The organism is Salipiger sp. (assembly GCF_048261495.1).
GTDB lineage: Bacteria > Pseudomonadota > Alphaproteobacteria > Rhodobacterales > Rhodobacteraceae > Salipiger.
Genome location: NZ_JBLXFX010000005.1, coordinates 278,578 through 332,596, shown reverse-complemented (window position 1 = coordinate 332,596; position 54,019 = coordinate 278,578). Strand labels below are relative to the sequence as shown.

At 67.9% G+C, this 54,019-nt stretch carries 58 protein-coding genes (1 of these 58 cut by a window edge); 39 read left to right on the top strand and 19 right to left on the bottom strand.

The annotated features are described in order from the left end of the window. Window positions 1–121 precede the first annotated feature (121 nt). From ACN0RJ_RS12970 to rlmH, 6 genes are all read left to right on the top strand, one after another. Entirely contained in the window at window positions 122–811 is a 690-nt protein-coding gene (locus ACN0RJ_RS12970; protein ID WP_417722442.1) for a putative nucleotide-diphospho-sugar transferase, read from the top strand. Window positions 812–876: 65 nt separating this feature from the next. After that, window positions 877–1,872, top strand: a complete 996-nt coding sequence (gene deoC, locus ACN0RJ_RS12965) for a deoxyribose-phosphate aldolase (RefSeq protein ID WP_417722443.1) — start codon at window positions 877–879, stop codon at window positions 1,870–1,872. Beyond that, entirely contained in the window at window positions 1,859–2,188 is a 330-nt protein-coding gene (locus ACN0RJ_RS12960) for a hypothetical protein (protein ID WP_417724511.1), read from the top strand. Before deoC ends, ACN0RJ_RS12960 begins: the two co-directional genes overlap by 14 nt. Continuing rightward, entirely contained in the window at window positions 2,185–4,518 is a 2,334-nt protein-coding gene (locus ACN0RJ_RS12955; RefSeq protein WP_417724510.1) for an aldehyde dehydrogenase family protein, read from the top strand. The genes ACN0RJ_RS12960 and ACN0RJ_RS12955 overlap by 4 nt, the downstream gene beginning before the upstream one ends. Before the next feature lie 240 nt (window positions 4,519–4,758). Then, window positions 4,759–5,136 carry a ribosome silencing factor gene (gene rsfS / locus ACN0RJ_RS12950; RefSeq protein ID WP_417722446.1) on the top strand — a complete coding sequence of 126 codons (378 nt, stop codon included), beginning with the start codon at window positions 4,759–4,761 and terminating at the stop codon, window positions 5,134–5,136. A gap of 9 nt (window positions 5,137–5,145) precedes the next feature. Then, window positions 5,146–5,616, top strand: coding sequence for a 23S rRNA (pseudouridine(1915)-N(3))-methyltransferase RlmH (rlmH, locus tag ACN0RJ_RS12945; protein WP_417724509.1), 471 nt, complete (start codon window positions 5,146–5,148; stop codon window positions 5,614–5,616). 247 nt (window positions 5,617–5,863) lie between these two features. Here the strand turns inward: rlmH and ACN0RJ_RS12940 are convergent, their stop codons facing one another. Then, window positions 5,864–6,667 carry an undecaprenyl-diphosphate phosphatase gene (locus ACN0RJ_RS12940; RefSeq protein ID WP_417724508.1) on the bottom strand — a complete coding sequence of 268 codons (804 nt, stop codon included), beginning with the start codon at window positions 6,665–6,667 and terminating at the stop codon, window positions 5,864–5,866. Between the two features lie 225 nt (window positions 6,668–6,892). Here ACN0RJ_RS12940 and ACN0RJ_RS12935 point away from each other — a divergent pair, with 225 nt between their 5' ends. The 18 genes from ACN0RJ_RS12935 to ACN0RJ_RS12850 all read left to right on the top strand — a co-directional run bounded on the left by ACN0RJ_RS12935 (window position 6,893) and on the right by ACN0RJ_RS12850 (window position 26,017). Further along, a complete protein-coding gene (locus ACN0RJ_RS12935) occupies window positions 6,893–8,332 on the top strand; it encodes an NAD(P)-dependent oxidoreductase (RefSeq protein ID WP_417722449.1) in 1,440 nt (479 codons plus the stop codon). 325 nt (window positions 8,333–8,657) lie between these two features. Further along, the gene (locus ACN0RJ_RS12930; RefSeq protein WP_417724507.1) at window positions 8,658–9,059 is read left to right on the top strand and encodes a GFA family protein; all 402 of its coding nucleotides are present in this window, start codon (window positions 8,658–8,660) and stop codon (window positions 9,057–9,059) included. Between the two features lie 91 nt (window positions 9,060–9,150). Further along, a complete protein-coding gene (gltB, locus tag ACN0RJ_RS12925; RefSeq protein ID WP_417722451.1) occupies window positions 9,151–13,692 on the top strand; it encodes a glutamate synthase large subunit in 4,542 nt (1,513 codons plus the stop codon). 197 nt (window positions 13,693–13,889) lie between these two features. Next, window positions 13,890–14,588: a VPLPA-CTERM sorting domain-containing protein gene (locus tag ACN0RJ_RS12920; RefSeq protein ID WP_417722452.1), complete on the top strand. Its 699-nt coding sequence runs from the start codon at window positions 13,890–13,892 to the stop codon at window positions 14,586–14,588. Window positions 14,589–14,770: 182 nt separating this feature from the next. Next, window positions 14,771–15,511 (top strand): monofunctional biosynthetic peptidoglycan transglycosylase, encoded by a 741-nt coding sequence (gene mtgA, locus ACN0RJ_RS12915; protein WP_417724506.1) that lies wholly within the window; start codon window positions 14,771–14,773, stop codon window positions 15,509–15,511. Between the two features lie 126 nt (window positions 15,512–15,637). Continuing rightward, the gene (locus tag ACN0RJ_RS12910) at window positions 15,638–16,303 is read left to right on the top strand and encodes a glutathione S-transferase family protein (RefSeq protein WP_417722454.1); all 666 of its coding nucleotides are present in this window, start codon (window positions 15,638–15,640) and stop codon (window positions 16,301–16,303) included. A gap of 75 nt (window positions 16,304–16,378) precedes the next feature. Continuing rightward, entirely contained in the window at window positions 16,379–17,428 is a 1,050-nt protein-coding gene (queG, locus tag ACN0RJ_RS12905; protein ID WP_417724505.1) for a tRNA epoxyqueuosine(34) reductase QueG, read from the top strand. A 216-nt stretch (window positions 17,429–17,644) separates the two neighbouring features. Next, window positions 17,645–18,094 carry a peptide-methionine (R)-S-oxide reductase MsrB gene (msrB, locus tag ACN0RJ_RS12900; RefSeq protein ID WP_417722456.1) on the top strand — a complete coding sequence of 150 codons (450 nt, stop codon included), beginning with the start codon at window positions 17,645–17,647 and terminating at the stop codon, window positions 18,092–18,094. Continuing rightward, entirely contained in the window at window positions 18,091–18,597 is a 507-nt protein-coding gene (gene msrA / locus ACN0RJ_RS12895; RefSeq protein WP_417722457.1) for a peptide-methionine (S)-S-oxide reductase MsrA, read from the top strand. Before msrB ends, msrA begins: the two co-directional genes overlap by 4 nt. Window positions 18,598–18,708: 111 nt before the next feature. Next, complete coding sequence (locus tag ACN0RJ_RS12890) at window positions 18,709–19,332, top strand: MliC family protein (RefSeq protein WP_417722458.1); 624 nt, start codon at window positions 18,709–18,711, stop codon at window positions 19,330–19,332. Between the two features lie 13 nt (window positions 19,333–19,345). Further along, window positions 19,346–19,849 carry a DUF805 domain-containing protein gene (locus ACN0RJ_RS12885; RefSeq protein ID WP_417724504.1) on the top strand — a complete coding sequence of 168 codons (504 nt, stop codon included), beginning with the start codon at window positions 19,346–19,348 and terminating at the stop codon, window positions 19,847–19,849. Window positions 19,850–19,864: 15 nt separating this feature from the next. Continuing rightward, a complete protein-coding gene (locus ACN0RJ_RS12880; RefSeq protein ID WP_417724503.1) occupies window positions 19,865–20,320 on the top strand; it encodes a GFA family protein in 456 nt (151 codons plus the stop codon). Between the two features lie 80 nt (window positions 20,321–20,400). Beyond that, complete coding sequence (locus ACN0RJ_RS12875) at window positions 20,401–22,425, top strand: FAD-dependent oxidoreductase (protein WP_417724502.1); 2,025 nt, start codon at window positions 20,401–20,403, stop codon at window positions 22,423–22,425. 73 nt (window positions 22,426–22,498) lie between these two features. Next, window positions 22,499–23,167: a hypothetical protein gene (locus ACN0RJ_RS12870; protein ID WP_417724501.1), complete on the top strand. Its 669-nt coding sequence runs from the start codon at window positions 22,499–22,501 to the stop codon at window positions 23,165–23,167. 100 nt (window positions 23,168–23,267) lie between these two features. Next, window positions 23,268–23,729: a RidA family protein gene (locus ACN0RJ_RS12865; protein ID WP_417722463.1), complete on the top strand. Its 462-nt coding sequence runs from the start codon at window positions 23,268–23,270 to the stop codon at window positions 23,727–23,729. After that, the gene (locus ACN0RJ_RS12860; protein ID WP_417724500.1) at window positions 23,729–24,484 is read left to right on the top strand and encodes a glycerophosphodiester phosphodiesterase family protein; all 756 of its coding nucleotides are present in this window, start codon (window positions 23,729–23,731) and stop codon (window positions 24,482–24,484) included. The genes ACN0RJ_RS12865 and ACN0RJ_RS12860 overlap by 1 nt, the downstream gene beginning before the upstream one ends. Before the next feature lie 46 nt (window positions 24,485–24,530). Next, window positions 24,531–25,730, top strand: coding sequence for a GNAT family N-acetyltransferase (locus ACN0RJ_RS12855; RefSeq protein WP_417724499.1), 1,200 nt, complete (start codon window positions 24,531–24,533; stop codon window positions 25,728–25,730). Continuing rightward, complete coding sequence (locus tag ACN0RJ_RS12850) at window positions 25,727–26,017, top strand: 4a-hydroxytetrahydrobiopterin dehydratase (RefSeq protein ID WP_417722466.1); 291 nt, start codon at window positions 25,727–25,729, stop codon at window positions 26,015–26,017. Before ACN0RJ_RS12855 ends, ACN0RJ_RS12850 begins: the two co-directional genes overlap by 4 nt. Before the next feature lie 75 nt (window positions 26,018–26,092). Here ACN0RJ_RS12850 and ACN0RJ_RS12845 read toward each other — a convergent pair whose 3' ends face one another. Then, complete coding sequence (locus ACN0RJ_RS12845) at window positions 26,093–26,581, bottom strand: peroxiredoxin (RefSeq protein WP_417724498.1); 489 nt, start codon at window positions 26,579–26,581, stop codon at window positions 26,093–26,095. 85 nt (window positions 26,582–26,666) lie between these two features. Here ACN0RJ_RS12845 and ACN0RJ_RS12840 point away from each other — a divergent pair, with 85 nt between their 5' ends. The 3 genes from ACN0RJ_RS12840 (at window position 26,667) to ACN0RJ_RS12830 (ending at window position 29,581) form a co-directional block, all read left to right on the top strand. Further along, window positions 26,667–27,872, top strand: coding sequence for an NAD(P)/FAD-dependent oxidoreductase (locus ACN0RJ_RS12840; protein ID WP_417724497.1), 1,206 nt, complete (start codon window positions 26,667–26,669; stop codon window positions 27,870–27,872). Next, entirely contained in the window at window positions 27,869–28,426 is a 558-nt protein-coding gene (rsmD, locus tag ACN0RJ_RS12835; protein WP_417724496.1) for a 16S rRNA (guanine(966)-N(2))-methyltransferase RsmD, read from the top strand. Before ACN0RJ_RS12840 ends, rsmD begins: the two co-directional genes overlap by 4 nt. A 186-nt stretch (window positions 28,427–28,612) precedes the next feature. Beyond that, the gene (locus tag ACN0RJ_RS12830; protein ID WP_417724495.1) at window positions 28,613–29,581 is read left to right on the top strand and encodes an MBL fold metallo-hydrolase; all 969 of its coding nucleotides are present in this window, start codon (window positions 28,613–28,615) and stop codon (window positions 29,579–29,581) included. Between the two features lie 179 nt (window positions 29,582–29,760). Here the strand turns inward: ACN0RJ_RS12830 and map are convergent, their stop codons facing one another. Next, window positions 29,761–30,579, bottom strand: coding sequence for a type I methionyl aminopeptidase (map, locus tag ACN0RJ_RS12825; RefSeq protein WP_417720268.1), 819 nt, complete (start codon window positions 30,577–30,579; stop codon window positions 29,761–29,763). Between the two features lie 169 nt (window positions 30,580–30,748). On the opposite strand from map, the gene ACN0RJ_RS12820 reads away from it, so the two are divergent. Then, window positions 30,749–31,621: a mechanosensitive ion channel family protein gene (locus ACN0RJ_RS12820; RefSeq protein ID WP_417720267.1), complete on the top strand. Its 873-nt coding sequence runs from the start codon at window positions 30,749–30,751 to the stop codon at window positions 31,619–31,621. A 23-nt stretch (window positions 31,622–31,644) separates the two neighbouring features. Here the strand turns inward: ACN0RJ_RS12820 and sfsA are convergent, their stop codons facing one another. Then, window positions 31,645–32,352 (bottom strand): DNA/RNA nuclease SfsA, encoded by a 708-nt coding sequence (gene sfsA / locus ACN0RJ_RS12815; protein WP_417720266.1) that lies wholly within the window; start codon window positions 32,350–32,352, stop codon window positions 31,645–31,647. A gap of 50 nt (window positions 32,353–32,402) precedes the next feature. Between sfsA and ACN0RJ_RS12810 the strand changes: the two genes are divergently transcribed. From ACN0RJ_RS12810 to ACN0RJ_RS12795, 4 genes are read left to right on the top strand one after another with little or no spacing between them, the layout of a single operon-like run. Continuing rightward, on the top strand, window positions 32,403–33,125 hold the full coding sequence (locus tag ACN0RJ_RS12810; RefSeq protein WP_417720265.1) for a competence/damage-inducible protein A: 723 nt from the start codon (window positions 32,403–32,405) through the stop codon (window positions 33,123–33,125). After that, window positions 33,122–33,847, top strand: a complete 726-nt coding sequence (locus tag ACN0RJ_RS12805; protein ID WP_417720264.1) for a GNAT family N-acetyltransferase — start codon at window positions 33,122–33,124, stop codon at window positions 33,845–33,847. The genes ACN0RJ_RS12810 and ACN0RJ_RS12805 overlap by 4 nt, the downstream gene beginning before the upstream one ends. 4 nt (window positions 33,848–33,851) lie before the next feature. After that, window positions 33,852–34,421 carry a peroxidase-related enzyme gene (locus ACN0RJ_RS12800; RefSeq protein WP_417720263.1) on the top strand — a complete coding sequence of 190 codons (570 nt, stop codon included), beginning with the start codon at window positions 33,852–33,854 and terminating at the stop codon, window positions 34,419–34,421. Then, complete coding sequence (locus tag ACN0RJ_RS12795; protein WP_417724494.1) at window positions 34,393–35,325, top strand: OmpA family protein; 933 nt, start codon at window positions 34,393–34,395, stop codon at window positions 35,323–35,325. The genes ACN0RJ_RS12800 and ACN0RJ_RS12795 overlap by 29 nt, the downstream gene beginning before the upstream one ends. On the opposite strand, the gene ACN0RJ_RS12790 is transcribed toward ACN0RJ_RS12795, so the two are convergent. Continuing rightward, entirely contained in the window at window positions 35,326–35,691 is a 366-nt protein-coding gene (locus ACN0RJ_RS12790; protein ID WP_417724493.1) for a DoxX family protein, read from the bottom strand. A 16-nt stretch (window positions 35,692–35,707) separates the two neighbouring features. After that, on the bottom strand, window positions 35,708–36,061 hold the full coding sequence (locus ACN0RJ_RS12785) for a YigZ family protein (protein ID WP_417720260.1): 354 nt from the start codon (window positions 36,059–36,061) through the stop codon (window positions 35,708–35,710). Window positions 36,062–36,170: 109 nt separating this feature from the next. Between ACN0RJ_RS12785 and ACN0RJ_RS12780 the strand changes: the two genes are divergently transcribed. Beyond that, window positions 36,171–36,947 carry a hypothetical protein gene (locus ACN0RJ_RS12780; RefSeq protein ID WP_417724492.1) on the top strand — a complete coding sequence of 259 codons (777 nt, stop codon included), beginning with the start codon at window positions 36,171–36,173 and terminating at the stop codon, window positions 36,945–36,947. Window positions 36,948–37,023: 76 nt separating this feature from the next. On the opposite strand, the gene ACN0RJ_RS12775 is transcribed toward ACN0RJ_RS12780, so the two are convergent. Further along, the gene (locus ACN0RJ_RS12775; protein ID WP_417720258.1) at window positions 37,024–37,929 is read right to left on the bottom strand and encodes a LysR family transcriptional regulator; all 906 of its coding nucleotides are present in this window, start codon (window positions 37,927–37,929) and stop codon (window positions 37,024–37,026) included. A 139-nt stretch (window positions 37,930–38,068) separates the two neighbouring features. Between ACN0RJ_RS12775 and ACN0RJ_RS12770 the strand changes: the two genes are divergently transcribed. Then, complete coding sequence (locus ACN0RJ_RS12770; RefSeq protein ID WP_417724491.1) at window positions 38,069–38,680, top strand: hypothetical protein; 612 nt, start codon at window positions 38,069–38,071, stop codon at window positions 38,678–38,680. 56 nt (window positions 38,681–38,736) lie between these two features. On the opposite strand, the gene ACN0RJ_RS12765 is transcribed toward ACN0RJ_RS12770, so the two are convergent. The 3 genes from ACN0RJ_RS12765 to ACN0RJ_RS12755 form a co-directional block, all read right to left on the bottom strand. Beyond that, entirely contained in the window at window positions 38,737–39,297 is a 561-nt protein-coding gene (locus ACN0RJ_RS12765) for a type 1 glutamine amidotransferase domain-containing protein (RefSeq protein ID WP_417724490.1), read from the bottom strand. Window positions 39,298–39,379: 82 nt separating this feature from the next. Beyond that, complete coding sequence (locus ACN0RJ_RS12760; protein ID WP_417720277.1) at window positions 39,380–40,660, bottom strand: HlyD family type I secretion periplasmic adaptor subunit; 1,281 nt, start codon at window positions 40,658–40,660, stop codon at window positions 39,380–39,382. Between the two features lie 137 nt (window positions 40,661–40,797). Continuing rightward, entirely contained in the window at window positions 40,798–42,528 is a 1,731-nt protein-coding gene (locus ACN0RJ_RS12755) for a type I secretion system permease/ATPase (protein ID WP_417720255.1), read from the bottom strand. Between the two features lie 171 nt (window positions 42,529–42,699). Between ACN0RJ_RS12755 and ACN0RJ_RS12750 the strand changes: the two genes are divergently transcribed. Further along, window positions 42,700–43,479, top strand: coding sequence for a VacJ family lipoprotein (locus ACN0RJ_RS12750; protein WP_417724489.1), 780 nt, complete (start codon window positions 42,700–42,702; stop codon window positions 43,477–43,479). Then, window positions 43,479–44,078, top strand: a complete 600-nt coding sequence (locus tag ACN0RJ_RS12745) for an MlaC/ttg2D family ABC transporter substrate-binding protein (protein WP_417720253.1) — start codon at window positions 43,479–43,481, stop codon at window positions 44,076–44,078. The genes ACN0RJ_RS12750 and ACN0RJ_RS12745 overlap by 1 nt, the downstream gene beginning before the upstream one ends. Before the next feature lie 33 nt (window positions 44,079–44,111). Here the strand turns inward: ACN0RJ_RS12745 and ACN0RJ_RS12740 are convergent, their stop codons facing one another. Further along, window positions 44,112–46,313 (bottom strand): transglycosylase domain-containing protein, encoded by a 2,202-nt coding sequence (locus tag ACN0RJ_RS12740; protein WP_417724488.1) that lies wholly within the window; start codon window positions 46,311–46,313, stop codon window positions 44,112–44,114. Between the two features lie 260 nt (window positions 46,314–46,573). Here ACN0RJ_RS12740 and ACN0RJ_RS12735 point away from each other — a divergent pair, with 260 nt between their 5' ends. Further along, a complete protein-coding gene (locus ACN0RJ_RS12735) occupies window positions 46,574–46,912 on the top strand; it encodes a P-II family nitrogen regulator (RefSeq protein WP_417720251.1) in 339 nt (112 codons plus the stop codon). Between the two features lie 35 nt (window positions 46,913–46,947). Next, window positions 46,948–48,285, top strand: coding sequence for an ammonium transporter (locus ACN0RJ_RS12730; protein ID WP_417720250.1), 1,338 nt, complete (start codon window positions 46,948–46,950; stop codon window positions 48,283–48,285). Window positions 48,286–48,461: 176 nt separating this feature from the next. Here the strand turns inward: ACN0RJ_RS12730 and ACN0RJ_RS12725 are convergent, their stop codons facing one another. From ACN0RJ_RS12725 to recO, 5 genes are all read right to left on the bottom strand, one after another. Beyond that, on the bottom strand, window positions 48,462–49,232 hold the full coding sequence (locus ACN0RJ_RS12725; protein WP_417720276.1) for a FadR/GntR family transcriptional regulator: 771 nt from the start codon (window positions 49,230–49,232) through the stop codon (window positions 48,462–48,464). Between the two features lie 83 nt (window positions 49,233–49,315). After that, window positions 49,316–49,756: a molybdenum cofactor biosynthesis protein MoaE gene (locus ACN0RJ_RS12720; RefSeq protein ID WP_417724531.1), complete on the bottom strand. Its 441-nt coding sequence runs from the start codon at window positions 49,754–49,756 to the stop codon at window positions 49,316–49,318. Between the two features lie 10 nt (window positions 49,757–49,766). Beyond that, the gene (gene moaD / locus ACN0RJ_RS12715; protein ID WP_417724487.1) at window positions 49,767–50,012 is read right to left on the bottom strand and encodes a molybdopterin converting factor subunit 1; all 246 of its coding nucleotides are present in this window, start codon (window positions 50,010–50,012) and stop codon (window positions 49,767–49,769) included. 2 nt (window positions 50,013–50,014) lie between these two features. Beyond that, complete coding sequence (gene pgsA, locus ACN0RJ_RS12710) at window positions 50,015–50,677, bottom strand: CDP-diacylglycerol--glycerol-3-phosphate 3-phosphatidyltransferase (RefSeq protein ID WP_417720249.1); 663 nt, start codon at window positions 50,675–50,677, stop codon at window positions 50,015–50,017. 71 nt (window positions 50,678–50,748) lie between these two features. Further along, entirely contained in the window at window positions 50,749–51,483 is a 735-nt protein-coding gene (gene recO / locus ACN0RJ_RS12705; protein WP_417724486.1) for a DNA repair protein RecO, read from the bottom strand. Window positions 51,484–51,594: 111 nt separating this feature from the next. On the opposite strand from recO, the gene ACN0RJ_RS12700 reads away from it, so the two are divergent. Continuing rightward, window positions 51,595–52,203, top strand: coding sequence for a Pr6Pr family membrane protein (locus ACN0RJ_RS12700; RefSeq protein WP_417724485.1), 609 nt, complete (start codon window positions 51,595–51,597; stop codon window positions 52,201–52,203). Between the two features lie 163 nt (window positions 52,204–52,366). Here ACN0RJ_RS12700 and ACN0RJ_RS12695 read toward each other — a convergent pair whose 3' ends face one another. The 3 genes in view from ACN0RJ_RS12695 to ACN0RJ_RS12685 are tightly spaced (at most 30 nt apart) and all read right to left on the bottom strand, a layout consistent with a single transcriptional unit that may run on beyond the window. Beyond that, complete coding sequence (locus tag ACN0RJ_RS12695; protein WP_417720246.1) at window positions 52,367–52,699, bottom strand: DUF1491 family protein; 333 nt, start codon at window positions 52,697–52,699, stop codon at window positions 52,367–52,369. A gap of 4 nt (window positions 52,700–52,703) precedes the next feature. Next, the gene (gene era, locus ACN0RJ_RS12690; protein ID WP_417720245.1) at window positions 52,704–53,612 is read right to left on the bottom strand and encodes a GTPase Era; all 909 of its coding nucleotides are present in this window, start codon (window positions 53,610–53,612) and stop codon (window positions 52,704–52,706) included. A gap of 30 nt (window positions 53,613–53,642) precedes the next feature. After that, window positions 53,643–54,019, bottom strand: partial view of a DMT family transporter gene (locus tag ACN0RJ_RS12685; protein WP_417720244.1) — the 3' portion only. The gene runs 511 nt beyond the window's last position; 377 of the gene's 888 nt are visible here — the last part of the coding sequence; the start codon falls outside the window, past its right edge; its stop codon occupies window positions 53,643–53,645.

Below are 54,019 nucleotides of genomic sequence, written 5' to 3'. Positions count from 1 at the left end.
ATGTGCGGATACCGGCCCGGCGATGCCGTCGCCGCGGGCATGCCGGCCGCAAGAAGACGCCGGGGCCGCATTTACAGGCCATTCCGCAGCGCCTATGTCCGGGGCAGCTTGCGGAGGTTGCATGAAAGACGGAACGGGCGCACCGACTCGGGGAGTGGTCTATGTCGCATGGGGGCGGGACCACGTGGACGTGGCCCGGCGTTCGGCCGCGAGCGTGGCGCGGACGAATCCCGGTTTCGGGACGGCGATCTGGTGCAAGGAAGGCGACGACGTTTCCGGGTTCGACCGGGCGTTCCACATTCCCGAGGGTCTGAAACGGCCCAAGGTGAACGTGCTCGGCAACAGCCCCTTCGACGAGACGCTGTTTCTCGACAACGACACCATCGTGCGGGCGGACCTGGGCACGATGTTCGACCTGCTGAAGAAATACGAGATGTGCGGCGCGCAGGTCGTGCTGTGGCACCGGCCGCGCCACCAGAAGAAGATCGCGCTGGATCTGCCGGAGACCTTTCCCGAGATCAACACCGGCGTTCTGCTCTACCGCAAGACCCCCGGGGTGCTGGCCTTTTTCCGCGACTGGGCCGAGACCTTTGCCGCCTCGGGCATGGGAATCGACCAGCCGTCGTTCCGCGAGGTGCTCTGGCGCTCGGGCATCGCCTTTCACGTCCTGCCGCAGCAGTTCAACAAGCGGGTGTTCGAGGCCTCGGAGCTGCTCTGGTCGGACCAGCCGAAGGCGCGGATTCTGCACCTGGAACTGCTGCGCCCGCAGAAGAACCCGCTGCTGCGCTGGCTGTCCGACCGCATCCGCTGACGCTGCGCCCCGCCTTGTCCCGGCATCGGGGACGTGCCACCCTGCAGGACCGGAGGACGACAGTCATGGCCCAGACAAAAGCCCCCAGCGCGGCACTCACGCATCTGCCCCAGGTCCACGAGGCCCGCAATCCCGGCATGCCGCTCGACATGGACCGGGTGCTGCGCGCCCGTGCGAACCGCTCGGCCATCGAACGGCGGGCGAGCACGCTGCCGGGGCGGAGAACCGTCAAGAAGGACTTCCAGGCGGCCTGGCTGGCGCGGGCGATTTCCTGCATCGACCTGACCACCCTTGCCGGGGACGACACGCCGGGGCGGGTCGCGCGGCTTTGTGCCAAGGCGCGTCAGCCGGTACGGGCGGACCTGCTGGAGGCGCTGGGACTCGAGGGGCTGACCACGGGCGCGGTCTGCGTCTACCACGACATGATCGAACCTGCCGTGGCGGCGCTGAAGGGCAGCGGCATCCCGGTGGCCGCGGTTTCGACCGGCTTTCCCGCCGGGCTGTCGCCGTTCCCGCTGCGGGTCGCCGAGATCGGCCAGAGCGTCAAGGCCGGGGCCCGCGAGATCGACATCGTGATCTCGCGGCGGCTGGTGCTGACCGGCGACTGGGAAGGACTCTACGAGGAGATGCGGACCTTTCGCGCCGCCTGCGGCGATGCGCATGTGAAGGCGATCCTGGCCACGGGCGAACTGGGCACCCTGCAGAACGTGGCGCGCGCCTCGCTGGTCTGCATGATGGCGGGGGCGGATTTCATCAAGACCTCGACCGGCAAGGAATCGGTCAACGCGACGCTGCCGGTGAGCCTCGTGATGATGCGGGCGATCCGGGAGTATTTCCAGGTGACCGGCTATCGCGTCGGCTACAAGCCCGCCGGGGGGATTTCCAAGGCGAAGGACGCGCTGGTCTATCTGGCGATGGTCAAGGAAGAGCTGGGCGACCGCTGGTTGCGGCCCGACCTGTTCCGCTTCGGCGCCTCGTCGCTGCTGGGCGACATCGAGCGGCAGTTGGAGCATCACGTGACCGGGGCCTACTCTGCGGGGTGGCGGCATGCCGTGGGGTGACATCTGGGAATTCGCGAACCTGGGCTTTCTGATCGCGCTGCTGGTATCGGCCGTACTGGCGCGGCGCTGGCGTCTTCGTCAACTCGGTGAGGCGGTCGCGGCCTTGCCGGGCGACATGCGGCGTCTTGTCGGGCCGGAGCCTTACTATCTGCCGCCACCGGAGGCGCGTCAGCCAGAGGGGCTTCGCGGCTACGCGGAGCGGTACAGGCAGTTGAAAAGGGTCAGCCGCCTGCTTTGGGGATTGGTCTTTCTCTGGTTGGCGGTGGTCTTCGCCATCGCGACTGTTCAGACATTCGGCCAGGGAGGCGTTTCGTGACCATCAAGCAAATCTTCGAGACCATGGACTACGGCCCCGCCCCCGAGAGCGCGGCGGATGCGCTGGCGTGGATCGTCGATCAGGGATCGCGCTTCGGCTGCTTCATCGACGGGGCCTTCACCGAACCGGGCGAGGTCTTCGAGACGCGCAACCCCGCGACGGGCGAGGTGCTGGCGGAGGTGACGCAGGCCTCGCAGGTCGAGGTCGATGCGGCGGTCGCGGCGGCGAGGGCCGCACAGCCGGGATGGGAGGCGCTCGGCGGCAGGGGGCGCGCGCGATTCCTCTACGCGCTGGCGCGGCTTTTGCAGAAACATGCGCGGCTGTTCGCGGTGCTGGAAACGCTCGACAACGGCAAGCCGATCCGCGAGGCGCGGGACATCGACATCCCGCTGGCGCAGCGCCATTTCTACCACCACGCCGGGCTGGCCCAGTTGATGGAGACCGATCAGCCCGGGCGCGAGGCCATGGGTGTCTGCGGACAGGTCATCCCGTGGAACTTCCCGCTGCTGATGCTGGCGTGGAAGGTCGCGCCCGCCCTGGCGGCCGGTAACACCGTGGTCCTGAAACCCGCCGAGTGGACCTCGCTCACCGCGCTGCTCTTTGCGGACATCTGCCGACAGGCCGGGCTGCCCGCCGGGGTCGTGAACATCGTCACCGGGGACGGGGCCGTCGGCGAGATGGTCGTCGCGGCGAAGGTGGACAAGATCGCCTTCACCGGCTCGACCGAGGTGGGCCGCAGGATCCGCGAGGCGACGGCGGGCAGCGGCAAGGCCCTCACGCTGGAGCTGGGCGGGAAATCCCCCTACATCGTCTTCGAGGATGCCGATCTCGACAGCGCGGTCGAAGGGCTGGTCGACGCGATCTGGTTCAACGGCGGGCAGGTCTGCTGCGCCGGGTCGCGCCTGCTGGTGCAGGAGAGCGTGTCGGATCTCTTTCATGCGCGGCTGAAGACCCGGATGGCCGGTCTGCGCGTCGGCGATCCGCTCGACAAGTGCATCGACGTCGGCGCCATCGTCGATCCGGTCCAGCGCGACCGCATCGCCGCCATGGTTTCGGCCTCCGGTGGCGAGATCCACCAGGCGGGGGCGGTGCCCGAGGGGTGTTTCTACCCGCCGACGCTGATCACCGGACTGTCCTCGGCCGCGCCCCTGATGCAGGACGAGATCTTCGGCCCGGTGCTGGTCAGCACGACCTTCCGGACCCCGTCCGAAGCGGTGATGCTGGCCAATGACACGCGCTACGGGCTGGCCGCCTCGATCTGGTCCGAGAACATCAACACCGCGCTCGACGTCGCGCCGAAACTGGCGGCGGGCGTGGTCTGGATCAACGGCAGCAACATGTTCGACGCCTCCGCCCCCTTCGGCGGGGTGCGCGAAAGCGGCTTCGGTCGCGAAGGCGGCCGGGAGGGGCTTGCCGCCTACACCCGCGCGGTGCGGACCACGGCGCCGTTGGCAAGGGTCGAGGCCTTCTCCGGCGAGGAGGCCGCGCCGCAGCCGGTCGACCGCACCGCCAAGCTCTACATCGGCGGCAAGCAGGCGCGGCCCGACGGCGGCTATTCCCGCAACGTCTTCGACGCCGAGGGGCGGCTGATCGGTCAGGCGCCCGTCGCCAACCGCAAGGACCTGCGCAACGCCGTGGAAGCGGCGCGCGGGGCGTCGGCCTGGTCCTCGGCCAGCGCCCACAACCGCGCGCAGGTGCTCTACTACATCGCCGAGACCCTCTCTGCCCGCTCAGACGGCTTTGCCGGCGCGCTCGACCGGATGACCGGGCGCAGCGACGGCAGGGCCGAGGTCGAGGCATCGGTCGACCGGCTGTTCACCGCGGCGGCGCTGGCCGACAAGGTCGACGGCCGCATCGCGCAGGCGCCGATGCGCGGCGCGGCGCTGGTCATGCGCGAACCCTGCGGGGTGATCGGCGTGCTGTGCCCGGACGAGGCGCCGCTGCTGGGTCTGATCTCGGTCATGGCGCCGGCGATCGCGATGGGCAACCGCGTGGTGCTGGTGGCGTCGGAACCCTTCCCGCTCGCGGCGACGGAGTTCTACCAGGTGCTCGATACCTCGGACGTTCCGGGCGGCGTGGTCAACATCCTGACCGGCCCGCACGGCGAACTTGCGCCCGTGCTGGCGGCCCACATGGACGTCGAGGCGGTCTGGAGCTTTTCCTCGACCAACCTGTCGCGGGTCATCGAGGCGGGCGCCGCGGGCAACCTCAAGCGGACCTGGGTCAACCACGGCCGGGCCCGGGACTGGATGGGGCCGGAGGGCGAGGCCCGCGCCTTTGTCGAGGCCGCGACCGAGGTCCGGACGGTGTGGATTCCCTGGGGCGCCTGAGCGGGTCCGGGAATTTTCGTCGAAAATTCGCGACGTCGCGCATTTACAAACAGGTGCTTATCCGGGCAGAGCGGGGGATCGGCAGGCACCTGCGGCCCGCTGTCATTGAGATTTCGGACTTCCGATGCTATATTCGGCATACGCCCGGCGCCGGGGTGGCTTTCGGCGTTCGACACGAAGGAGGACAATGTCCTGTCAGTTACTGCCAATGCGGCGGCTGCCGCTGAACCGGGGATGCCCATGACCGGGCTGACCCGACCCGAGGTCACGAGCGAGCAAATTCTGGCCGCCGCCCTCAAATCCCTCGACGACATGAAGGCCGAAGAGGTCGTGCAGATCGATCTGCGCGGCAAGACCGCCGTGTGCGATTACATGGTGATCTGTTCCGGCCGTTCGTCCCGCCAGGTCGCGGCAATCGCCGAGAAACTGGCCGAGGATCTCAAGCACGATCTGGGGATCCTGTCCAAGACCGAAGGTCAGGACACCGGCGACTGGGTGCTGATCGACGCGGGCGACGTGATCGTCCATGTCTTCCGCCCCGAAGTCCGGGAGTTCTACCAACTCGAAAAGATGTGGATGCCGATGGGCCGCGACGCCAACAAGCGCGCGTCGACCTGAACGGCCCCCATGCGGGTACATCTCTGCGTCGTGGGTCGCCTTCGGGCGGGCCCCGAACGCGCCCTGATCGACGATTATCTCAAGCGGTTCGACCGGACCGGCCGGGCCCTCGGCCTCGGGCCGGTGGCGGTGCACGAGGTCGAGGACCGCAAGGGCGGCGGCATGGCCGCCGAGGCGGATCTGCTGCGCCGTGCCCTTCCCGCAGGCGCACGGCTGTGCGTGCTGGACGAACGCGGGCGGCTCATGTCCTCTCCCGACTTCGCGCAGCACCTTGCCCGGTGGCGGGATGACGGGGCGGGGGATGCGGCCTTTGTCATCGGCGGCGCGGACGGCGTGTCGCCGGATCTGCGCGAAGCCGCCGATCTGACCCTGTCGCTCGGACAGATGGTCTGGCCGCACATGCTGGCGCGGGTCATGCTGTGCGAGCAGATCTACCGCGCCGCGTCGATCCTGGCGGGAAGCCCCTACCATCGCGTGTGATCTCGGCGGGATTTCGCCCGGAGGTACGAACCGCAAGCGGGTTTCCGCGTGCGTCACTTTCGGCCGATTGCCAATTGGAATCGTTATCACTTAGCTGCAAATCATCGCGCCGTCCTGCTGCCAGACCACGACGTGCGTGCTGTCGGTCCCCGTCCTGTCCCCTTCAGGCTTTCATCGCCAAAGCGGGTCCCGGCAGAAGGCCCCGGAGAGTTCCCCAACCTCCGGGGCCGCTCCCTTTTCCCGGCGCTCAGGAATAGGCGTAGACCAGCAGGGCGATCCCCAGGATCACGCGATAGATGACATAGGGCGTGAAACTGACCGAACGCAGCAGGCGCATCATCAGCGTGAGCGCGACCAGCGCCGCGACAAAGGACATGGCAGCGGCGATCGCACCGTCCTTCGCGGCGGCGGCATCGGCGGTCGAGATGACCTCGGCCCCCAGCAGGATGCCGGAGGCGGCGATGGTCGGAATGGACATCAGCATGGACAGCTTCGCCGCGTCGTGGCGGTTGTACCCCAGCGCCCGCGCCCCCGTGATGGTGATGCCGGAACGCGAGGTTCCCGGGATGAGCGCGACCGCCTGCCAGAGCCCGAGGATCAGCGCATCCCTGACGCCCCAATCCGACTCGTTGCGGATCTCCGGGCCCTTCTGGTCGGCCCACCAGAGCACGATGCCGAAGATGAGCATGGTCCAGCCGATCACCGCGACGGAGCGGAGCATCTCGTCCACCCCGGTCAGTTTCATCGCGAGCCCGACGATGATGACCGGCAGGGTCGCGACCAGCAGGCAGAGGGCGAGGAAGGCGCCGGGCGTGTCGATCCTGCCGCGCAGCAGGCGGAGGGTTCCGATCGCCGCTTCCTTCACGTCGGACCAGAAGTAGAGCACGACCGCCGCCAGCGTGCCGATATGCACGGCAATGTCGATCACCTGCCCCTGATCCTGCATTCCTGCCAGATTCGGCAGCAGTATCAGGTGCCCGGATGACGAAATGGGCAAAAATTCCGTGATACCCTGGATCAGCGCGAGTATCATGAGTTGTGTGAGGGGCATGACGGGCGGTCTCCAACAGCGCGTGTCGCCGTAGGCATAACCTCATATTTTTCAGAGGGAAAGGGGATATTAGGTCCGCATTGATCCTCAATTTCGGGGATTTTCGGGACATTTTTCGAATCGGCGCGGAAAAAAGGTCATTATAGGTCAGTCTTTGTGACTTTTATTTTGTTTTCACTTCCCGTAAGGAACCTCGACCGAAGGCACTCTTGGAGAAAACCCACGATGGCGAAACAGCCGATGCTGAAATTCGTGAAGATCGAGCGCGACATGCCCGAGAAGCGGGACGCCATTGTCCGCAACAAGGATTTTCGCGAGATTTATGCGGAGTTCGCCGATGCGAAGGCCACGGAGCAGTCGAGCCGTTGCAGTCAGTGCGGCGTGCCCTATTGCCAGAGCCATTGTCCGCTGCACAACAACATCCCCGACTGGCTGCGCCTGACCGCGACCGGGCGCCTTCAGGAGGCCTACGAGGTCAGCCAGGCGACCAACACCTTCCCCGAGATCTGCGGACGGATCTGCCCGCAGGACCGGCTCTGCGAGGGCAACTGCGTCATCGAGCAGTCCGGCCACGGCACCGTCACCATCGGCTCGGTCGAGAAATACATCACCGACACCGCCTGGGAAAATGGCTGGGTCAAGCCCGCCGCCCCCGCGGTCGAGCGCAAGGAGAGCGTCGGCATCATCGGGGCGGGGCCGGGCGGTCTTGCCGCGGCGGACATGCTGCGCCGTGCCGGCGTTCAGGTCACCGTCTACGACCGCTACGACCGCTCCGGCGGGCTGCTGACCTACGGCATCCCCGGCTTCAAGCTGGAGAAGGAAATCGTCATGCGCCGCAACAAGCAGCTCGAAGACGGCGGCGTGACCTTCGTGATGAACTGCACCGTGGGCGAGGACATGTCCTTCGAGGACATCCGCGACCGGCACGACGCGGTCATCATCGCCACCGGCGTCTACAAATCCCGTGATCTCAAGGGCCCGGGCTCCGGCGCGCGGGGGATCGTGAAGGCGATCGACTATCTCACCGCCTCGAACCGGGTGGCGAATTTCGGCGATACCGTCGAGGAATTCACCAGCGGAGAGCTGAATGCCGAGGGCAAGAACGTCGTCGTCATCGGCGGCGGCGACACCGCGATGGACTGCGTGCGCACGGCGATCCGGCAGGGCGCGACCTCGGTCAAGTGCCTCTACCGCCGCGACCGGGCGAACATGCCCGGCTCCCAGCGCGAAGTGCAGAACGCCGAGGAGGAAGGCGTCCGGTTCGAGTGGCTGACCGCGCCCAAGGGCTTCAAGGGCGACCCGGCCGTGAGCGCCGTCATCGTCGAGAAGATGCGCCTAGGCCTGCCCGACGCCTCGGGGCGCCAGTCGCCGGAAGTGATCGAGGGCAGCGACTACGAGGAGCCCGCCGACCTGGTCATCAAGGCGCTGGGCTTTTCGCCCGAGGAACTGCCGACGCTCTGGGGCTGCCCGGAGCTGGAGGTGACCCGCTGGGGCACCATCAAGGCCGAATTCACCTCGGGGCGGACGGTTCTGCCGGATGTCTACGCGGTGGGCGACATCGTGCGCGGTGCCTCGCTGGTGGTCTGGGCGATCCGCGACGGGCGCGATTGTGCCGAGCACGTGCTGAAGGATTTCGACAAGATGGCGGCCATCGCCGCCGAATAGGCCCGGAGGCGATCCGTACGGGTCGTACGGCTCGGCGGTACGGTCGGGGCGGAGACGGAAAACGGCGGAAAACCGGGGTGGAACCCCCCGGAGTCCGCCCCCGGAGCCACCCGGAAGGCCGATTTCTGACATTTCATGCCGAAAGTGTCAGAGGTGCGGGTCGGGCCGAACAAAGACAGACTCCTTGACGTTTCGCGTTAACCGAACGTCAAGAACCATGAAGCAAACCTGAACCGACGGCGACCCGGCGTCCGCCACGGTCAGCGACTCGAAGGAAAGACCACGGGCCATGACGGAGCGGACGGGAGGATGCCTTTGCGGCGCGGTGCGGTTCTCTGCGACCACGCTGGGAGACTTCGGCGTCTGTCATTGCGAGCAATGCCGCCGCTGGGCGGGATCGGCGCTGTTCGCGGTCACGGCCCCGGTCGCCGGCATGACCATCGAGGGGGCGGAGAGCATCCGCCGCTTCCGGTCCTCGGCCTGGGCCAGCCGCGAATTCTGCGGCGCCTGCGGTTCGGTGCTCTGGTATCGTCATGACAAGGGAGTCGACGGCGCGGGCGATTACGAGCTGTGCATCGGCCTGCTGGACGATGCCGACGGGTTCGAGCTGACGCGCGAGATCTTCATCGACCAGAAGCCCGACTGCTGGGCGCTGGCCGGAGAGCACAAGACACTGACACGGGCCGAGACGCTGACCAAGTACGGCGTCGAGGTCGACGGGGCCTGAGCGCCCCACATCGAATTGTCCCGGCCCCCCTGGGCCGGACCCGAGGAACCCCGGCCGCGACGGACGCGGCCCCGCATGGAGGTGCAATGCCATGACCACATATGATGAAGCCTGGGCCGCGGCCGAAGTCGCCAAGCGCAAGTGGATGGAAGAGAACGGCATGTTCCGCGAGGAGGACGAGCATTCGTCCTGCGGCGTCGGCCTGGTCGTGTCCATCGACGGCCGTCCGTCGCGCAGGGTCGTCGAGGCGGGCATCACCGCGCTGAAGGCGATCTGGCACCGGGGCGCCGTCGACGCGGACGGCAAGACCGGCGACGGCGCGGGCATCCACGTGCAGATCCCGGTGGCGTTCTTCTACGACCAGATCGACCGCACCGGCCACACGCCGCGCAAGAACGAGCTGATGGCGGTTGGCCAGGTGTTCCTGCCCCGCACCAACTTCAACGCGCAGGAGACCTGCCGGACCATCGTGGAGACCGAGGTCCTGCGCATGGGTCACTACATCTACGGCTGGCGTCACGTTCCGGTCAGCGTCGACTGCCTCGGCGAAAAGGCCAACGCGACGCGCCCGGAGATCGAGCAGATCCTGATCTCCAACGCCAAGGGCGTGGACGAGGAGACCTTCGAGCGCGAGCTCTACGTGATCCGGCGCCGCATCGAGAAGGCCGCGCTGGCGGCGGGCATCAACGAGCTCTACATCGCCTCGCTGTCCTGCCGGTCGATCATCTACAAGGGCATGATGCTGGCCGAGCAGGTCGCGGATTTCTATCCCGACCTTCAGGACGAGCGGTTCGAATCGGCCTTTGCGATCTATCACCAGCGCTATTCCACCAACACCTTCCCGCAGTGGTGGCTGGCGCAGCCGTTCCGCATGCTGGCCCACAACGGCGAGATCAACACGCTGAAGGGCAACCTGAACTGGATGAAGAGCCACGAGATCCGCATGGCGTCGTCCACCTTCGGGGACATGGCCGAGGACATCAAGCCGATCATCGCCAACGGCGCGAGCGACAGCGCCGCGCTGGACGCGGTGTTCGAGGTGCTGGTGCGCGCCGGGCGCAACGCGCCGATGGCCAAGACCATGCTGATCCCCGAAGCCTGGTCCAAGCAGGCGGTGGAACTGCCGCAGGCCTGGCTGGACATGTATTCCTACGTCAACTCGGTGATGGAGCCCTGGGACGGCCCCGCCGCGCTGGCGATGACCGACGGGCGCTGGGTCTGCGGCGGTCTCGACCGCAACGGGTTGCGTCCGATGCGCTATGTCGTCACCGGCGACGGGCTGCTCATCGCGGGCTCCGAGGCGGGCATGGTGCCGGTCGACGAGGGGTCCGTCCGCGAGAAGGGCGCGCTCGGCCCGGGCCAGCTGATCGCCGTCGACATGGAAGAGGGCAAGCTCTACCACGACACCAAGATCAAGGACCGTCTCGCCGCCAGCCAGCCGTTCGGCGAGTGGGTCGGCAAGATCGTCGATCTCGACCAGTCGCTGGGCAAGGTGACGGAAAAGCCGCTGTTCACCGGCGCGGAGCTGCGCAAGCGCCAGATTGCCGCCGGTTACACGATGGAAGAGCTGGAGCAGGTGCTGTCCCCGATGGCGGAGGACGCCAAGGAGGCGCTGGCCTCGATGGGCGACGACACGCCGTCGGCGGTGCTGTCCAAGAAGTACCGCCCGCTGAGCCATTTCTTCCGGCAGAACTTCAGCCAGGTGACCAACCCTCCGATCGACTCGCTGCGGGAATTCCGGGTGATGTCGCTGAAGACGCGGTTCGGCAACCTCAAGAACGTGCTGGACGAAAGCTCGTCGCAGACCGAGATCCTGGTGCTGGACAGCCCCTTCGTGGGCAACGCCCAGTTCGACGAGCTGAAGGCGCATTTCAATGCCGGCCTGATCGAGATCGACTGCACCTTCCCGGCGGGCGCCGGTGAGGGCGCGCTGCGCGAGGGACTCGCCCGGATCCGGGCCGAGGCCGAGGATGCCGTGCGTTCGGGCGGCGGTCACATCGTGCTGACCGACCAGACGCAGGACGAGGGCCGCGTCGCGATGCCGATGATCCTCGCGACGAGCGCGGTGCATTCCTGGCTGACCAAGAAGGGCCTGCGGACCTTCTGTTCGCTCGGCGTGCGGTCGGCGGAATGCGTCGATCCGCATTACTTTGCCGTGCTGGTGGGCTGCGGTGCGACCATCGTGAACCCCTACCTCGCCGAGGATTCGCTGGCCGACCGGATCGAGAAGGGCCTGCTGGACGGTTCCCTGACCGACAACGTCGCGCGTTACCGCGAGGCGATCGACCAGGGGCTGCTCAAGATCATGTCCAAGATGGGGATCTCGGTGATTTCCTCGTACCGGGGCGGTCTGAACTTCGAGGCGGTGGGCCTGTCCCGCGCCATGTGCGCCGAGTACTTCCCCGGCATGCTGAGCCGCATCTCGGGGATCGGGGTGCACGGCATCCAGCAGAAGGCCGAGGAAATCCACGCGCTCGGCTGGAGGGGCGGACGCGACGTGCTGCCGATCGGCGGCTTCTACAAGGCCCGCAAGTCCGGCGAGACCCACGCCTGGGGCGCGCAGTCCATGCACCTGCTGCAGGCCGCCTGCAACAAGGCCAGCTACGAGCTGTGGAAGACCTATTCCAAGGCGATGCGGGCCAACCCGCCGATCCACCTGCGCGACCTGCTCGACATCAAGCCGCTGGGCAAGGCGATCAACATCGAGGAGGTGGAGAGCATCACCTCGATCCGCAAGCGCTTCGTGACGCCGGGCATGTCGCTGGGGGCGCTGTCGCCCGAGGCGCACAAGACGCTGAACGTCGCGATGAACCGCATCGGCGCCAAGTCCGACAGCGGCGAGGGCGGCGAGGACCCGGCACATTTCGTGCCGGAGCCGAACGGCGACAACCCCAGCGCGAAGGTCAAACAGGTGGCCTCCGGACGGTTCGGCGTCACGGCGGAATACCTCAACCATTGCGAGGAACTGGAGATCAAGGTCGCGCAGGGTGCCAAGCCCGGCGAGGGCGGCCAGCTTCCCGGCATGAAGGTGACCAAGCTCATCGCCCGCCTGCGGCATTCGACCGAGGGCGTGACGCTGATCTCGCCGCCGCCGCACCACGACATCTACTCGATCGAGGACCTCGCGCAGCTGATCTATGACCTGAAGCAGATCAACCCGCGCGCCAAGGTGACGGTCAAGCTGGTGGCGTCCAGCGGCGTCGGCACCATCGCGGCCGGCGTTGCCAAGGCCAAGGCCGACATCATCCTGATCTCGGGTCACAACGGCGGTACGGGCGCGTCGCCCGGCACCTCGATCAAGTATGCCGGTCTTCCGTGGGAGATGGGCCTGACCGAGGCGCATCAGGTTCTTGCCATGAACAAGCTGCGCGACCGCGTGACGCTGCGCACCGACGGCGGGCTGCGCACCGGGCGCGACATCGTGATGGCGGCCATGCTCGGGGCCGAGGAATACGGCATCGGCACCGCGGCGCTGATCGCGATGGGCTGCATCATGGTGCGTCAGTGCCAGTCCAACACCTGCCCGGTGGGGGTCTGCACCCAGGACGACGACCTGCGCCGCAAGTTCACCGGCAACGCCGACAAGGTGGTGAACCTCATCACCTTCTACGCGACCGAAGTGCGGGAGATCCTCGCCTCCATCGGGGCGCGCAGCCTCGACGAGGTGATCGGCCGCGCCGATCTGCTGAGCCAGGTCAGCCGGGGTGCAGAGCATCTGGACGACCTCGACCTCAACCCGCTGCTGATCCGCGTGGATGGGGCCGACGACATCGTCTATGACCGCAACAAGCCGCGCAACGTGGTGCCCGATACGCTGGACAGCGAGATCGTGCGCGACGGCAGCCGGTTCCTGCAGGACGGCGAGAAGATGCAGCTTTCCTACGCGGTGCAGAACACGCACCGCACGGTGGGCACGCGGACGTCGAGCCATATCGTCAGCAAGTTCGGGATGCGCAACGCGCTGCAGCCCGACCACCTGCACGTCAAGCTGACCGGCTCGGCGGGGCAGTCGCTGGGGGCGTTCGCCGCGCCGGGCCTCAAGATCGAGGTGTCGGGCGATGCCAACGACTATGTCGGCAAGGGCCTGTCCGGGGGCATGATCGTGGTGCGTCCGCCGATGATGTCGCCGCTCAAGGCCGAGGAGAACACCATCATCGGCAACACCGTGCTCTATGGTGCGACCGACGGACATCTCTTTGCCGCGGGCCGGGCGGGCGAGCGGTTCGCCGTGCGCAACTCGGGCGCCAAGGTGGTGGTCGAGGGCTGCGGCAGCAACGGCTGCGAGTACATGACCGGCGGCGTGGCGGTGATCCTCGGACCCATCGGCGCGAACTTCGGCGCGGGCATGACCGGCGGCATGGCCTATCTCTACGATCCCGAGGGCCTGGCCCCCGAGATGATGAACATGGAGAGCCTCGTCACCTGCCCGGTCACCGTCGACGCCTGGGAGGCCGAGCTGAAGGGCCTGATCGAGCGCCACGTGGCCGAGACCAACAGCCGCAAGGGTCAGGACATCCTGCAGCACTGGGACCTCGAAAAGGGTCACTTCCTGCAGGTCTGCCCGACCGAGATGCTGAACAAGATCGCCCATCCGCTGGGCATCGAGCGCGACGTGGCGGTGCCTGCGGAGTAAATCCGCCTTCGCAAGACAGGAAGGACCCCCGGCCGATCCGGTCCGGGGGTCCTTTCATGTCCGGAGGGGCGATAAAAGCGCAACAGTCAGCCCGGCGCGGTGCCGCCAAATATATGATCGATGGACGGATCATGCCGGCCGGGCCTGGAAATCGGTCACGTTTTCCTGAACCTGGTACAATAATGATCAAAAATATCATGGCACTGGCCTGTGCCGCGCTTCTGGCGGGACCGGCCTTCGCATCGACGCAGCTTCTCACCAACGGCGGTTTCGAAACCGGTGACTTCACCGGCTGGACCGCATCCACCTTTGCCGGGAGCAGCGGCACGATCGTTGCTACCGACGCTGCGGTCTCGCCCGTTTCGGCACAGTCCGTCGCCGGCGCGACGGAGGGAACCTATCACGTGCTGACCGGGCAGTCCGGTCCGGGAGCCTATGCGGTGTCGCAGGACTTTCTGGCGCCTGTGGATGCCACCAGCCTCCTGCTGTCGTTCGACTTCTTCTCGGCCAGCACGGCGGGGCTGTTCGACGGCGGACTGGATCCCTTCTGCTGCGGAAGCACGCAGAACGCCCGCGTGGACGTCCTGTCCTTCGGCTCCGACGTGTTCAGCAATGCGGGAGTCGTCCACAGCATCGTGGCGCCGGTCATCACCGGCAACTTCGGCACGCCCTATCAGTCCTATGCGCTCGACCTGCTGCCGTTCCTGAGCGCGGGTAGCAATTACACGCTGCGGTTCGCCCAGGCCGACAACGGCGGGATCATGACGATGGGTGTCGACAACGTGTCGCTGGTCGCCGAGACCTCGGCCGTGCCGGTGCCCGCCTCCGGCCTGCTTCTGGTCGGCGCGGTCGGCGGCATCGCGGCGCTGCGGCGTCGCAAGCGTCAGGCGGCCTGAGCGCCGGTCTCGACCGGGTCCGGTTCGGCTGTGTCCGGCGGACCCCGCACCATTCGGGAAGGGGCGGCCGGTCGGGCCGCCCCTTTCCTGTTTCGGGTGGCCGGGGCGGTGCGCCGGGCGCCGGATGACGCGCGGGAATGGGATGCTTTCCCCGGCGCGGATAGATGTGTAATCCTGCGGCGATGGCACGGGCAGTGAAACAGACCGCGAAGAAGGCAGCGAAAGGCGAGGCGCGCAGGCCGGTGCGCCCGCTGCGCTGGCTGCTGCGGCTCGCGTTTCGTTCCGCGCTGGTGATTGCGGCGCTGCTGGTCTTCGTCGTCTTCGCCTACCGGGTGATCGACCCGCCCGTCACCTGGTACATGTGGGCCGAGGGGCAGCGGCTCGGGGCGCGGGTAGAGCACGAGTGGGTCGACGCGGAGGACGTGGCGCCGGTGATGCTGCGCTCGGTCGTGGCGGCGGAGGATGCGAATTTCTGCAACCACTGGGGCTTCGACATGGTGGCGATCCGCAAGGCCATCGAGGAGGGCGGCAACCGGGGCGCCTCGACCATCAGCCAGCAGGTGGTGAAGAACGCCTATCTCTGGCAGGGGCGGAACTGGACCCGCAAGGCGCTGGAGGCGCTGATCACCCCTCTGGTCGAGGCGATCTGGAGCAAGCGGCGCATCCTGGAGGTCTATCTCAACGTGGCGGAGTTCGACGAGGGCGTGTTCGGGGTCGACGCGGCGGCGCGGCATTACTTCGGCGTCGCGCCCGCCGATCTGAGCGCCACCCAGGCCGCACGGCTGGCGGCGATCCTCCCCGACCCCAAGGACCGCTCGGCCTCGCGCCCGTCGAACTACGTGACGCGGCGGGCCGGGGCGATCCGGGACGGCGCGGCGACCATCGCGCGGGACGGCCGGGCGGCCTGTTTCGAGGGCGGCTGAGCCGGCCCGCCCCGGCCCGGATGCGCGATGCGGCGCCGCGTTTCACCGCGCGAGGTTGAATCGTCCGGGGTTTCGCGGCAAACAGGCGGTCAGGTTTCCTTCACTCTTCCGGATGTGTTCCCCATCATGGCCAAGCTCTATCACGTGCCGCTGTCGCCCTTCTGCCGCAAGGTCCGGCTCAGCCTGGCCGAGAAGAAGATCGAATGCGAACTGGTCGAGGAGCGCTACTGGGAGAAGGACCCGGATTTCCTGCGGCGCAACCCCGCCGCCAAGGTCCCGGTGCTGCGGATCGACGGCAAGGTCATGGCCGAGAGCGCGGCGATCTGCGAATGGATCGAGGAGAAGTACCCCGAGCCGCCGCTGATGCCGCGTTCGGCCGATGCGCGCTACGAGGTGCGGCGGCTGATCGGCTGGTTCGACGACAAGTTCCACAACGAGGTGACGTCGAAGCTGCTCTACGAGCGGGTGAACAAGAAGATCATGAAGGCCGGGTTCCCGGATTCCGGCAACGTGAAGTCGGGGGCGAAGGCGGTGAAGTACCACCTCGACTACATGGCCTGGCTGCTGGATCACCGGCGCTGGCTGGCGGGGGACGTGATGACGCTGGCGGATTTCGCCGCCGCCGCGCATCTGTCGTCGCTGGACTATATCTCGGACGTGGACTGGAACCGATCGGCGGTGGTCAAGGACTGGTATGCGAAGATCAAGTCGCGCCCGGCCTTCCGGTCGATCCTGGCGGACCAGATCCCGGGGTTCCCGCCGCCGGCGCATTATGCCGACCTGGATTTCTGACACCGCCGCCGGAGCGGGGGCCTGCCCCCGCACCCCCGGGATATTTGCAAACCGGAGACGGGGAGGGCGCGGCGCGTGGGCCTGACGGAGCGCCTGAAGCGGGAAGCGGAGGCGGTCGGGTTCTCGGCCTGCCGGGTGTGCCGTCCGGGCGACGTGCCCGAGGCGGCGGGGCGGCTGGCGGCCTTTCTCGACGCGGGGTTTCACGGGCAGATGGGCTGGATGGCCGAGCGCAGCGGCTGGCGCGGCGATCCGGCGGCGCTCTGGCCCGAGGCGCGCTCGGTCGTGATGCTGGCGGAGAACTACGGGCCGGGGCATGACCCGCTGGCGGTGCTGGAGCAGCGCGACCGGGCGGCGATTTCGGTCTATGCGCAGCACCGCGACTACCACGACGTGGTGAAGAAGCGGCTGAAGCGGCTGGGGCGCTGGCTGATCGACGCCGGGCGGGCGGAGGACCCCGGCCGGGCGCCGGAGATCAAGGTCTTCGTGGACACGGCGCCGGTGATGGAAAAGCCGCTGGGCCAGGCGGCGGGGCTGGGCTGGCAGGGCAAGCACACCAACCTGGTGAGCCGCGAGCTGGGCTCGTGGTTCTTTCTCGGCTGCATCTTCACCACGCTGGAGCTGGACCCGGACGGGGCGGAGCGGGATCATTGCGGGTCGTGCCGGGCCTGTCTCGACATCTGTCCGACCGGGGCCTTTCCCGCGCCCTACCGGCTGGATGCGCGGCGCTGCATCTCCTACCTGACGATCGAGCATCACGGCCCCGTGGCGCCGGAGCTGCGCGAAAAGCTCGGCAACCGGATCTACGGCTGCGACGACTGCCTTGCGGCCTGTCCCTGGAACAAGTTCGCGCGCCGCGCCTCGGAGGTGAAGTACCATGCCCGCGCCGATCTGGCGGCGCCGGAGCTGGCCGGGCTGGCGGCGCTGGACGATGCCGGGTTCCGGGCGCGGTTCTCGGGGTCGCCGATCAAGCGCATCGGGCGCGACCGGTTCGTGCGCAATGTCGCCTATGCCATCGGCAATTCCGGCGATGCGTCGCTGCTGGGGGTGGTTCGGGACCTCACGGGGGATGCCGACGAAACAGTCGCAGAAGCCGCACGCTGGGCCGCGACGCGGCTTCTGTCCTGACAGGGAAGGCACCGGCAGCTGTGAGGCCACCGGCGCCCCGAGGTTCGTGCCTTGGTCTTTTCGGAGGGAAACCCTCACGATCATCACCTAAGCCCGCCGGGCCGATTTTGCAACCGCCATGACGGACCGTTCACGCAGGCGGGATGTGCGCGTAACAGGCTTTGCAAATCGGCCGGGCGGGCCCATCTTGCACAGGGAACAGTCTGGAGGGAAATCATGGCGACTTACGAACGCAGACCCGAGGTCGTTTCGGCGCTGACCGCCGAACAGTACCGGGTGACCCAGGAAAACGGCACCGAGCGTCCCGGCAGCGGCGCCTATCTCGACAACAAGGCGCCGGGCATCTACGTGGACGTGGTATCGGGCGAGCCGCTGTTCGCCTCGGCCGACAAGTACGAGAGCGGCTGCGGCTGGCCGAGCTTCACCAAGCCGATCGAGCCCGCCCACGTGACCGAGCTGCGCGACATCTCGCACGGGATGATCCGCACCGAGGTCCGCTCGGCGCACGGCGACAGCCATCTCGGGCATGTCTTTCCCGACGGGCCGGCGGATCGCGGCGGGCTGCGCTACTGCATCAACTCCGCCTCGCTGCGCTTCGTGCATCGCGACGACATGGAGGCCGAGGGATACGGCGCCTATCTCGACCAGGTGGAGGATGTGGCATGAGCGCGCGCGCGGTTCTGGCGGGTGGCTGTTTCTGGGGGATGCAGGATCTGATCCGCAAGCTTCCGGGGGTGGAGCGCACCCGCGTCGGCTATACGGGCGGCGACGTGGCGCATGCCACCTACCGCAACCACGGCACCCATGCCGAGGGCATCGAGATCCTCTACGACCCGGAGCGGATCAGCTACCGCGACCTTCTGGAGGTGTTCTTTCAGATCCACGATCCGACCACGCCGAACCGGCAGGGCAATGACGTGGGCATGAGCTACCGTTCGGCGATCTACCATCTGGACGAAGATCAGAAGCGGGTGGCCGAGGAGACGATCGCGGATGTGAACGCCTCGGGTCTCTGGCCCGGTCCCGTCGTGACCGAGGTCGAACCGGCGGGCGATTTCTGGGAGGCCGAGCCCGAGCATCAGGATTACCTGGAGCGGTTCCCGGCGGGCTACACCTGCCATTTCCCGCGCAAGCACTGGGTTCTGCCCCGGCGCGACGCGGCGGAATAGTCCCTGCCCCCGCGCGATGCGAACGGCGCCTCCTGACCGGGGGCGCCGTTTTATCTTGTGCCGTTGCGATGCCGCGTTACCCTTCATGCGGGTATCGGCGGGAGAGATCACATGCGGATTCGACTGATTTGCGCCGGGCTGGCGCTTGCCGGGGGGCCGGCGTTGGCGCTGGAGCCGTCCTTTGATTGCACGCGGGCGGAAAGCGGTGCGGAGGAGGCGGTCTGTGCCTCGGATGCGCTGGCCTCGCTGGATCTGGAGCTGGCGCGGCTCTACGAGCTGGCCGCCGGGGGGCCGCACATGACGGCCGAGGTGCTGGCGGAGCTGAAGGCCACGCAGCGCGGCTGGATCAAGGGGCGCGACGATTGCTGGAAGGCCGATGACGGGATCGAGGCCTGCGTCGCGCGGGACTATGCGCTGCGCATCGCGGAGCTGCGCACGGGCCATGCGGATGCGCGCGCGGGCGAGGGGGCGTCGACCGGGCCGGTGGCGATCCTCTGCGAGGGGTTCGAGGACGGCATCAGCGCGACCTTCGTCAACACCGCGGCGCCGATGGTCGCGCTGATCTGGGGGACGGACGCGGTGGCGGTGCCGCAGGTGGAGGCCGCCTCGGGGGCGAAATACGCGGGCAGCGGCGGCTACCTCGGGGAGGTGACGTTCTGGAGCCACGGCGACGAGGCGACGCTGTCGATCGGGGGCGCGCCGGAGATGGTGTGCCGGCAGGAAGAGATCGGCTGAGGAGGGCGGTGCCATGGGGTTTGCGGAGTCGGTCCGGACCTGTTTCCGCAGGTATGCGACCTTTTCGGGGCGCGCCTCCCGGTCGGAGTTCTGGTGGTGGGTGCTGTTCGTGGTGGGCATGTCCGTCGTGCTGGGGCTGGCCGACCGGATGCTGTTCGGCGCCGATCCCGTGACCGGGCGCGCGCCGCGGCGGCTGTCGGGGGTGTTCAACCTGCTGGTGCTGCTGCCCTGGCTGGCGGTGGCGTTCCGGCGGATGCACGACAGCGGGCGGCCGGGGTGGTACTACTTTGCGCCGCTGCTGGTGTCGGTCGGGCTGATGTTCGTGCTGCTGAGCGGGATCGTGATCGCCACGGCGGCGGATGTAGATCCGACCGGCGTCAGCCTGCTGGTGGGCGGCGTGGGGGCGGCGGCGATCATGGTGATCCACCTGTGCATGGTGGTGCTGATGATCTGGTGGTTGACCCGGCCCTCCGATCCGGGAGAGAATCGGTACGGCCCGCCTCCGGTGCCGCGCTGACGAAGGAGACCCCCCGTGGAAACCCTGCCCGCCCTTGGCACCTGTCGCTGCGGCGCCACCCGGATCGAGGTGTCGGTCCCGCCGATCATGACGGCGGCCTGCCACTGCAGCGGCTGCCGCAAGATGGCGTCCAGCGCCTTTTCCCTGACCATGATGGTGCCCGTCGCGGGGTTTCGCGTGGTCGAGGGGGCGCCGGTGCTCGGCGGGATCAAGGGGCCGCAGCTCGACCATTTCTGCTGCCCGGACTGCCTGAGCTGGATGTTCACGCGGATCGCGGGGATCGACGCCTTTCTCAACGTGCGCCCGGTGATGTTCGACGTGCCCGAATGGAGCGAGCCCTTCATCGAGACCATGTGCGCCGAGCGGCTGGACTGGGCCACCACCCCGGCGCGGCACAGCTATGACGGCTTCCCGGGAGAGGCCGATTTCCCCGCGCTGCTGGCCGAATATGCCGAACACGCGGCGCATTAGGACGCCGCTCTGACGCGACGTTCCGCGGGACAGGCGCACGGGGCCTTGGCAGGGTGCGCCCCGGACAGGGAGGCCCGCCAATGACATCGTATCCGCATCTGCTATCGCCCCTCGACCTCGGGTTCACGACGCTCGCGAACCGGGTGCTCATGGGGTCCATGCACACCAACCTCGAAGAGCGCGGCGACTGGAACCGGGTGGCGGAGTTCTACGCGGAGCGGGCGCGGGGCGGCGTCGGGCTGATGGTCACCGGCGGCATGGCACCCAACGCGGAGGGCGGGGTGTTTCCCGGCGCGGCGGGGCTGTTCACGCCGCAGGACATCGCCCATCACCGGCTGGTCACGGATCGGGTGCACGACGCGGGCGGCAGGATCGCCATGCAGATCCTGCACGCGGGGCGCTATGCCTACGGGCCGGACTGCGTGGCGCCCTCGGCGGTGAAATCGCCGATTTCGCCCTTTGCGCCCCGGGCGGTGGACGAGGCGGGGATCGAGAAGCAGATCGACGACATCGCCATCGCCGCCGTGCGGGCCCGCGAGGCCGGCTATGACGGGGTCGAGATCATGGGCTCGGAAGGGTATTTCCTGAACCAGTTCCTCGTCACCCACACCAACCGGCGCGAGGACCGCTGGGGTGGCAGCTACGAGAACCGGATGCGCCTGCCGGTGGAGGTCATGCGGCGGGTGCGCGCCGCCGTGGGGCGGGATTTCATCGTGATCTTCCGGCTGTCGATGATCGACCTCGTGCCGAACGGGTCGACCCATGACGAGGTGGTGCAACTGGCCCGCGCGATCGAGGCGGCGGGGGCCGACATCCTCAACACCGGCATCGGCTGGCACGAGGCGCGGGTGCCGACGATCGCCACCTCGGTGCCGCGGGCGGGCTTTGCCTGGGTCACGAAAAAGCTGATGGGCAAGGTGGGGATTCCGGTCATCACCTCGAACCGGATCAACACGCCGGAGGTGGCCGAGGGCCTGCTGGCCGGGGGCTGTGCCGACATGGTGAGCCTGGCGCGGCCGTTCCTGGCCGATCCGGAGTTCGTCAACAAGGCGCGGGCCGGGCGCCCGGACCTGATCGCGCCCTGCATCGCCTGCAATCAGGCCTGTCTCGACCACACCTTCGGCGGCAAGGTGTCGTCCTGTCTGGTCAACCCGCGCGCCGGCCACGAGACCGAGCTGGTGCCGGTCCCGACCGATGCGCCCAAGCGCGTGGCGGTGGTCGGGGCGGGGCCCGCCGGCCTGTCGACCGCGATCACGGCGGCGCAGCGCGGCCATGCGGTGACGCTGTTCGACCGCGCCGGGGAGATCGGCGGCCAGCTCAACATGGCGCGCCGGGTGCCGGGCAAGGAGGAGTTCCACGGCCTCGTCGACTGGTTCGCCGCGATGCTGGCCGAAACCGGCGTGACGCTGCGGCTGGGCGTCGAGGCGACGCCGGACGCGCTGGAGGGCTTCGACACGGTCGTGGTGGCGACCGGCGTCACGCCGCGCGATCCGGGCATTCCGGGGCAGGATCACCCGTCGGTGCTGAGCTATGTCGACGTGCTGCGCGACGGCGCGCCGGTCGGCGGTCGGGTGGCCATCGTCGGCGCCGGCGGCATCGGGTTCGACGTGGCGGAATTCCTCGTCACCGGCGAGTCTCCGACGCTGGACCTGCCCGAGTGGCTGCGGGAGTGGGGCGTCACCGACCCGGAGACCGCCCGTGCCGGTCTGGCCCCCGACGGGCCGCAGCCCGAACCGCCGGTGCGCGAGGTGGTGCTCCTGCAGCGCAAGGCCGAGAAGCCGGGCAAGCGGCTGGGCAAGACGACGGGCTGGATCCACCGCGCGGCGCTGCTGATGAAGGGCGTGCAGATGAAGGCCGGGGTCAATTACGAACGCATCGACGACGCCGGGCTGCACATCTCGTACGGGGCGGCGCGGGAGCGGCCCGAGGTCATCGCCTGCGATACGGTGGTGCTGTGTTCGGGCCAGGAAAGCGCGCGCGGCCTTGCCGATGCGCTGGGCGCGCGGGGCGTTGCCTGCCATGTCATCGGCGGCGCCGACGTGGCGGCCGAACTGGATGCCAAGCGGGCGATCGACCAGGGCGTGCGGCTGGCAGCGGGGCTGTAGCGCGCCCTTCGCAGAGGCGAGGCTTCGTGTTAGCCTTCCCCCGCAACGTGCATTTTGCGACTGGGGATTTCTGATGACGGATGGCGATACGCCACGGGCCGAACCGGGGTCCGTGCCCACGACCTACGAGCCCTTGCTCGAAAACGACCGGCGGACGAGCGATCTCACCCGCCGCGCCCGCGAGGCGGCGCAATCCGGGCCGATGGCCGGGCTGCTGGACGACTCGCTGGAGGGGATGCCGGGGGCGGGCGGCGGCGACGGGCCGCTGGTGCTGGATCAGCATTTCATCTCGACCGTCGCCTACACGCGGGATGTCTCCGGCAAGACGAGCTTTTTCTCGGCGCTGTTCAAGGGGGACGCGACCCACAAGCAGGTGGGGGTGATCCAGGAGGCCAAGTCCTTTACCGTCGTCAAGGTCGACGGGCGCGACGTGGAGATGGGCGTCGCGGTGCGGATGCAGGTCGAGGCGTCGAGTTTCGGCTCGAACGTGCAGGTGTCGATCCCCAACATCGCGGCGGAATCGCAGCTCAACCTGTCGCGGGCGGAAATGGAAATCAGCGTCCGGGGCTATGCGGCGCCGCTGGGGGATCTGCTGCCGGTGCCGAGCGCGGTCAACGTGACCAGCTACGGCGAATATCTCGACGCGTTCAACGCGATCCAGAAGCGGATCTTCTCGAAGGAGGGGCAGGCGGATTTCTCGCCCGTGGCGCTGGGCCTGCACAAGGCCGAGGCCGGGGGCTGAGCGCCTAGCGGCGGACCCCGTGCCGGACCGCGCGGCGCGCCGGCTATTCCCATCGCCGCGCTTGCCGTTTAGCGTCCGGCGCAAACCAACGGAGGATTCCATGAGCGACATCGACACCCGCCTCGCAGAACTCGGCCTGACCCTGCCCGACGCCCCGGCGCCCGCGGCGAATTACGTGCCCTTCGTACAGGTCGGCTCCACGCTTTACGTCTCGGGCCAGATCAGCAAGGACGAGGAGGGGCTGATCCTCGGCAAGCTGGGCGAGGACATGGAGGTCGAGGCCGGCGCCAGAGCGGCGCAGACCTGTGCGCTGGCACTGCTGGCGCAGGTGCGCGCGGCCTGCGGCGGCGATCTGTCCCGGCTGAAGCGGGTGGTGAAGCTGACCGGCTTCGTGAATTCCACCGGCGCCTTCGACGACCAGCCCAAGGTGATCAACGGCGCCTCGGATCTGCTGGTGGCGCTGCTGGGCGACAGGGGCCGCCACGCACGCTCCGCCGTATCGGCGGCCGCCCTGCCGCTGGGCGTCGCGGTCGAGATCGAAGGCATCTTCGAGCTCGCCTGATGGCCCCCCTGCCTCCCGTCTTCCTGGAGCGGCCCATCGCGCACCGTGCGCTGCACGACCGTGCGAAGGGCCGCCCGGAGAATTCCCGCGCGGCGGTGCGGGCCGCCGTGGCCGCGGGCTACGGCATCGAGATCGACCTGCAGCTTTCTTCGGACGGGGAGGCGATGGTGTTTCACGACTACGAGCTGTCCCGCCTGACCGGCGAGGAGGGCGCGCTGCGCCGGCGCAGCGCGGCGGATCTCGGGCGGATCGCGCTGCGCAACGGCGACGAGGGCATACCGACCCTGGCGGAGATCCTGGCCGAGGTCGCCGGGCGCGTTCCGCTGCTGATCGAGTTCAAGGACCAGGACGGCGCGATGGGCCGCAACGTCGGCACGCTGGAGGCGGCGGCGGTGGCGGCGCTTTCGGGCTACGCGGGGCCGGTGGCGCTGATGTCGTTCAACCCGCATTCCGTGGCGGCGCTGGCGGCGCGGGCGCCGCACCTGCCGCGCGGCCTGACCACCTGCGGCTACGCGGCCGAGGACTGGCCGACCCTGCCGCCCGCGATCCGCGACCGCCTGCGCGGCATCCCGGATTTCGAACGGACGGGCGCGGGGTTCATCAGCCACAACCGGCGCGATCTCGACAATCCGCGGGTGACGGCCCTGCGCGCCGCCGGGGTGCCGGTGCTGTGCTGGACGGTGCGCTCGCCCGATCAGGAGGCAGCGGCCCGCCGCGTCGCGCAGAATATCACCTTCGAGGGATACGCGGCTTGATCCCGGCGGGGAACGGGCCAGATATGTCCCGACAGGGACAGCATCCATGACCGACCAGAGCCCCGGCGACTCCATCGCCGTTTCCCTTCTCACCTCGCTCGACCAGATCGCCCCGCGCGACTGGGATGCCTGCGCCTGCCCGGAGACCGCGGACGGCGGCCGCCCCATGGATCCCTTCACCACCTGGCGGTTCCTGAAGGCGCTGGAGGAGTCGGGCTCGGTCGGGCGCGGCACCGGCTGGGAGCCGCGCTACATGACCGCCGAGCGCGGGGGCGAGATCGTCGCCGTGGCGCCGCTCTATGCCAAGAGCCACAGCCAGGGTGAGTACATCTTCGATCACTCCTGGGCTCATGCCTACGAGAACGCCGGCGGCGACTACTATCCCAAGCTGCAGATCGCTGTGCCCTTCACCCCCGCGACCGGGCGCCGGTTCCTGACCAGGCCCGGGCACGAGGCCGTGGGCATGTCGGCGCTGGTGCAGGGCGCGGTGCAGGTTGCGGCGAACAACGGGCTGTCGTCGTTGCACGCCACCTTCTGCACCGAGGCCGAAGCCATCGCGGGCGAGGAAATGGGGCTGATGCGCCGCGTCACCCAGCAATTCCATTGGGAGAATCACGGCTTTGCCGATTTCGAGGCCTTCCTCGCCTCGCTGTCGTCGCGCAAGCGCAAGAACATCCGCAAGGAACGGGCGCGGGCACAGGATTTCGGGGGCGAGATCCGCACCCTGACGGGAGACGCGATCGCGCCGCATCACTGGGATGCCTTCTGGCGCTTCTACCAGGACACGGGCGCGCGGAAATGGGGCTCTCCCTACCTGACGCGGGCCTTCTTCGACATCGCGCAGGAGAGCCTGCGCGACGACATCGCGCTGGTGCTCTGCGAGCGCGACGGCACGCCGGTGGCCGGGGCGCTGAACTTCATCGGACGCGAGGCGCTGTTCGGGCGCTACTGGGGTTGCATCGAAGATCATCCCTGCCTGCATTTCGAAGCGTGCTATTATCGGGCCATCGACTTTGCCATCGCTTCCGGGCTGGCTCGGGTCGAGGCGGGGGCGCAGGGCGAACACAAGCTCGCGCGCGGGTATCTGCCGAAACCGACCCACAGCCTGCACTGGATCGCCGACGCGGGTTTCGCCCGCGCGGTGAAGCGCTATCTGGTAGAGGAGCGGAACGCCGTCGGCGAGGAAATCGAGATCCTCACCGCCTACGGGCCGTTCCGCAAGGACCTGCGGGAGGAACAGGAATGACCGAAAAGCTGTCCGATACCGCCCGGACGACCATCCTGGCGCCGTTGCTCGACAACGGTTGGGAGATGGTCGCGGGGCGCGATGCCATCCACAAGACCTATGTCTTCGAGGATTTCTGCGAGGCCTTCGCCTGGATGACCCGGGCGGCGCTCTGGGCGGAGAAGTGGAACCATCACCCGGAATGGTCCAACGTCTACAAGACGGTCGAGGTCACGCTGTCGACGCATGACGTCGGCGGTCTGAGCTCGCTCGATGCGAAACTGGCGCGAAAGCTGGATTCGCTCTGAAGGTGGGGCCGGGCGCAAATCTTTTTGAAAAGATTTGCAAATTCCTTTCGAAGGAATTTGCGCCCGGCCCGGTCGTCACATCGCGGCCAGCAGCGATTCGCCGGCGGAGATTTCGCAGGTGCCGGGGCTTTCCTCGGCGTGGAACAGCGTGACGGTGCCGTCCTCGACCAGCATGGCATAGCGTTTGGACCGGTCGATCAGCCCGGCCGGCGGGGCGCTGAAGGTCATGCCGATGGCCTTGGTGAAGGCCGCTTCGGGATCGCCGAGCATGGTGATTCCGGCCTCGGTCGCGCCGGTCGATTCGCCCCAGGCCTGCATGACGAAGGGGTCGTTGACCGACAGGCAGATCACCTCGTCCACGCCCTTGTCGTCGAATCCGCCTTTGGTGCGGATGAAGCTCGGCACGTGGGCGGTGGTGCAGGTGCCGGTATAGGCGCCGGGAACCGCAAAAATCACGACCTTGCGGCCCTTGAGCGTCTCGCCGAGGTTCACGGCTTCGGGACCCTTCTCTCCGATCCGGACCAGCGTCGCGTCGGGCAGGCTGTCGCCCTTTGAAATGGACATGTCACGCGTCTCCCTTGATTGCGTTCGTGTTTCGCCGGGATGTAGGGTGCCTGCGGGCGCGGCCGAGGACAAGCGGGAGATTGGCATGGGCGGAGTGGTGGTGATCGGGGCCGGGCAGGCCGGAGCGTCTCTGGTGGCGCGGTTGCGGGCCGGGGGCTGCACGGAACGGATCACCCTGATCGGCGCCGAACCGCAGCCGCCCTACCAGCGCCCGCCCCTGTCCAAGGCCTACCTGCTGGGCGACATGGAGATGTCGCGCCTGTTCCTGCGCCCGGAGAGCTTCTATGCCGACCAGGACATCACCCTGGTGACGGACTCGCCGGTGATCGCAGTGGATCGCGCGGCGCGCGTGGTGATCGCGGATGGTAAGGAACTCGCCTACGACACGCTGGTGTTCTGCACCGGCTCCGCGCCGCGCCGCTTGCCCGCGGCGATCGGCGGCGATCTCGACGGGGTCTGCGTGGTGCGCACCATCGCCGATGTCGACGCGATGAAGCCGCGATTCGCGTCCGGGGCGCGGGTGATGATCGTGGGGGGCGGCTACATCGGGCTCGAGGCGGCGGCGGTGGCCTCGAAACTGGGGCTCGAGGTCACGCTGGTCGAGATGTCCGAGCGCATCCTGCAGCGGGTCGCCGCGCCAGAGACCTCGGCCTATTTCCGCGATCTGCACCGGTCTCACGGGGTGACGATCCTCGAAGGCACCGGGCTGGGCCGGCTGACCGGCGAGGGCCGGGTGACCGGGGCGGAGCTGACCGACGGCACGGCGCGGGAGGTGGATTTCGTCATTGCCGGGATCGGCATCGTGCCGGAGATCGCGCTGGCGGAAAGCTGCGGGCTCGGCATCGAGAACGGCATTCGCACCGATGCCTTCGGGCGCACCGACGATCCGCGGATCTGGGCGGCGGGGGATTGTGCCTCGTTCCCGCACGGCGGCGCGCAGATCCGGCTGGAGAGCGTCGGCAATGCCATCGACCAGGCCGACGTGGTGGCGGACAACATCCTCGGGGCCGGGCGGGTCTATGAGGCCAGGCCGTGGTTCTGGTCGGATCAATACGACATCAAGCTGCAGATCGCCGGTCTGAACGCCGGCTACGACCGGGTCGTGGTGCGCGATGGCGGGGCGGCGCGGTCGCACTGGTATTACCGCGAGGGCAGGCTGATCGCGCTGGATGCGATGAACGACCCGCGCGGCTACATGGTCGGCAAGCGCCTGATCGAGGCCGGGCGCAGCGCGCCGCCCGAGGTCGTGGCCGATGCCGCGTCCGATCTCAAGCCGCTGCTCAAGGCGTGAGGATCGTCGCGGGCGAATGGCGGGGCCGGGCGCTGGCGGCGGTCGGCAAGGGCGATCCGGGCGCGCATCTGCGCCCGACCACCGATCGCGTGCGCGAGGCGCTGTTCAACATGCTGGGCGGGGGGCGGTTCGGCGATCCCTTTGCCTGCGCGCGGGTTCTGGACCTTTTCGCGGGCACCGGTGCGCTGGCCTTCGAGGCCCTGTCGCGGGGCGTGGGCGAGGCGGTTCTGGTCGACAGCGGGCGCAAGGCCGGGGCCCTGATCCGGGAGAATATCCGGCTTCTGGACTGTGCCGGGCGGGCGCGGCTGATCGCGCGGGATGCCGCGCGTCTGCCGCCGGCGGAGGGGCCCTGCGGGCTGGTGTTTCTCGATCCGCCCTATGGCAAGGGTCTGGGCGCGCCGGCGCTCGGGGCCGCGCGGGCGGGAGGATGGATCGCGCCCGGAGCACTGGTGGTCTGGGAGGAGAGCGCGGCGCAGGCGGCGCCGGAGGGATTCGCGCTGCTGGAGACGCGGCGCTACGGCGACACCACGGTCACGCTGCTCGAGGCGGAGTGATCCGGCGGAGCGCGCGGGCGCGCGCAGGGCCTGTCACCGCCGGCCTTCGGCCGCCGGCTCCGCGGCCGTGGCCTGTCTGACGCCCCGTTCCGGCGGTCGCGCGCCGGGGCGCCGGGGAAAGGTGCTGGCAATCGGGGGCGGTTCGTATAAACATATTCGCAATCGTGCGTATCTTGGAGGAGAGCCATGCCGATCCCGAAGCCGACCCGTCGCGAGTTGTTGCGCCTGGCTGCGGCCATGCCGGCGCTGGCGCTGCCTGCCGTCCTGCGCGCCGGGAGCGGGGAGCCGGGGGCCGGCAACCCTTCGCATTTCACCTTCCGGCAGGGGGAGGTCCGGCTGACGGTGATTTCGGACGGGGCGCTGACCCTGCCGGTGAGCGCGCTGGGCGTGAATGCCGATCCGCAGGAGGTCCGGGCCTTCCTTGCGGGGTATTTCCTGTCGCCCGAGGTCAACTATGCCCATACCAATCACCTGCTGATCGAGACGGGCGCGGCGAAGGTGCTGGTCGACATGGGATCGGGCAACCGGTTCCAGGACAGCGCCGGGCGTCTGTCGGCGAACCTGGCGGCGGCGGGGGTGGATGCGGAGAGCATCACCCACGTGGTCATCACCCATGCCCATCCCGACCATATCTGGGGCATCCGCGACGATTTCGACGAGGCGATCCTGCCGGGGGCCGCGTATTTCATCGGCGGTGCGGAGCGGGCGTTCTGGATGCAGGACGGGCTGGCGGCGCGGGTGCCGCCGGAGATGCAGCAGATGGTGGTCGGGGCGCGGAATTCCCTGCAGGTCGAGGGTGCGGAGTGGATCCTGCTTGCCGACGGGGACGAGGTCGCGCCGGGCGTGCGGGTGATCGACACGCCGGGGCATACGCCGGGACACATGAGCGTCGTGGTGGACTCGGGCGGGGCGCAGATGATGGCGGTCGGGGATGCGCTCAACCATGCCTACCTGAATTTCGCGCATCCGGACTGGTACAACGGGTTCGACATGGACGGGGACCGCAGCGTCGCGACGCGCCACCAGCTGCTGGACATGGCGGTGGCGGACCGGATGACCGTGCTGGGCTATCATTTTCCCTTTCCCGGCGTCGGGCACGTGATGCGCGAGGGCGGGGCCTATCGCTTCGTGCCGGCGCTCTGGCGCTGGGACTGAGGCCGGACCGCCTCCGGCGGGGATATTTGGGGCCAGAAGAAGACCGTGGGCCCTGCTCCGGTCCCGGGCGTGTCACGATCCGATCGGGTCGGCGGTGGCGTCACGCGGCCACGGCCCTGCGGGCAGAGGCCGGAGGCCGGCGCCCGCGCATGGGGTGCGCCGCGAGGCGCTCCGCCGGATCAGTCCGTCGTGTAGGTCGGGTGGAACAGGCCGCCGGGGGAGAGGGTGAAGATTTCGACGCCGTCCGCCGTCACGCCGACGGAGTGTTCGAATTGGGCCGAGAGCGACTTGTCCCTGGTGACGGCGGTCCATTCGTCGGCCAGCACCTTGGTTTCCGGCCGCCCGAGGTTCACCATCGGTTCGATGGTGAAGAACATGCCTTCCTCGAGGGTCGGGCCGCCGCCGGGGCGGCCGTAGTGCAGCACGTTGGGCGGGGCGTGGAAGACGCGGCCGAGTCCGTGGCCGCAGAAGTCGCGGACCACCGACATGCGGTTGCTTTCGACGTGGCTCTGGATCGCGTGGCCGATGTCGCCGAAGGTGTTGCCGGGTTTCACCGCCTCGATGCCGATCATCAGCGCGTCGTGGGTCACCTGGATCAGCCGTTCGGCGCGGCGCGGCAGCTTGCCCGCGACGTACATGCGCGAGGTGTCCCCGAACCAGCCGTCGACGATCACCGTCACGTCGATGTTGAGGATGTCGCCGTCCTTGAGCTTCTTGTCGCCGGGGATGCCGTGGCAGACCACGTGGTTCACCGAGATGCAGCTCGCGTGCTGGTAGCCCTTGTAGCCGATGGTGGCCGAGGTCGCCCCGGCCTCTTCCACGGCGTTGCGGATGAAGTCGTCGAGCACGCCGGTGGTCTGGCCGACTTCGACCAGTCCGGCGACATCGTCGAGGATGCGCGCGGCGAGGGCGCCCGCGGCCATCATCCCTGCGGATTCGGAAGGGTCGTGGATGCGGATGCCGTCCCGGGTCAGACGGCCGCCGGAATCTTGTCTCACGTCAGAGGCTCCGTCGGATCGTTCCCCCCATATCTAGCCCTTCCGCGGCCGGTTTGCCAGAGGGGCGGCGCGGAACCGGCTGCGGGGATCGTGCGTTGCACATCGGCGCGCCGATGCATAGGGGGGGCTCGGTGAGCGAACACGAAACAAACGAAAGACGCGAGGGACGATGGAAACGCTGAACAGCCTGCTGAATACCGAAATCTACAACGGGAAATCCCTGTCCGACCTTCTGACGCTGGAATTCCTGGCGCAGATCCTCGGCAATGTCGTGGCGGCGGTGCTGATCCTGCTGATCGGCTTCTTCATCGCCGGGTGGGTCAAGCGGCGGATCGCGGGGATCTCGTCGCGGTCGGCGCGGCTCGACGACACGCTGTTCTCGTTCCTCGGCAATATGGCCCGGTACATCGTGCTGGGCTTCACGATGCTGTTCATCATGAACACCTTCGGGATCCAGACCACCTCGCTGATCGCGGCGATCGGTGCCGCCGGCCTGGCGGTGGGTCTGGCGCTGCAGGGCACGCTGTCCAATGTCGCGGCGGGGGTGATGATCATCATCTTCCGGCCGATCAAGCTGGGCGATTTCATCTCGGTCGCCGGTCAGATGGGCACGGTCAAGGACATCACGCTCAACACCATCGAGTTGTCGAGCATCGGCAACACCCAGATCATCATTCCCAATTCCGAGGTCTGGGGCAACGTCATCGAGAACTTCTCGGTCTACAAGACGCGCCGGGCAGAATGGACCTTCGGCGTGGGTTACGGTGCCAACCTCGCCGATGCCGAACGGGTGATCCGCGACACGATCATGGGCGATCCGCGGTCGAAACCCGATCCCGCGCCGTTCATCCAGGTCAACAACCTCAACGACAGTTCGGTCGATTTCCTCGTCCGCGTATGGGTCGATGCCTCGGAATTCTTCCAGTACCAGGCCGACATGAAGCGCCGGGTCAAGGAGGCGCTGGACGAGGCCGGGGTGGCGATTCCCTTCCCGACCCGGACCCTGCACATCGAGAAGGACGACGAGCCCGCCACCGCCTGAGGCGCCGGGTCCGGCGGCCGGGCCTAGCCGGGGTGGAAGGGGAGCGGCGCGCGCAGCGTCACCCCCTCCGGGGAGATCGCGCAATCGTAGGCCAGCACCTCGACCCCGGCGGCCTGCGCCGCCTCGAAGGCGCGGGCATATCCCGGATCGAGATCGCGGGCGAGCGTGACGCTGGCGCAATCCGTGCGCTGCACGAGGTAGAACATCACCGCCCGGTGGCCGGCGGCGACCATGGCCGAAAGCTCGGCCAGGTGCTTGGCGCCGCGCGCGGTGACGCTGTCGGGAAATTCGGCCAGCCCGGGGCGGCGCGAGAGGGTCACGGATTTCACCTCGACATAGGCATCGGGCAGCGCCGGTCCGGACAGCAGGAAGTCGATGCGGCTGTTCCCGCCGTACTTCACCTCGGGGCGGACGGTGTCATAGGCCGCGAGGGGCGCCACCCCGCCCGCCGCGAGCACGCCGCGCAGCATGCGGTTCGGCACGCCGGTGTCGACCCCGGTGAAGTGGCCGCCGCCGTGATCGACCAGCCTCCAGGCCCAGTTCAGCTTGCGCTTCGGATCGTCGTTCGGTTCCAGCCAGATCCGCTGGTCCGGGTCCGCGAGACCCAGCATGGAGCCGGGATTGGCGACATGAGCGGTGATCTCGCGCCCGTCGTCGAGCCGGCAGTCGGCCAGGAAGCGTTTGTAGCGACGGATCAGCCGCGCCGGGATCAGATCAGTTTGAAAGCGCATGGTTGCGGCCCTATACCAATCGGGGAACACCGCCAAGGAGATCGCGCCAGATGCCCAACCCCACCGCCGCCATGCTGGTGATCGGAGACGAGATCCTCTCGGGCCGCACCCGCGATTCCAACATGCACCACCTCGCGCGGGAATTGACCAAGCACGGCATCGACCTCCGCGAAGTGCGCTTCGTGGCGGATGACCGCGCCTCGATCGTCGGATCGCTGAACGCGCTGCGGGCGGCGCATGACACGGTGTTCACCTCGGGCGGGATCGGGCCGACGCATGACGATATCACCGCCGATTCCGTGGCCGCGGCCTTTGGTGTCGGGATCGACGTGCGGGACGATGCCCGCGCGCTGCTCCAGGCGCATTACGACCGGCAGGGAACGGAGTTCAACGAGGCCCGCAAGCGAATGGCGCGCATTCCCGACACGGCGACCCTGATCGAGAACCCGGTGTCGATCGCCCCCGGCTTCACCATCGGCAACGTGCACGTGATGGCCGGGGTGCCCAACGTCTTCGAGGCCATGGTGGCGAGCGTGCTGCCGACCCTGACCGGCGGCGCGCCGCTGCTGTCCCAGAGTCTGCGCATCGAGCGCGGCGAGGGCGAGATCGCCGGGCCGCTGGCGGAGCTGGCGGGGGATTTCCCGGAGCTGTCCATCGGCTCCTACCCCTATCAGCGCAACGGTGCCTTCGGGGCCAACATCGTGATCCGGGGCACCGACGGGGCGCAGATCGACGCGGCGATGACGCGCCTTGCCGGGCTGTTTCCGGCATGACGCCGACGCTGTCCCGGCTCTACGGTGTGGTCGAAAACACCTGGCCCGCCGCGCGGAGGGTTTCCGCCGGTCCCTGGACGCTGCGCGAGGGCGCGGGCGGGGGCAAAAGGGTGTCCTGCGCCTCGGCCGACGGAGAATGGTCTTTGGACGACCTCCAGGCCGCCGAACAGGCGCAGCGGCTGCTCGGCCAGCAATCGCTGTTCATGATCCGCGCCGGGGAGGACGCGCTCGACCGCGCGCTTGCCGACGAGGGGTATCGGATCATCGACCCGGTGAACTTCTGGCTGCTGCCCATCGGAGAGCTGACCGACCGCAAGCTGCCGATGGTGACGGCCTTCGCGATCTGGGAACCGCTGGCGGTGATGCGCGAGATCTGGGAGGAGGCCGGGATCGGCGCCGCCCGGCAGGCGGTGATGGACCGCGTGACGGGCCCCAAGGCCGGCGTGTTCGGGCGCGCTTCGGACAGCCCCGCCGGGACCGGATTCTGCGCCGTCCACGACGGCATCGCCATGGTTCACGCGCTGGAAATCCGCGCCGCGCATCGCGGAAAGGGGCTGGGCAAGTGGATGATGCGCTGCGCCGCGTTCTGGGCTGCCGAGAACGGGGCGGAGTGGATGTCGGTCCTGTGCCTGCAGAACAATCACGCGGCGAACGGGCTTTATGCTTCCCTGGGCATGACCCGCGTGGGACAGTACCATTATCGCATGAAGCCCGAGGCCTGAGAGAATGACCAAAGACCTGCCCACCGCGCTCAAGCTGCCGATGGTGGACCCGCTGCCGGCGCCGACGCAGAAATACTTCGACATCTGCGAGGAAAAGCTCGGCATGGTGCCGAACGTGCTCAGGGCCCATGCCTTCGACATCGCCAAGCTCGACGCCTTCACCGGGCTCTACAACGAACTGATGCTGGCCGGGTCCGGGGTGACGAAGCTGGAGCGCGAGATGATCGCGGTGGTCGTGTCGTCGATCAACAAGTGCTTCTACTGCCTGACCGCCCACGGCGCGGCGGTGCGCGCGCTGTCGGGCGACCCCGCGCTGGGCGAGATGCTGGTGATGAACTGGCGCGTGGCCGATCTGCCCTACCGTCAGCGCGCGATGCTGGGCTTTGCCGAGAAGATGACGAAGAACAGCGCCGAGATCGCGGAATACGACCGCGAGGCGCTGCGCGACGCCGGGTTCAGCGACCGCGACATCTGGGACATCGCCAATGTCACCGGCTTCTTCAACATGACCAACCGGGTGGCCTCGGCCACCGACATGCGTCCGAATGACGACTACCATTCGCAGGCGCGCTAGCGCCGCCCTCTGCCTGATGCTCGCCGGGCCCGCGGTTGCGCTGGACCTGGCCCTTCCGGCGGGCGCGCGGCTGATGATCGAGCGGGTGACGGACCCCGGCAGCTACGCGGTTCCGACCGGCGCCTGGACCGAGGGAGGCGGCATCCCCGCGCTGCGCGCCGAGGGGCGCATCGCGCGTCAGGCCTGGCGGATCGACGCCTCGGATCTCACCACGCTGCAGATCCTCGCGCCGCTGCGCAGCCAGCTCGAGGCGGCGGGCTACACGGAGCTGTTCGACTGCGCCTCGGCCCGTTGCGGGGGCTTCGATTTCCGGTTCGGCACCGAGGTGCTGCAGGCGCCGGAGATGTATGTCGACCTCACCGCCTACCGCTTCCTGTCGGCGCGCGGGCCGGAGGGCGACTACCTCAGCCTGCTGGTCAGTCGCAGCGCCGCTGCGGGATATGTCCAGGTGATCCGCGCGGGCGTGGCCGAGGCCGCGCCGGTGTCGGTCAGCGACGACGCCCCCCCGGTGGTGTCGGCGGCGGCGGGCGATGTCGCCGCGCAGCTCGACGCCGAGGGCCACGTGGTGCTGCGCGATCTCAGCTTTGCCACCGGATCGTCGGACCTCGGGGAGGGAGCGGTCGCCTCGCTCGACGCGCTGGCCGAGTACCTTCGCGCCAATCCGACGCGGCGCATCGTCTTTGTCGGGCACACCGATGCGGTCGGTTCGCTGCAGGCCAACGTGGCGCTGTCGCGCAAGCGGGCCAGCGCCGCGCTGCGCTATCTGCGCGACCGCCAGGGCATACCGGCGGACCGGATCGGCGCGGACGGGGTCGGCTACCTCTCGCCGGTGACGACCAATCTCACGCAGGAGGGGCGCGAGACCAACCGGCGGGTCGAGGCGGTGCTGATCTCGACCGAGTAGCTAGCGCCGCAGCACGAAGCGGCGGGGGCCGTTGGCGGCGAGGATCAGCAGGCCGCCCGCGATGGACCAGTTCTTGACCATGATCGTGACCTGCCAGGGATCGGCCCTGAGCTGCCAGTGGAACCAGCTGGTGAACAGGCAGTAGCCCGCCAGCAGAAGCGCCCAGCGGCCGACCTTCGGCCCGGTCACGAGGCAGATCGCGGCGATCAGGTTGAAGGCGGCGACCGGCCAGACCAGCCAGCCCGGCAGGCCGATGGTGCCCAGCATGGCGGCGACGGGGGCCGGGTCCGAGACCTTCTGCAGCGCGCCGCCGAGGAACAGCAGCGCGATCAGCATGCGGCCGAGAAGGTCGAGAAGGTTCGGCATCGGTGCCTCCGGCGGGTCAGGTTTTCAGTTCATCCAGATAGATCCGCACGGCGTCCTGAACATGGCGGAAACGGTCGCCGCCCAGGTGTTTGCCGCCGTACCAGCGCGTCACCACGACAAGGTGATCGCACAGGCCCTCGCGTTCGAGCATGCGGAGGATCACCATCCCGGCCCCGCTTTCGCCGTCGTCGTTCTTGATCGGTGCGGCGGCGGTCAGCAGGCCCCAGGTGTTGTGCGTCGCCCTGGCGAATTTCTTGCGGCGGCAAAGCTCGCGGACAAGCGCCTTTGCCTCGTCCTCGGAGGTGCAGGGCGCGCCGGAAACCGCGTATTTCGACCCCCGGTCGCTGATGATGTTCTCGATCACGTGCATGGCAGTGGTCTACGCCGGCGTGGCGGGCATCACAATCCGGGCGGCGGCAACGAAATGTGAACCCGGATGCGCGAAGCTGCCCCCGATCCGGTTCCGGAGGAGGTTCAGAATGACCCGAGCGCTGCGCATCCTCGCGCTGTTTGCTGCCCTGTTCTGGCAGTTGTCCACCCCCGCGGCGGCAGAGCCGCGGTCGATCGTCGGGGGCGGCCTGTTCGGCGCGCGCGCCGCCATCCTGCCATCGGGCGGCATGGGGGCGGCGGGGGGCACGGTCAATCGCGGCTCGCTCTTTGCCGGGCGGAACGAAGGCGGGCTGCTCGCCCCCCGCAAGGCCGAACCGGTGTCCTTCACGCCGGGGATCGGCGTCGCCTCCGCGCCGCTGGCGCCGCTGGCGCGAACCGCCAGCGCGGCAAGCCGGGCGGAATGGGTGCGCCACCTGATCGCGCGGGCCGAGGCGGGGCGCGCGGGCTACGATGCGGTGAACCACGGCGCGCGGCGGAAACCGCCCCGCGCCCCGACGCAGATGACGGTGAGCGAGATCTACGCCTGGATCGACGCCACGCCCGGCCAGCCCCATGCCATCGGCCGCTACCAGTTCATCCCGGCCACGCTGAAACGGTTGGTCTCGCACCTCGGGATCAACCCGCGCTCGACCTTTTCGCCGGTGCTGCAGGACCGGCTGGCGGATCAGTTGCTGGAGGAGGCCGGGTTTTCCGACCTGATGACGGGCAACCTGAGCCGCCGGGGCTTCATGAACAACATCGCAAAGATCTGGGCCGGGCTGCCGAATTCCGGCGGCAAGTCGCATTACCACGGCTATGCCGGCAACAGGGCGACGATGACATGGGCGCAGTTCGAGTCGGAAATGGCACGCATCTTTCCCGGCTGACCGGTCGGACAAAGAAAAGCGCCCCGGCAAGATGCGGGGCGCAGGTGGCCATTGAACACAGGCTCGGGAAACGGCGTTACCAGACGTGCGGGCCCTTTTCCGCAAAGGCATGCACGAGGAAATCTATGAAGGCCCGCACCTTGGGTTGGGTGAACCGACCGGGCGGATATACGGCGTAGATGCCCTGAGTTTCGACCGGAAGGTCGGGAATTGCATCCTCGACCAGGCCGGCGGCCAGCGCATCGGCATAGAGGTAGGAGGGCAGATAGGCGATCCCCAGCCCGGCGATGCAGGCATTGAGCAGGGACTGCCCGTCGTTGACCGAAAGCCAACCGGCCGTCCGGATCTGCCGCTTTTCGCCGGAGGGCGCGGTGACTTTCCAGACGTTGCCCGAGGATTGGTTGGAATAATGCAGCAGCTTGTGATCGTTCAGATCGTCGATCCGTCCGGGGCGGCCGTATTTCTCGAAATAGCCGGGGGAGGCGATCATCCGCTTGGTGGTCTCGGTCAGCTTGCGGGCGCGCAGGGTGCTGTCCTCGAGCTCTCCGATCCGGACGGCCATATCGAAGCCTTCCGAGATCAGCTCAACGTAGCGGTTGTTCAGCACCATGTTGACGGTGATGTCGGGGAAATCGGCGAGGAACTCTCCCAGCATCGGGGACAGATGATTGACGCCGAAATCCGTGGCGACCGAAATCCGCAGCAGACCCGAGGGTGCGGACTGCATGGAGGTCACCAGGGCGTCGGCCTCTCCGGCATCGTTCAGCACGCGCCGGGCACGGTCGTAATAGGCCAGGCCGATCTCGGTCGGGGACACGCGGCGCGTGGTCCGGTTGAGAAGGCGGGCGCCCAGACGGGCTTCGAGGGACGACACGTGTTTCGACACGGCCGATTTCGAGATGCCCATCTTCTTTGCCGCATCGGTGAACCCACCCTGGTCCACGACGGTGGCAAAGGCCTCCATTTCGGTCAGACGATCCATCACCGTCTCCTCGTTGTCTCGTTCATCCGACGGTATCGTTCCCGAATGAGGCGCAACTTGGACCCGGGAGAGACAATATCTGGGTTTCCCTCTCGACTGTGCTTGACGCGGAAACCCGGCTGGCGGACATCTTCGGCAGATGAGCGGACCCCTGATGACACCTCCCTTTTTCGACCGCGCGCGCATCGGCCACAACAAGGGGCCGGCGCTGGAGGGGCCGTCGCTGCTGCTTACTCATGCCTGGAAACGCGCGGCGGCGGAACGTCGCAAGCCGTCCGGACTGGTGCTGCGGATGCAGGTCGCCCGCGCGCGGGAAATGGGGCTGGCGCCCGCCGACTATTTCTCGATCCGGGCCTTTTGCGGGCGCGATCCGGAGGCCTTTGCCTTCACCCCGGAGGGGTTGCAACTGACCCTGGCGCGGCGGCTGGCCATGCCGGAGCGGGTGCGCGACAGGCTCGGGCGGATGCGCCACGTGCGTCTGCTGTGCTTTGCCCCGCCGGGAGAGCCGCCCGAGCCGTTTTGCGAGGAACTGTCCGAGGTGGCGGGCGTCGCCTTTGCCGCCAGCGCGCCGATGCCGGAAACCGTGCTGCCCTGGTCCGAGGCGAGGGCCGCGGTGCGCCGTCTTCTGGACCCCGGAAAGCTCACCGGCTCGGCGGTGCTGCTGGTCGGTCGGGGCGCGCTGGCGGAACAGATGTACGCGGCGGCGAACCTGGCGACGCTGCTGCCGCCGGAACGGCTCTGGGGCACGTGAAAACGCCGCGCCCCCCGGTGGGGAGCGCGGCGTCCGCAGACGATGCGGCGGTCGTGTCAGGCGGCCTTGCGATCGTGGGTGCCTTCTTCGATCTCCTCGACGATCTTGGCGACGAAGGCCTTGAGATCACCGGGATTCCGGCTGGTCACGATGCCGTTGTCCGCGACCACCTCGGCGTCGGTCCAGTTCGCACCGGCGTTGATCACGTCGGTCCGGATCGAGCCGTAGGAGGTCATGTCGCGCCCCTTGACGATGCCGGCCTCGACCAGCACCCAGGGGGCATGGCAGACGGCGGCGATGACCTTGCCGCTGTCGTGGAACTTTCGGACGAGTGAGAGCACGTCCTCTTCCACGCGCAGCAGGTCGGGATTGATCTGACCTCCGGGGATGACGAGCGCGTCATAGGCGGCGGGATCGGCGTCGGCGATCCTGAGATCGGCCTCGGCCTCGCGCCCCCAGTCGGAGCCTTCCCAGCCCTTGACGGCCTTGCCGTCCAGCGTGGCGACATGGACCTCGGCGCCCTTGGCACGCAGCTGGTCGCGGGGAAATTCCAGTTCCGATTGCTCGAAACCGTGGGTGGTGATGACGAGAATCCTGGCGGTTTTGATGCCGGGCATTGTTTCCTCCGTTTTCATCGTGGTTCGGAGGGTCAACGCGGCTCCCCGGGGCGAAGGTTCCGTCCGCCGCCGGGGCAGGGCCTCAACTTTCGCGGAATGCCTTGGTGAAATAGTCGGTGAAGGGTTTCACCAGGTAGGCGAGGGGGGTGCGATCCTCGGTCCGCAGGAAGGCTTCGACGGGCATGCCGGGGATCAGCGTGGTGTTTTCCGGCAGCCTTGCCTTTTCACCCTCGTTCAGGACGATCTCGGCCCGGTAGTAGCTGACGGAGGAGTTCTGGTCGGTGAAGGCATCGGCCGAGATCTGCTTGACCGTCCCGAAGAGTTCCGGCGTGGTGCGCTGGTCGAGCGCGGCAAAGCGCAGCGACACCTCCTGCCCGACGTGGATCTGGTCGATGTGCAGGGGCGAGACCTGCACCGTGATGATGAGCGGCCTGTCCTGCGGCACGAGGTAGAGCACGGGTTCCGCGGCCCGGATGACCGAGCGCGGCGTGAAGACGGTCAGCCCGTAGACGATGCCGGACACCGGCGCGGTGATCTCCAGCCGCTTCAACTGCTCCACCAGCGCGCGGCGCTTTTCCGAAAGCTCGCGGCCCCGGAACTGCATGTCGCGCAGGTCCGAGATCGCCTGTTCGCGGCGCTGGGTCTGCAGCTTGAGGATCTGGATGTCCATTTCGGTGATCCGGCCTTCGGCCTGCGCCTTCTGGGCGGTAAGCTCGCCCATGGAGCCGAGCAGGCGGGACTGTTCGCGCTGGAGCGACAGGACCCGGCTGGCCTGGGCGAGACCGCGGTCGAGCAGGGTCTGCTGGTCGGCCAGCTCCTGTTCGATGAGCTTGAGCTGCTCGCCGAGCGCGGTCTGCTGCGCGTCGATGCCGTCGACCTGGTTGCCGACCTGGTCGGATTGCTTGTGCAACTGCTCGACCTCGCGGTCGACGGAATCGCGGCGGGCGAAGAACAGGTTGCGCTGCCCTTCGACCAGTTCCTCGACCTCGTCATTGGCGGCGGCGGCGTCGAGCAGTTCGGGCGCGAAGACGAGGCTGTCACGCTCGTCGCGTTCGGCCTGAAGCCGCGCCCGGCGGGCGGAGAGTTCGAAATACTCGGCCTCGACGATGTTGAGTTCGGACAACAGAAGCGTCGGATCGAGGCGGATCAGCGTGTCGCCGAGCTGCACTTCATCGCCTTCCTCCACGAGGATCTCGGAGACGACCCCGCCATCGGGATGCTGGACGACCTGGCGGTTCTGGTCGACCTGGATCTGCCCGCCGGCGATGATCGCGCCGGAAATCTCGGTGGTCGAGGCCCATGTGCCGAACCCGCCGAGCAGGATCACAAGGGCGATGAGGCCGATGGTCATCGGGGTCTTCATCGAGAAGCCGGAGTCCGTCCTGGCAGTGGCGCCGCCCGTTGCCGGAGCCTTTGCGGCGGATTTCGCGATGGTCTTGGGTTCGATCCTGGCGAGGGGCTTGCCGTCGGCCTTGGCCGGGACGGTCTTGTCGGATTCGGTCATCTCATCCCTCCGGGGCCCGCATTCTGGGCGATCTGTTCGTGGTTCTTGACCATGGCGCGGAGCACTTCGTCCTTAGGGCCGAAGGCGGCGCGGGCGCCGTGGTCGAGCAGGAGAAGCATGTCGCATTCGCGGATCGCGGCGGGGCGGTGGGCCATGATGATGACGGCCTTGCCCTCTTCCTTGAAGCGCTTGATGGCGTTGTTGACGGCCTCGGACCCCTCGTTATCGAGGTTCGAGTTCGGCTCGTCCAGAACCAGGATCACCGGGTCACCGTACATCGCGCGGGCAAGGCCGATGCGCTGCATCTGCCCGCCGGAAAGCCGTCCGCCGGTCGCGGTCACGCGGGTGTCGTAGCCGTTGGGCAGCTTGAGGATCATCTCGTGCGCGTCGGCCTTGCGGGCGGCATCCACGACCATCTCGGCGTCGGGCTGGGTCGACAGGCGGGCGATGTTCTCGGCGATGGTGCCGTCGAACAGGGTCACGCGCTGCGGCAGGTAGCCGATGTGGTTGCCGAGCACGTCGCCGTATTGGTCGAGCGTCGCGCCGTCGAGCCTGAGCTTGCCGCCGGCCGGACGCCAGACGCCGGTGAGCGCGCGCGCGAGCGTGGATTTCCCGGCGCCGGAATTGCCGATCACGCCGAGCGCCTGTCCCGGCGCGAGGGTGAAGGACACGAGGCGCAGCGCCGCCTGCTGTTCGCCCGGCGGCACCACGGTCAGCTGCTGCACGTCCAGCGTCGCGCGCGGGCGCGGAAGCTGGGTGAGCGGCGGCTGCGGCGGCACTTCGGTGAGCAGTTGGCAGAGATTGTCCCAACCCTTGCGGGCGCGGGTCACCATGGGCCACTGGCCGATCGCCATCTCGATCGGGGCCAGCGCGCGGCCCATCAGGATCGAGCCGGCGATCATCGCGCCGCCGGTCATGTCGCCCTGCAGCACCAGGTAGGCGCCGAGCCCGAGCATGGCGGATTGCAGGAACAGGCGGAAGGTCTTGGTCAGCACGGTGAAGGTGCCGACGAGGTCGGTTGACTTGATCTGGCCGGTCAGCGCCTCGGAACGGGCGCGGTGCCAGCGGGTGAAGGCGTCGCGGCGCATGCCGAGCGCCTGCACCATCTCGGCCTCCTGCCGGATCTGCTCGGAATTCTGTTCCGCGATCAGCACGGCGCGGTTCGATTTCAGCGTCGGGGTGCGGCTGACGATCTGGTTGATGATGGTGACGAAGACCAGCACCGCACCGCCGGCAAGGGCGAGGTAGCCGAGCCAGGGGTGGAAGATCATGATGCCGACGAGGAAGAACGGCGACCAGGGCAGGTCGAACAGCGCCATGAGCACCGGCGAGGACATCAGCCGCTGAACGGATTCCAGATCTTTGAGCCCGGTGGCCGAGAGTTCGTCGGGCTGGATCGCGGCGCGGCGCATGACCGCATCGAAGACGCGCAGGTCCAGCCGCGCCTGAAAGCGGGCGGCGACCCGCGCCATGACCCGGCCGCGGGCGTAGTCCAGCAGGCCCATCATGCCGTAGAGAAAGACCACCAGCACCGAGAGCGCGATCAGCGTCGCCTCGGAATGGGAGCCGAGCACGCGGTCGTAGACCTGGAGCATGTAGAGCGGCCCGGTGAGCATCAGCATGTTCACGAAGAAGCTGAAGATCGCGACGAACCAGTAATAGGGCCGGCTTTCCCTGCGGGCGGCCAGAAGTTCATCGCGTCCGGCGTCTTTTGTTCTTTGTTGCATGACCGCTGTGAGGCTCCCAGCCTAAGTCTTTGACCTGCCACTGTCTGCCATGACAGGTTACCAAGTGGTTGTCGCGCAAGTGCCGCACGACCGGTCGAACCCGTCGCATTGCGCGGGCACGGCGACCTTTGTAATTAATGACTCCTTGTACAGCATGATCGGGAAATTCCAATGTCATTTGCAAGGCGGGAATACCGTACTCCGCCCCTGAAGATCCTTGCCGGGGTGGTGATCCTCGGCTGTCTCTCCGCCTGCGCGGTGCCGGGGCCGGGCGATGCGCCGGACGGCATCTACGACCCGCAGGAACCGGCGAACCGGCGGGTCCACGCCTTCAACAAATCCGTCGACAGGGCGCTGGGCGGAGGCGGAGGCGGCTCGGGTCTCGGCAGCTTGCCGGAGCCGGTGAAGGCGGGGGTCGGCAATGTCGCCGACACGCTGTCGCTGCCCAACACGGTGGTGAACCAGATCCTTCAGGCCCGCATCGGCCGGGCCACGCGCAACACGCTGCGCTTTGCCGTCAACGCCACGGTCGGGGTGGCCGGGCTGTTCGACGTCGCCGGCGCGCTCGGCCTGCCGGAGGACGATTCGGACTTCGGCGAGACGCTGCATGTCTGGGGCCTGCCCGAAGGCGCCTACATGGAGCTGCCGGTGCTCGGCCCCTCGACCGAGCGCGACGCGGTCGGCAAGGTGGCGGACCTGTTCCTCGACCCGCTGCGCTACGTGATCCCGACCCCGGAGCGCTACTACGGCACCGCGGTCAAGGTGGCCGACAAGGCGATCGGACGCTCGGCCATCGGCGGCACGGTGGATTCGGTGCTCTACGGCAGCGCCGACAGCTATGCGCAGCTTCGCGTGATCTACCTGCAGAACCGCCGGTTCGAACTGGGTGATGAAACCGCGGCCGAAGCGGACTATATCGACCCCGAAGCTTTGGATACGGAGGGTTTCTGATGACGAAGATGTTCACGCGCCGGGCCATGATGACCACAGCGCTCGCGGCCTTCGCCGTGGCGCTGGTGCCGGTGCGGGCGTTTGCCGTGACCTCTGCGCAGGCCACGTCCCTGGTCGACAGGCTGGTGGCGGATATCAACGCGGTGATCGCCTCGGGCAAGAACGAATCGGCGATGATCCGGGAATTCGGCGATATCTTCGCCCGGTACGGGGATCTGCCCTATATCGCCGCCTATGCGCTGGGCTCGGACGGGCGACGCGCCAGCGCGGCGCAGAAAAAGGCGTTCACGGCGGCCTTCACCGGCTATGTCGCGCGCAAGTACGGCAAGCAGTTCCGCGATTTCATCGGCGGGCGGTTCGAGGTGAACGGCGCGAAATCGGTCAAGAACGCCTACCAGGTGTCCACCACCGCCTACCTGCGGGGCGAGGCGCCGTTCGAGGTGACCTTCTTCGTGGGCGAGAAATCCGGCCGGTTCTACAACATGTACGTCGAGGGCGTGAACATGCTCCTGACCGAGCGGACCGAGATCGGCTCGATGCTGGACCGGCGCCGGGGCGATCTCGACGCGATGATCGCGGATCTGAAGACGGCGGGCTGAACCGCCCGCCGCAGGGCGCGGCGGCCCTTTCCGTCAGTTGCGCGGCCCGAGAAGGTCGCGCAGCACCTGCTGGATGAAATTGTCGCGCTGTTGGCGCTCCGGGGTGCGTTGCTGCTGCTGCGGCTGGCGGTCGACGACCTGGGGCTGCGGCGCCGGTTCGGGCTGTTTCGGCGCGATGGCGGGCAGCGGCTTCTGTTCCAGCCCCTCGTTCACCCGCACCATCGTCTCGCGCCAGATGTCGGCGGGCAGGCTGCCCCCGGTCACGCCCTTGAGCGGCGAGTTGTCGTCGTTGCCCATCCAGACACCGACCACGTAATCGGCGGTGAACCCGATGAACCAGGCATCCCGCGAATCGCTCGACGTGCCGGTCTTGCCCGCCGCCTCGCGCCCGTCGGGAAGGGCGGCGCGGCGCCCGGTGCCCTCGGTGATGACATGCTGAAGCATCCAGACGAGCTGGCCCGCGGCCTCGGGGCGGATCACCCGCTCGCGGATGCCGCTGCTCTGGGTCACGAGCGCGTCGCTTTCGCCCTTCACCCGCAGTTCGAGCTGGCCGTAGGGCTCCACCTGGGAGCCGCCGTTGAGGAAGCCGGCATAGGCGGCGGTCATTTCCAGAAGCGTCGCCTCGGAGGTGCCGAGCGCCATGGCGGGCGTGTCGTAGAGGTCGGACTGCACGCCGAACTGGGTCGCCACCTTCTGCACGAGGCTGCGCCCGACGCCTTCGGAAAGCTTCACCGCCGGAATGTTCAGCGACTGTGCCAGCGCGGTGGTCAGCGTGACGGGGCCCTTGAAATTGCGGCTGTAATTCTCCGGGCACCAACGGCCCGAACCGGCGATGTTCATGCAGAACGGCTCGTCCACGATGCGGTCGAGCGGCGAGCGGCCGAGTTCGAGCGCGGTGGCGTAGATGAAGGGCTTGAAGGCCGAGCCGGTCTGGCGTTTGGCCTGGGTGGCGCGGTTGAACACGCCGGACACGCCGGTCTTCTTGCCGCCGACCATCGCGCGCACGGCGCCGTCCGCCGACATCACCACGATGGCCGCTTCCACGACCGAACCGGGTTTGGTCACCTTTTCGGAATAGACCTTGTTCATCGCGGCCTCGGCGGCGCGCTGCAGGCGCTGGTCCAGCGTGGTCTTGAGCACGATGTCGTCCGAGGTCTTCTGGGTGAAGGGGTTGTCCTCGACCAGCGACATCACCCAGTCGGCGAAATAGCCGCCGGTCTTGCGCTCGGCCTCTTCGGAGAGCACGGCGGGGTTGGCCTGCGCCTCCTGTTCCTGGGCGGCGGTGAGGAAGCCCTGGTCGCGCATCAGCCGCAGCACGGTCGAGGCGCGCGCCTGCGAGCGTTCGAGGTTGTTGGTGGGCGACAGCGTCGAAGGCGCGGTGAGCAGGCCGGCGAGCATCGCCGACTGCTGCGGATTCAGCTCTGCGGCGTGTTTGCTGAAATAGCGTTCGGCGGCCGCTTCGATCCCGTAGGCGCCGGCGCCCCAGTAGGCGCGGTTGAGATAGATCGAGAGGATGTCGTCCTTGGAATACTTGAGCTCCATCGCCATGGCATAGAGCGCCTCGCGACCCTTGCGCACAAGCGATCCCTGCCGGCAGTCCGAGACGTAGGCGGCTTCGGATTTCCACTGGCTCTTGTCGTATTCGACCCCGAGGCAGAGCAGTTTTGCGGTCTGTTGGGTGATGGTCGAGCCGCCGTGCCCGGAGAGCGGGCCGCGCCCCTCGGCAAGGTTGATCCGGACCGCCGAGGCGACGCCGCGCGGCGAGATCCCCATGTGCCAGTAGAACCGCTTGTCCTCGGTCGCGATGACCGCGTTCTTGAGATGGGTGCTGACAGAACTGGCGGTGACGGCGCCGCCGAACTGGTCGCCGCGCCAGGCAAAGATCTTGCCGTCGCGGTCCTGCAGCGTGACCGAGCCCTGCGCGCGGCCGTCCAGCAGCGCCGCGACCGGGGGCAGGGTCGCGTAGAAATAGCCGACCCCGAGCGCCAACAGCAGCACGGCCACGGCGGCGACGCGCCAGGTGATGCGCCAGATCAGCCCGAAGATGAATCCGAAGATGCCGAGCACGAACGCCACGAGGAAATTGCGCTTGCGCGCGGGTTTGCGCGCCGGAGGCTTGCGGCGTGCGGGCTTGGCCGCCGGCTTTTCCGCCGTCGTGCTGCCCTTGCCCCCGGTCTTCTTCGAATAGCGTCGGTCGGCCACGAGCCGGCCTTTGCCTCGGCCTGAATCACTCATATCTGTCTGCCCGGTCGATTTTTCTTTCGCTGCAGGATAGCGGCTTTGTGGCGGGATGTTGACCGCGAAACGGTCACAATTCCGACTTTTTAAACAGCACATATTTTGAGCAACGTTAATAAATTGTGCAAATTTTGTGCGCGCTCTGCCGTCCCGAAGGTAGGCTGGCCGGAGCGTTCCCTTTGCAAAGAACCCGCGCCGGCGTCTTTCTGCCCATGCACAACGCAGGCAGCCGTCTGCCAGAACCGAAAGGGACCAAGGTGAAACTGATCATTGCAACGATCAAGCCGTTCAAGCTGGAGGAGGTGCGCGAGGCGCTCACCGGAATCGGCGTGCGCGGCATGATGGTGACGGAAATCAAGGGCTTCGGATCGCAGTCGGGGCATACGGAAATCTATCGCGGTGCAGAATACGCCGTGAACTTCGTGCCCAAGATCAAGCTCGAGATCGTGGTTGCCGCCTCGATGGCCGACCAGGTGGTGGATACCATCACGAAGACGGCCCAGACGGGCAAGATCGGCGACGGCAAGATTTTCGTGCTCGACGTGCTGCAGGCAGTGCGGGTGCGCACCGGCGAGACCAACGCGGACGCCCTCTGACGGCGGCTGGACAGATGCAAAAGGGACAAAACCAGATGAAATTTCTCAAGACGCTCGCTCCGGCAGCCGCGCTGATCGCGCTGCCGAGCCTGGGCCTCGCTCAGGAGGCGGACACGACGCCCCCGATGGAAGAAGTGGGCTATATCCTCAACACCTTCATGTTCCTGGTCACCGGGTTCCTGGTGATGTGGATGGGCGCGGGCTTCTCGATGCTCGAAGCAGGTCTCGTTCGTCAGAAGAACGTGACGATGCAGCTGATGAAGAACGTCGCGCTCTTCGCGATCGCCGCCATCATGTACTACCTCGTCGGCTACAACCTGATGTACCCGGGCGACGGCTGGTCGATGGACGGCGTCATCGGTGCCTTCTCGCTGACGGCGCTCGAGCCGGTCGGCCTGGCCGATACGGAAACCGACCTCACCTATGCATCCGTCGGCTCCGACTTCTTCTTCCAGCTGATGTTCTGCGCAACCACCGCCTCTATCGTGTCCGGCACCCTCGCCGAGCGCATCAAGCTGTGGCCGTTCCTGATCTTCACCGTCATCCTGACCGGGTTCATCTACCCGATCGAAGCCTCCTGGAAATGGGGCGGCGGTTTCCTCGCGCCGGGCGCCGAGGGCGTGACCGACTTCCTCGACTTCGCCGGTTCGACCGTCGTGCACTCGACCGGTGGCTGGGCGGCTCTTGCGGGTGCCCTGATCCTCGGACCGCGTATCGGCAAGTACAAGGACGGCCGGACCGTTCCCATGCCGGGTTCCAACCTGCCCCTCGCCACGCTCGGGACGTTCATCCTGTGGCTCGGCTGGTTCGGCTTCAACGGCGGTTCGCAGCTCTACATGGACACCGCGGCCAACGTCGCCGACATCTCGCGCATCTTCGCCAACACCAACACGGCAGCAGCCGGTGGTGCCATCGCGGCCCTGATCGTGACCCAGCTGATGTACAAGAAGCCGGATATCACCATGGTGCTGAACGGTGCCCTGGCAGGCCTCGTGTCGATCACCGCGGAACCGCTGACCCCCTCGCTGGGCGCAGCGACCCTGATCGGTGCCATCGGCGGCGTGATCGTGGTCTTCGCGGTTCCGATGCTGGACAAGATGAAGATCGACGACGTGGTCGGCGCCATCCCGGTGCACCTGATCTGCGGCATCTGGGGTACGCTGGCCGTGCCGCTCACCAACGGTGATGCGACCTTTGCCAAGCAGCTCTACTCCATCGTCGTGGTCGGTATCTTCGTCTTCGTGGTCTCCGCGGTGGTGTGGTTCATCCTCAAGATGATCTTCGGCATCCGGGTCAGCGAAGAGGACGAGATCAACGGTCTCGACATGTCCGAGCTGGGCATGGAGGGCTACCCCGAATTCTCCAAAGGCTGATTTCCTCCTTCCTGTCAGCCTTTCGTGACCAACTGCCCGGGCGTTCGCGCCCGGGTTTTTTGTTGTCCGGACGCCGGGCCGGGCACAGGGGCGCGCAGGCGCGATGCCCCGCCGGTGCGCGGGTCGGGTAAGGTGGGAGTAGGGGTGTCGGGAACCGGAGGAAGCGCAGGCCCGTGTCAGGCCTTGGTCTTCATCCTCTCGAAGCGCTGACGGGCGATGTCCTCGTCGCGTTCCGCCTTGCGGTCGGCGTCGAGCGCCTGTTCGACGTAGTTCAGATGCGCCTCGACGGCCGCCCTTGCGGCGGCGGTGTCGCGGGCCTGAAGCGCCGTGTTGATGGCGCGGTGCTGCTCCAGCAGGGCATCGCGGGTGGTGCGCTGCTTGAACATGATCGAGCGGTTGTAGAACACGCCCTCGCGCAGAAGCTGGTACATCGAGCGCATCATGTGCAGCATGATGACGTTGTGGCTCGCCTCGATGATCGCGAGGTGGAAGTCGGCGTCGATCCGGGCCTCGTCCGCCGGATTGCGCTTCTGGTGGGCGGCCTCCATCTGCGAAAAGAGCGTGTCGATCACCTTTAGGTCGGTTTCCGTGCCGTTGGTGGCGGCGCGTTCGGCCGCCAGCCCTTCGAGATCGCGGCGGAAGGACAGGTAGTCGAACACCGCCTCGTCGTGTCGGGAAAAGAGCTGGATCAGCGTGTCCGAAAAGGCGGAGCCGAGCACCTCGGTGACGAAGATCCCCGAACCGGCGCGGCTTTCCAGCAGGCCGCCGGCCTGAAGCTCGGCCACCGCTTCGCGCAGCGAGGGGCGCGACACGCCCAGCCGCTCGGACAGCTCGCGTTCGGCGGGAAGGCGTTCGCCGGGGCGCAGGATGCCGCGCAGGATCAACTGTTCGATCTGCCGGACGACGGCGGACGAGAGTTTTTCGGACTGCACGGGGCGGAAGGGCATTTTGGTCACCTGGGGCCGGAATTGGTCAGATCATATGACCGCTGGCGGGGGTGACGCAAGGGCGCCGACGACCCCGGGGCCGCCTACCAGCGGCTGAGGGCATCCTCGTCCTCGTCCTTTGAGGCGACCCAGCCGGTGCCGTCGCGCCCCTGTTCCTTCTTCCAGAACGGCGCGCGGGACTTGAGGTAGTCCATCAGGAATTCCGCCGCCTCGAAGGCGTCCTGCCGGTGCGGCGAGGCGGTGGCGACCATCATGATGCGCTCGCCCGGCCGCATCGGGCCGTAGCGGTGGATCACCAGCACCTCGCCGAGGGACCAGCGCCGCTCGGCCTCGCGGGCGATGCTGTCGAGCGCCTTTTCGGTCATGCCGGGGTAATGCTCGATCACCATCTGCCCCAGCGTTCCGGCGCTGTCGCGCACCGTGCCGGTGAAGGTGACGACGGCGCCCATGTCGGTGCGTCCCGCGGCAAAGGTGTCGGCCTCGGCGCCGAAGTCGAAGGCGGGTTCCTGGACGACGATGCGGATCGGCACCGGCTCAGCCTCCGGTCATCGGGGGAAAGAACGCCACCTCGCGCACGCCGGCCAGCGGGGCGTCGAAGGAGGTGAGCTCCTGATCGACGGCGACGCGCAGGGCCGAGAGATCGGCAAAGGCGGCCTCGTAGCGCGCTTCGCGGGCGCGCAGTTCCTTCACGAGGTCGGCCACGGTCGCCGCCTGAGAGTCTATGCGTTCCCGGGGCAGCCCGATGCGTTCGCGGACCCAGGCGAAATAGAGCACGTCCATGATCAATCCTCCCGTAGCAGCGGCAGCGCCTTGACGAAGTAATCCCAGCCGGTGACCAGCGTCAGCGTCGCCGCGACCCAGAGCAGCGTCAGCCCGAGATGCCCGGTCCAGGTCATGCCGGCCTCCTTCCAGCCGAGGCCGTGGATGTCCTCGGCCCGCCCCGAGAGGATGGCGCTGATCGTGGCGGAATCCAGATCCTCGATGGTCACCGCAAGGTAGTGTTCGAAGACGCCCTGGGCAAAGAGCGTGGCGATGGCGATCATCTGGAAGGTGGTCTTCCACTTGGCCAGCTTCGTCACCTTGAGCGTTCCGGCCACGTCGCCGAGGAATTCCCGCAGGCCGGAGACGAAGACTTCGCGAAACAGGATGAAGGTGGCGGGCAGCACCAGCCAGGGCGACATCGAGGAATAGCCGACGATGACCATGAGCGCGATGATGACCATGGCCTTGTCGGCGATCGGGTCCAGCATGGCGCCCATCTTGGTCTCCTGCCCCCAGGCGCGGGCGATGTAGCCGTCGAACCAGTCGGTGACGGCGGCGGAGACGAAGAGCACGAGCGCGAACCAGTCCGCGAGGGGGCGCGAGAAATACAGGAACATCACCGCCACGCCGGGCGCGGCGAGAAGGCGGAGCGCAGTCAGGGTGTTGGGAAGGGTCCAGCGCATGGGCCTTCCTAGCGCGCTTTTGTGGGAGGGGGAAGATACACCTCCGGCGGAGGGTCGCGTCGATGCGGAAATCAGCCCCGGCCCCGGGCGCGGCTCTCGAAACGGGTGACAAAGCGGGCACGCGCCTCGGGGAGGGGGCGGTCGCGCAGGGCCCCGGCGAGGTGGTGTTCGAGGAAGTATCCGGTGGTGCGCAGCCCGTCGAGGATCTCCGGGTCCGCCGCGCTGCCCTTGTTGAGCAGGACCTGCGGCAGCGGCAGCAGGCGGTCGACCCAGTCCCCGGCGCCCTCGGCGGTGACGGCCCGCCCGGTGCGGGGCGAGACATAGCGCAGGTCGAGGTTCGTGCCGGTCACCGCGCAGGCCGACAGGTCGAGGCCGAACCCCATCTCGTCGAGCAGGGCGAGTTCCCAGCGCAGATAGGCCAGCGGCCAGAGGTCCTGGTCGTGCAGCAGGTCGAGCAGGGATTCGGTGCGCGCAAACAACGCCGGGTGGGATTCCCGTTCGGGCAGGCAGAATGACAGCAGCGCGGTGACGGCATTGAGCCCGGCCAGCGAGAAGCGGTTGCCGAGGGCGGCGGCGCGCGAGCGCAGGGGTTCGGCGGTGAAGGCGCCCATGTGGTCTTCGAGCCGGGCGCGCCAGCCGAGGTCGAGCTGGGCGCCCGGCTGCAGCATCGGCGCGGCCTTGCGCGAGGCGCCGCCGCGGAGCACCCCGAGATGGCGGCCGTGGGTCGCGGTGAAGACCTCCAGAATGGCGGAGCTTTCGCCATGTTTCCGGGCCGAGAGGAGTATGCCTGTATCGCGCCAGTCCATCTCCGCACTATCCGCCGCGGCGCGCGCGCAGGCAAGGTGGCGCGGCGCGGTCGGGGCTTGACCCCGGCGCCGGGGACGGGCGCAATGGCGGCGCCCCGACGCGGAGATGTGATGACCCCGACTGCCCGAACGACCGCGGCCCTTGTCGCCTGCCTGGCCGCCGGCGCGCTGGCCCTGCAGATCCACGTGGGGCTGGAGCGCCGCCCCGGGCTGACGGTCTGGCAGGAGATCTGGCGGGAGGCGCGCTATTTCACCATCCTGACCAACACGCTGGTGGCCGCGACCTTTGCCGCCGTCGCGACGGGGCGCCGACCGGGGGCGGTCTGGAGCGCGGCGATCACGCTTTGGATCGTGCTGGTCGGGGTGGTCTATCACGCGCTGCTCGCGCGGGAACTGTCGGGCCATGGCGCGCTGGCGGATGCGGCGCTGCACACCGGCGTGCCGCTGGCGGTCACGCTCTGGTGGCTGCGCTTCGCGCCGAAGGCGGGGCTGTCCCCGCACCATGCGGTCTGGTGGCTGCTCTGGCCCGCCGCCTATGTCGGCTATGCGCTGATCCGGGGTGCGGTGGACGGGCGGCATCCGTATTACTTTCTCGACCCCGGGCGGTCCGGCTGGGATGGCGTCGGGCTCTGGGTGCTGGCGCTGGGCGCGGCGTTCCTCGCGGGAGGGCTGGCGGTGGTGGCGCTGGCGCGGGCATTGGCGCCCCACCATCGTCGCTGAGCGATCCGGCGGTGCGGCGCAAGCGCCGCGCAGGGTCGTCGCCGCCGGGCAGGGCCCGTCGTCTCCACGCCTCCGGCCGGCGTGACGCCCCTGCGGGGAAGTCCGGCGGCGTGGAAAGGGTAGGATCTGCGTATTTTCGACAAGAAGACACGCGGGGGGGGCGTCAGGAGGAGAGGCCGTCCTCGTCCAGAAGGTGTCGGCCCTTGCGGTCTTCGACCTCGATCACCCAGAGGTCGGGATCGAAGCGTTTCTGGCGGGTGATGGCGGCGTCGACCTCGGCCTCGGGACCGTCGGCGAGGGGCACCCAGCGGCGGGTGTCCGACATCATGTCCCATTCGCGCGCGAAGGCGCTTGCCCTGCCGTCGAGCGTGGCGAGCTTGACCAGGATCGCGCCTGCGGTGTCGTCGCCATGGGCGGTGACGAAGGCGGGGATGTCGTGCAGCGACAGGCGGCGCAGGTAGGCATCGACCCAGAAACGGGCGGTGAGGCGGGACATGCCGTCAGTTGCCGTCCTTGAAATCTAGGCCCATCTCGGAATAGCGCTCGGATTCCTCCTGCCAGTTCTCGCGGACCTTGACCTGCAGGAAGAGGTGGACCTTGCGACCGAGGAATTCCTCGATCTCGGCGCGGGCGGCCTGGCCGATGGCCTTGATCGTCTCGCCCTTGCGGCCGAGGATGATGCCCTTGTGGCCGTCGCGGGCGACATAGATCATCTGGTCGATGCGGGCGGAGCCGTCCTCGCGTTCCTGCCAGTGTTCGGTTTCGACCGTAAGCTGGTAGGGCAGTTCCTGGTGCAGGCGGAGGGTCAGCTTCTCGCGGGTCATTTCGGCGGCGATCATCCGCATCGGCAGGTCGGCGATCTGGTCTTCGGGGTAGAGCCAGGGGCCCTCGGGCAGTTCCTGCGCCAGCCATTGCCGCAGGTCGTCGACGCCGTAGCCGCGTTCGGCGGAGATCATGAAGGTCTGCGAGAAGGGGTATTTCTCGTTCATCTCCTGCGAGAGGGCGAGAAGGGTGTCGGCCTTGACCCGGTCGAGCTTGTTGATCGCCAGCGCGACCTTGCTGCCCTTGGGCAACTGGTCGGCGAGGCCGGAGAGGATGCGTTCGACCCCTTCCGTGATGCCGCGATGGGCCTCGATCAGCAGCACGATGATATCGGCATCCGAGGCTCCGCCCCAGGCGGCGGCAACCATCGCCCGGTCAAGGCGGCGGCGCGGCCGGAACAGGCCGGGGGTGTCGACGAAGATGATCTGGGTGTCGCCCTCCATCGCCACGCCGCGGATGCGGGTGCGGGTGGTCTGGACCTTGTGGGTCACGATCGACACCTTGGCCCCGACCATGCGGTTGGTGAGGGTGGACTTGCCCGCGTTGGGCTCTCCGATCAGGGCGACGAAACCGGCGCGGGTGGTCATCTGGGGTTGGCTCCTGCTGCAAGCCGAGGCTCATAGCGGTTTTCGCGCCCGCGCGCCAGCCCTGCCGTCCCGCCAGAGCGACCAGGCCCCCGAGGTGACGATCAGCGCCGCGCCGGCCAGGGTCAGCGCGTCGGGCCGTTCGTCGAAGATCGTGTAGGCCAGCACCAGAGCCACCAGCAGGCGCGCGTAGCGGAAGGGGGCGACGACCGAGACTTCGCCGGTGCGCATGGCCCAGGTGATGGCGGTGTAGCCGATCACCCCGGCGATGGCGGTGCCGCAGATCAGGGCCGCGGCGGCGGGCGAGGGCAGGATGTTGTGCGGTTCGAAAACCGTGATGAGCACCCCGGCGAAGGTCACCACGGCAAAGCCCAGCACGCCGAGCTGCGCGGCATGCACATGCGGCGGCG

What these genes read in the sequence shown, in the direction of transcription:
- ACN0RJ_RS12855 (WP_417724499.1), top strand. Translation starts at nt 24,531, where the DNA reads ATGACCGACCAGAGCCCCGGCGACTCCATCGCCGTTTCCCTTCTCACC.
- ACN0RJ_RS12960 (WP_417724511.1), top strand. Translation starts at nt 1,859, where the DNA reads ATGCCGTGGGGTGACATCTGGGAATTCGCGAACCTGGGCTTTCTGATC.
- ACN0RJ_RS12875 (WP_417724502.1), top strand. Translation starts at nt 20,401, where the DNA reads ATGACATCGTATCCGCATCTGCTATCGCCCCTCGACCTCGGGTTCACG.
- pgsA (WP_417720249.1), bottom strand. Translation starts at nt 50,677, where the DNA reads ATGCGCTGGACCCTTCCCAACACCCTGACTGCGCTCCGCCTTCTCGCC.
- ACN0RJ_RS12745 (WP_417720253.1), top strand. Translation starts at nt 43,479, where the DNA reads ATGACGAAGATGTTCACGCGCCGGGCCATGATGACCACAGCGCTCGCG.
- ACN0RJ_RS12805 (WP_417720264.1), top strand. Translation starts at nt 33,122, where the DNA reads ATGACGCCGACGCTGTCCCGGCTCTACGGTGTGGTCGAAAACACCTGG.
- rlmH (WP_417724509.1), top strand. Translation starts at nt 5,146, where the DNA reads ATGCGGGTACATCTCTGCGTCGTGGGTCGCCTTCGGGCGGGCCCCGAA.
- gltB (WP_417722451.1), top strand. Translation starts at nt 9,151, where the DNA reads ATGACCACATATGATGAAGCCTGGGCCGCGGCCGAAGTCGCCAAGCGC.
- ACN0RJ_RS12845 (WP_417724498.1), bottom strand. Translation starts at nt 26,581, where the DNA reads ATGTCCATTTCAAAGGGCGACAGCCTGCCCGACGCGACGCTGGTCCGG.
- sfsA (WP_417720266.1), bottom strand. Translation starts at nt 32,352, where the DNA reads ATGCGCTTTCAAACTGATCTGATCCCGGCGCGGCTGATCCGTCGCTAC.
- ACN0RJ_RS12970 (WP_417722442.1), top strand. Translation starts at nt 122, where the DNA reads ATGAAAGACGGAACGGGCGCACCGACTCGGGGAGTGGTCTATGTCGCA.
- ACN0RJ_RS12765 (WP_417724490.1), bottom strand. Translation starts at nt 39,297, where the DNA reads ATGCCCGGCATCAAAACCGCCAGGATTCTCGTCATCACCACCCACGGT.
- mtgA (WP_417724506.1), top strand. Translation starts at nt 14,771, where the DNA reads ATGGCACGGGCAGTGAAACAGACCGCGAAGAAGGCAGCGAAAGGCGAG.
- ACN0RJ_RS12890 (WP_417722458.1), top strand. Translation starts at nt 18,709, where the DNA reads ATGCGGATTCGACTGATTTGCGCCGGGCTGGCGCTTGCCGGGGGGCCG.
- ACN0RJ_RS12700 (WP_417724485.1), top strand. Translation starts at nt 51,595, where the DNA reads ATGACCCCGACTGCCCGAACGACCGCGGCCCTTGTCGCCTGCCTGGCC.
- rsfS (WP_417722446.1), top strand. Translation starts at nt 4,759, where the DNA reads ATGACCGGGCTGACCCGACCCGAGGTCACGAGCGAGCAAATTCTGGCC.
- ACN0RJ_RS12755 (WP_417720255.1), bottom strand. Translation starts at nt 42,528, where the DNA reads ATGCAACAAAGAACAAAAGACGCCGGACGCGATGAACTTCTGGCCGCC.
- ACN0RJ_RS12790 (WP_417724493.1), bottom strand. Translation starts at nt 35,691, where the DNA reads ATGCCGAACCTTCTCGACCTTCTCGGCCGCATGCTGATCGCGCTGCTG.
- ACN0RJ_RS12725 (WP_417720276.1), bottom strand. Translation starts at nt 49,232, where the DNA reads ATGCCCTTCCGCCCCGTGCAGTCCGAAAAACTCTCGTCCGCCGTCGTC.
- ACN0RJ_RS12750 (WP_417724489.1), top strand. Translation starts at nt 42,700, where the DNA reads ATGTCATTTGCAAGGCGGGAATACCGTACTCCGCCCCTGAAGATCCTT.
- ACN0RJ_RS12885 (WP_417724504.1), top strand. Translation starts at nt 19,346, where the DNA reads ATGGGGTTTGCGGAGTCGGTCCGGACCTGTTTCCGCAGGTATGCGACC.
- deoC (WP_417722443.1), top strand. Translation starts at nt 877, where the DNA reads ATGGCCCAGACAAAAGCCCCCAGCGCGGCACTCACGCATCTGCCCCAG.
- ACN0RJ_RS12940 (WP_417724508.1), bottom strand. Translation starts at nt 6,667, where the DNA reads ATGCCCCTCACACAACTCATGATACTCGCGCTGATCCAGGGTATCACG.
- ACN0RJ_RS12775 (WP_417720258.1), bottom strand. Translation starts at nt 37,929, where the DNA reads ATGGATCGTCTGACCGAAATGGAGGCCTTTGCCACCGTCGTGGACCAG.
- ACN0RJ_RS12910 (WP_417722454.1), top strand. Translation starts at nt 15,638, where the DNA reads ATGGCCAAGCTCTATCACGTGCCGCTGTCGCCCTTCTGCCGCAAGGTC.
- recO (WP_417724486.1), bottom strand. Translation starts at nt 51,483, where the DNA reads ATGGACTGGCGCGATACAGGCATACTCCTCTCGGCCCGGAAACATGGC.
- ACN0RJ_RS12935 (WP_417722449.1), top strand. Translation starts at nt 6,893, where the DNA reads ATGGCGAAACAGCCGATGCTGAAATTCGTGAAGATCGAGCGCGACATG.
- ACN0RJ_RS12840 (WP_417724497.1), top strand. Translation starts at nt 26,667, where the DNA reads ATGGGCGGAGTGGTGGTGATCGGGGCCGGGCAGGCCGGAGCGTCTCTG.
- ACN0RJ_RS12810 (WP_417720265.1), top strand. Translation starts at nt 32,403, where the DNA reads ATGCCCAACCCCACCGCCGCCATGCTGGTGATCGGAGACGAGATCCTC.
- moaD (WP_417724487.1), bottom strand. Translation starts at nt 50,012, where the DNA reads ATGGACGTGCTCTATTTCGCCTGGGTCCGCGAACGCATCGGGCTGCCC.
- msrA (WP_417722457.1), top strand. Translation starts at nt 18,091, where the DNA reads ATGAGCGCGCGCGCGGTTCTGGCGGGTGGCTGTTTCTGGGGGATGCAG.
- ACN0RJ_RS12740 (WP_417724488.1), bottom strand. Translation starts at nt 46,313, where the DNA reads ATGAGTGATTCAGGCCGAGGCAAAGGCCGGCTCGTGGCCGACCGACGC.
- ACN0RJ_RS12820 (WP_417720267.1), top strand. Translation starts at nt 30,749, where the DNA reads ATGGAAACGCTGAACAGCCTGCTGAATACCGAAATCTACAACGGGAAA.
- ACN0RJ_RS12800 (WP_417720263.1), top strand. Translation starts at nt 33,852, where the DNA reads ATGACCAAAGACCTGCCCACCGCGCTCAAGCTGCCGATGGTGGACCCG.
- ACN0RJ_RS12785 (WP_417720260.1), bottom strand. Translation starts at nt 36,061, where the DNA reads ATGCACGTGATCGAGAACATCATCAGCGACCGGGGGTCGAAATACGCG.
- ACN0RJ_RS12795 (WP_417724494.1), top strand. Translation starts at nt 34,393, where the DNA reads ATGACGACTACCATTCGCAGGCGCGCTAGCGCCGCCCTCTGCCTGATG.
- ACN0RJ_RS12865 (WP_417722463.1), top strand. Translation starts at nt 23,268, where the DNA reads ATGAGCGACATCGACACCCGCCTCGCAGAACTCGGCCTGACCCTGCCC.
- ACN0RJ_RS12870 (WP_417724501.1), top strand. Translation starts at nt 22,499, where the DNA reads ATGACGGATGGCGATACGCCACGGGCCGAACCGGGGTCCGTGCCCACG.
- ACN0RJ_RS12780 (WP_417724492.1), top strand. Translation starts at nt 36,171, where the DNA reads ATGACCCGAGCGCTGCGCATCCTCGCGCTGTTTGCTGCCCTGTTCTGG.
- msrB (WP_417722456.1), top strand. Translation starts at nt 17,645, where the DNA reads ATGGCGACTTACGAACGCAGACCCGAGGTCGTTTCGGCGCTGACCGCC.
- ACN0RJ_RS12830 (WP_417724495.1), top strand. Translation starts at nt 28,613, where the DNA reads ATGCCGATCCCGAAGCCGACCCGTCGCGAGTTGTTGCGCCTGGCTGCG.
- ACN0RJ_RS12695 (WP_417720246.1), bottom strand. Translation starts at nt 52,699, where the DNA reads ATGTCCCGCCTCACCGCCCGTTTCTGGGTCGATGCCTACCTGCGCCGC.
- ACN0RJ_RS12920 (WP_417722452.1), top strand. Translation starts at nt 13,890, where the DNA reads ATGGCACTGGCCTGTGCCGCGCTTCTGGCGGGACCGGCCTTCGCATCG.
- ACN0RJ_RS12860 (WP_417724500.1), top strand. Translation starts at nt 23,729, where the DNA reads ATGGCCCCCCTGCCTCCCGTCTTCCTGGAGCGGCCCATCGCGCACCGT.
- ACN0RJ_RS12850 (WP_417722466.1), top strand. Translation starts at nt 25,727, where the DNA reads ATGACCGAAAAGCTGTCCGATACCGCCCGGACGACCATCCTGGCGCCG.
- ACN0RJ_RS12760 (WP_417720277.1), bottom strand. Translation starts at nt 40,660, where the DNA reads ATGAAGACCCCGATGACCATCGGCCTCATCGCCCTTGTGATCCTGCTC.
- ACN0RJ_RS12730 (WP_417720250.1), top strand. Translation starts at nt 46,948, where the DNA reads ATGAAATTTCTCAAGACGCTCGCTCCGGCAGCCGCGCTGATCGCGCTG.
- era (WP_417720245.1), bottom strand. Translation starts at nt 53,612, where the DNA reads ATGACCACCCGCGCCGGTTTCGTCGCCCTGATCGGAGAGCCCAACGCG.
- ACN0RJ_RS12770 (WP_417724491.1), top strand. Translation starts at nt 38,069, where the DNA reads ATGAGCGGACCCCTGATGACACCTCCCTTTTTCGACCGCGCGCGCATC.